46 protein-coding genes and 3 pseudogenes (1 of these 49 running past the window's edge) are annotated in these 57671 nt (G+C 37.4%); 12 read left to right on the forward strand and 37 right to left on the reverse strand.

All coding sequences use genetic code 11. The annotated features are described in order from the left end of the window. A pseudogene (locus G396_RS11770) lies at nt 1–179 on the forward strand (transposase); the annotation flags it as partial. Nucleotides 180–833: 654 nt separating this feature from the next. On the opposite strand, the gene polA reads toward G396_RS11770, so the two are convergent. The 4 genes from polA to ytpR form a co-directional block, all read right to left on the reverse strand. Next, on the reverse strand, nt 834–3497 hold the full coding sequence (polA, locus tag G396_RS0101965) for a DNA polymerase I (RefSeq protein ID WP_028124878.1): 2664 nt from the start codon (nt 3495–3497) through the stop codon (nt 834–836). 258 nt (nt 3498–3755) lie between these two features. After that, nucleotides 3756–5087, reverse strand: coding sequence for a UDP-N-acetylmuramate--L-alanine ligase (gene murC / locus G396_RS0101975; RefSeq protein ID WP_428829638.1), 1332 nt, complete (start codon nt 5085–5087; stop codon nt 3756–3758). An 18-nt stretch (nt 5088–5105) separates the two neighbouring features. Beyond that, nucleotides 5106–5651: a hypothetical protein gene (locus G396_RS0101980; RefSeq protein ID WP_028124880.1), complete on the reverse strand. Its 546-nt coding sequence runs from the start codon at nt 5649–5651 to the stop codon at nt 5106–5108. A gap of 34 nt (nt 5652–5685) precedes the next feature. Next, nucleotides 5686–6315, reverse strand: a complete 630-nt coding sequence (ytpR, locus tag G396_RS0101985) for a YtpR family tRNA-binding protein (RefSeq protein ID WP_028124881.1) — start codon at nt 6313–6315, stop codon at nt 5686–5688. Nucleotides 6316–6556: 241 nt separating this feature from the next. Between ytpR and G396_RS0101990 the strand changes: the two genes are divergently transcribed. The 3 genes from G396_RS0101990 to trmB all read left to right on the forward strand — a co-directional run bounded on the left by G396_RS0101990 (nt 6557) and on the right by trmB (nt 8535). After that, nucleotides 6557–6919 (forward strand): hypothetical protein, encoded by a 363-nt coding sequence (locus G396_RS0101990; RefSeq protein ID WP_028124882.1) that lies wholly within the window; start codon nt 6557–6559, stop codon nt 6917–6919. Between the two features lie 52 nt (nt 6920–6971). Then, entirely contained in the window at nt 6972–7763 is a 792-nt protein-coding gene (locus G396_RS0101995; RefSeq protein ID WP_028124883.1) for a phosphotransferase family protein, read from the forward strand. 124 nt (nt 7764–7887) lie between these two features. Further along, nucleotides 7888–8535 (forward strand): tRNA (guanosine(46)-N7)-methyltransferase TrmB, encoded by a 648-nt coding sequence (gene trmB, locus G396_RS0102000; protein WP_028124884.1) that lies wholly within the window; start codon nt 7888–7890, stop codon nt 8533–8535. A 551-nt stretch (nt 8536–9086) separates the two neighbouring features. Here the strand turns inward: trmB and G396_RS0102005 are convergent. The 3 genes from G396_RS0102005 to G396_RS0102015 all read right to left on the reverse strand — a co-directional run bounded on the left by G396_RS0102005 (nt 9087) and on the right by G396_RS0102015 (nt 13259). Continuing rightward, nucleotides 9087–9944: a nuclease-related domain-containing protein gene (locus G396_RS0102005; protein WP_028124885.1), complete on the reverse strand. Its 858-nt coding sequence runs from the start codon at nt 9942–9944 to the stop codon at nt 9087–9089. 409 nt (nt 9945–10353) lie between these two features. After that, on the reverse strand, nt 10354–12168 hold the full coding sequence (gene pepF / locus G396_RS0102010) for an oligoendopeptidase F (RefSeq protein WP_028124886.1): 1815 nt from the start codon (nt 12166–12168) through the stop codon (nt 10354–10356). A gap of 59 nt (nt 12169–12227) precedes the next feature. Then, nucleotides 12228–13259 carry a competence protein CoiA family protein gene (locus tag G396_RS0102015; protein ID WP_028124887.1) on the reverse strand — a complete coding sequence of 344 codons (1032 nt, stop codon included), beginning with the start codon at nt 13257–13259 and terminating at the stop codon, nt 12228–12230. 353 nt (nt 13260–13612) lie between these two features. Here G396_RS0102015 and G396_RS11325 point away from each other — a divergent pair, with 353 nt between their 5' ends. Beyond that, nucleotides 13613–13762, forward strand: coding sequence for a hypothetical protein (locus tag G396_RS11325; protein WP_155857390.1), 150 nt, complete (start codon nt 13613–13615; stop codon nt 13760–13762). A gap of 408 nt (nt 13763–14170) precedes the next feature. On the opposite strand, the gene G396_RS0102035 is transcribed toward G396_RS11325, so the two are convergent. Then, nucleotides 14171–14908, reverse strand: a complete 738-nt coding sequence (locus G396_RS0102035; RefSeq protein WP_028124888.1) for an adaptor protein MecA — start codon at nt 14906–14908, stop codon at nt 14171–14173. 201 nt (nt 14909–15109) lie between these two features. After that, nucleotides 15110–15508 (reverse strand): transcriptional regulator SpxA, encoded by a 399-nt coding sequence (spxA, locus tag G396_RS0102045; protein ID WP_028124889.1) that lies wholly within the window; start codon nt 15506–15508, stop codon nt 15110–15112. A gap of 415 nt (nt 15509–15923) precedes the next feature. Between spxA and trpS the strand changes: the two genes are divergently transcribed. After that, on the forward strand, nt 15924–16907 hold the full coding sequence (gene trpS, locus G396_RS0102050) for a tryptophan--tRNA ligase (RefSeq protein WP_028124890.1): 984 nt from the start codon (nt 15924–15926) through the stop codon (nt 16905–16907). 551 nt (nt 16908–17458) lie between these two features. On the opposite strand, the pseudogene G396_RS11140 reads toward trpS, so the two are convergent. The 13 genes and pseudogenes from G396_RS11140 to G396_RS0102120 form a co-directional block, all read right to left on the reverse strand. Then, nucleotides 17459–17926: pseudogene (locus G396_RS11140) on the reverse strand (DNA methyltransferase); the annotation flags it as partial. A gap of 156 nt (nt 17927–18082) precedes the next feature. Then, entirely contained in the window at nt 18083–18979 is an 897-nt protein-coding gene (locus G396_RS0102065) for a GIY-YIG nuclease family protein (protein WP_028124893.1), read from the reverse strand. 132 nt (nt 18980–19111) lie between these two features. Continuing rightward, nucleotides 19112–19921, reverse strand: a complete 810-nt coding sequence (locus G396_RS0102070; protein ID WP_028124894.1) for an N-acetylmuramoyl-L-alanine amidase — start codon at nt 19919–19921, stop codon at nt 19112–19114. After that, nucleotides 19922–20322: pseudogene (locus G396_RS09885) on the reverse strand (phage holin family protein). A 1-nt stretch (nt 20323) separates the two neighbouring features. Further along, entirely contained in the window at nt 20324–20845 is a 522-nt protein-coding gene (locus G396_RS09890; protein ID WP_051221058.1) for a hypothetical protein, read from the reverse strand. A gap of 646 nt (nt 20846–21491) precedes the next feature. Beyond that, nucleotides 21492–22664, reverse strand: coding sequence for an ImmA/IrrE family metallo-endopeptidase (locus G396_RS09895; RefSeq protein ID WP_211224441.1), 1173 nt, complete (start codon nt 22662–22664; stop codon nt 21492–21494). Continuing rightward, a complete protein-coding gene (locus G396_RS0102090) occupies nt 22642–23385 on the reverse strand; it encodes a M48 family metallopeptidase (protein ID WP_028124895.1) in 744 nt (247 codons plus the stop codon). Before G396_RS0102090 ends, G396_RS09895 begins: the two co-directional genes overlap by 23 nt. After that, a complete protein-coding gene (locus tag G396_RS0102095) occupies nt 23375–26491 on the reverse strand; it encodes a type I restriction endonuclease subunit R (RefSeq protein ID WP_028124896.1) in 3117 nt (1038 codons plus the stop codon). The genes G396_RS0102090 and G396_RS0102095 overlap by 11 nt, the downstream gene beginning before the upstream one ends. A gap of 9 nt (nt 26492–26500) precedes the next feature. Next, entirely contained in the window at nt 26501–27661 is a 1161-nt protein-coding gene (locus tag G396_RS09900; protein WP_051221060.1) for a restriction endonuclease subunit S, read from the reverse strand. Next, nucleotides 27655–30522, reverse strand: coding sequence for an N-6 DNA methylase (locus G396_RS0102105; RefSeq protein ID WP_028124897.1), 2868 nt, complete (start codon nt 30520–30522; stop codon nt 27655–27657). Before G396_RS0102105 ends, G396_RS09900 begins: the two co-directional genes overlap by 7 nt. A gap of 7 nt (nt 30523–30529) precedes the next feature. Beyond that, nucleotides 30530–30760, reverse strand: coding sequence for a helix-turn-helix domain-containing protein (locus G396_RS0102110; protein ID WP_028124898.1), 231 nt, complete (start codon nt 30758–30760; stop codon nt 30530–30532). A gap of 119 nt (nt 30761–30879) precedes the next feature. Beyond that, a complete protein-coding gene (locus tag G396_RS0102115) occupies nt 30880–31245 on the reverse strand; it encodes a type I restriction-modification system subunit M N-terminal domain-containing protein (RefSeq protein ID WP_028124899.1) in 366 nt (121 codons plus the stop codon). Next, nucleotides 31245–31478 carry a helix-turn-helix domain-containing protein gene (locus tag G396_RS0102120; protein WP_028124900.1) on the reverse strand — a complete coding sequence of 78 codons (234 nt, stop codon included), beginning with the start codon at nt 31476–31478 and terminating at the stop codon, nt 31245–31247. The genes G396_RS0102115 and G396_RS0102120 overlap by 1 nt, the downstream gene beginning before the upstream one ends. A gap of 1320 nt (nt 31479–32798) precedes the next feature. Here G396_RS0102120 and G396_RS0102135 point away from each other — a divergent pair. Beyond that, nucleotides 32799–33095 (forward strand): hypothetical protein, encoded by a 297-nt coding sequence (locus G396_RS0102135; RefSeq protein WP_028124901.1) that lies wholly within the window; start codon nt 32799–32801, stop codon nt 33093–33095. Between the two features lie 396 nt (nt 33096–33491). On the opposite strand, the gene G396_RS0102140 is transcribed toward G396_RS0102135, so the two are convergent. The 6 genes from G396_RS0102140 to G396_RS0102165 form a co-directional block, all read right to left on the reverse strand. After that, nucleotides 33492–33962: a Fur family transcriptional regulator gene (locus G396_RS0102140; protein WP_028124902.1), complete on the reverse strand. Its 471-nt coding sequence runs from the start codon at nt 33960–33962 to the stop codon at nt 33492–33494. Nucleotides 33963–34129: 167 nt separating this feature from the next. After that, nucleotides 34130–35050, reverse strand: coding sequence for an ABC transporter ATP-binding protein (locus G396_RS0102145; RefSeq protein WP_028124903.1), 921 nt, complete (start codon nt 35048–35050; stop codon nt 34130–34132). After that, a complete protein-coding gene (locus tag G396_RS0102150; protein WP_248623896.1) occupies nt 35040–36113 on the reverse strand; it encodes an ABC transporter ATP-binding protein in 1074 nt (357 codons plus the stop codon). The genes G396_RS0102145 and G396_RS0102150 overlap by 11 nt, the downstream gene beginning before the upstream one ends. 6 nt (nt 36114–36119) lie before the next feature. Then, entirely contained in the window at nt 36120–37040 is a 921-nt protein-coding gene (locus G396_RS0102155; protein WP_028124905.1) for an ABC transporter permease, read from the reverse strand. Between the two features lies 1 nt (nt 37041). Next, nucleotides 37042–37971, reverse strand: coding sequence for an ABC transporter permease (locus tag G396_RS0102160; protein ID WP_006418419.1), 930 nt, complete (start codon nt 37969–37971; stop codon nt 37042–37044). Between the two features lie 393 nt (nt 37972–38364). Further along, the gene (locus tag G396_RS0102165) at nt 38365–39981 is read right to left on the reverse strand and encodes a peptide ABC transporter substrate-binding protein (protein ID WP_028124906.1); all 1617 of its coding nucleotides are present in this window, start codon (nt 39979–39981) and stop codon (nt 38365–38367) included. A 194-nt stretch (nt 39982–40175) separates the two neighbouring features. Between G396_RS0102165 and G396_RS09905 the strand changes: the two genes are divergently transcribed. Next, the gene (locus tag G396_RS09905) at nt 40176–41279 is read left to right on the forward strand and encodes an FUSC family protein (protein WP_051221062.1); all 1104 of its coding nucleotides are present in this window, start codon (nt 40176–40178) and stop codon (nt 41277–41279) included. Nucleotides 41280–41352: 73 nt separating this feature from the next. Here the strand turns inward: G396_RS09905 and G396_RS0102175 are convergent, their stop codons facing one another. Continuing rightward, a complete protein-coding gene (locus G396_RS0102175; RefSeq protein WP_028124907.1) occupies nt 41353–42768 on the reverse strand; it encodes a L,D-transpeptidase family protein in 1416 nt (471 codons plus the stop codon). 147 nt (nt 42769–42915) lie between these two features. On the opposite strand from G396_RS0102175, the gene G396_RS0102180 reads away from it, so the two are divergent. Then, nucleotides 42916–43755: a bifunctional hydroxymethylpyrimidine kinase/phosphomethylpyrimidine kinase gene (locus G396_RS0102180; protein WP_028124908.1), complete on the forward strand. Its 840-nt coding sequence runs from the start codon at nt 42916–42918 to the stop codon at nt 43753–43755. After that, the gene (locus tag G396_RS09910) at nt 43745–44356 is read left to right on the forward strand and encodes an endonuclease III domain-containing protein (RefSeq protein ID WP_034907422.1); all 612 of its coding nucleotides are present in this window, start codon (nt 43745–43747) and stop codon (nt 44354–44356) included. The genes G396_RS0102180 and G396_RS09910 overlap by 11 nt, the downstream gene beginning before the upstream one ends. Nucleotides 44357–44734: 378 nt before the next feature. Here the strand turns inward: G396_RS09910 and G396_RS0102190 are convergent, their stop codons facing one another. Continuing rightward, nucleotides 44735–45760 carry a Gfo/Idh/MocA family protein gene (locus tag G396_RS0102190; RefSeq protein WP_028124909.1) on the reverse strand — a complete coding sequence of 342 codons (1026 nt, stop codon included), beginning with the start codon at nt 45758–45760 and terminating at the stop codon, nt 44735–44737. A gap of 150 nt (nt 45761–45910) precedes the next feature. Between G396_RS0102190 and G396_RS09915 the strand changes: the two genes are divergently transcribed. Both G396_RS09915 and uvrC read left to right on the forward strand, forming a co-directional pair. Next, a complete protein-coding gene (locus G396_RS09915) occupies nt 45911–46282 on the forward strand; it encodes a hypothetical protein (protein ID WP_006418299.1) in 372 nt (123 codons plus the stop codon). Beyond that, on the forward strand, nt 46236–48068 hold the full coding sequence (gene uvrC / locus G396_RS0102200; RefSeq protein WP_028124910.1) for an excinuclease ABC subunit UvrC: 1833 nt from the start codon (nt 46236–46238) through the stop codon (nt 48066–48068). Before G396_RS09915 ends, uvrC begins: the two co-directional genes overlap by 47 nt. 67 nt (nt 48069–48135) lie before the next feature. Here the strand turns inward: uvrC and G396_RS0102205 are convergent, their stop codons facing one another. The 7 genes from G396_RS0102205 to pcrA form a co-directional block, all read right to left on the reverse strand. After that, nucleotides 48136–49515, reverse strand: a complete 1380-nt coding sequence (locus G396_RS0102205) for a L,D-transpeptidase family protein (RefSeq protein ID WP_028124911.1) — start codon at nt 49513–49515, stop codon at nt 48136–48138. A 173-nt stretch (nt 49516–49688) separates the two neighbouring features. Further along, nucleotides 49689–51119, reverse strand: coding sequence for an Asp-tRNA(Asn)/Glu-tRNA(Gln) amidotransferase subunit GatB (gatB, locus tag G396_RS0102210; RefSeq protein ID WP_028124912.1), 1431 nt, complete (start codon nt 51117–51119; stop codon nt 49689–49691). Continuing rightward, nucleotides 51119–52594 (reverse strand): Asp-tRNA(Asn)/Glu-tRNA(Gln) amidotransferase subunit GatA, encoded by a 1476-nt coding sequence (gene gatA, locus G396_RS0102215; protein ID WP_028124913.1) that lies wholly within the window; start codon nt 52592–52594, stop codon nt 51119–51121. The genes gatB and gatA overlap by 1 nt, the downstream gene beginning before the upstream one ends. Before the next feature lies 1 nt (nt 52595). After that, nucleotides 52596–52892 (reverse strand): Asp-tRNA(Asn)/Glu-tRNA(Gln) amidotransferase subunit GatC, encoded by a 297-nt coding sequence (gatC, locus tag G396_RS0102220; RefSeq protein WP_028124914.1) that lies wholly within the window; start codon nt 52890–52892, stop codon nt 52596–52598. Nucleotides 52893–52910: 18 nt separating this feature from the next. Next, on the reverse strand, nt 52911–54146 hold the full coding sequence (locus G396_RS0102225; RefSeq protein ID WP_028124915.1) for a CamS family sex pheromone protein: 1236 nt from the start codon (nt 54144–54146) through the stop codon (nt 52911–52913). 4 nt (nt 54147–54150) lie between these two features. Continuing rightward, entirely contained in the window at nt 54151–56172 is a 2022-nt protein-coding gene (ligA, locus tag G396_RS0102230) for an NAD-dependent DNA ligase LigA (RefSeq protein WP_028124916.1), read from the reverse strand. Between the two features lie 63 nt (nt 56173–56235). After that, nucleotides 56236–57671 carry the 3' portion of a DNA helicase PcrA gene (pcrA, locus tag G396_RS0102235; protein ID WP_028124917.1) on the reverse strand. It continues 928 nt past the right edge of the window, so only the last 1436 of its 2364 coding nucleotides appear in the window; its start codon lies off the right edge, out of view — the gene reads right to left on this strand; it ends in the stop codon at nt 56236–56238.

Genomic DNA, 57671 nt, shown 5'->3' on the forward strand with positions numbered 1-57671 from the left:
CAGGTTGCCAACTATATGCTCAACGTAAAATAGAAGTTGAGCCTGTTTTTGGTCAAATGAAGCGCAATTTTGGTGTACGAAGAGTTCATGTAAGAGGAAAAATTGGGGTTTCAAATGATATTGGAATCCTGTTAATGGCAATGAATTTAACCAGATTAGCAGAAATGATAAGAAGAAAAGGAAGGGGACCTCTTTTCTTTTCTTATATTTTATTAAAATTAATAAAAACCGAGAAACATCTCATCTTTTTGAAATGTTTGTCGGTTATTTTTGAGACTTTTTGCCCAGCCTCTTTGCGTTTATGTAATTATTTTCCATTACAAGCCAAGAATAATCTCAGGTATTTTCTTTACTTTCTTGGCTACACAAGCACAAAATCCAAATCTTTCCTCACTTATATATCCACTAAAGAACAAACCTAGATTCTTTCTTTACTTCAGCACCAACTAAAGAAATACTCTCTTCTACCGAGCTCCAACCACTGCCTCAAGCAGCAAACCTTACCAGCACCCTCTCCCTTCTCTTCTTTTCTTTCTGATTGAATGTAAAAAGGCTTCAACAATCCATGACAGTCGCACGGAGAATGGACTGGCGCACATCAAAGACTTGGCAGCTTGCCTGCTTAGTCTTTGAGTAGCCAGCCAAGTCCTTCAATGGGCCCGCCCATTGAAGGACGATTCCGCGACCTGCTTGGGATTGTTCGAAACCTTATATTTACTCAATTTTCTTTAATTTTGTCACTACTACCTTTTGCCAGCAATCACTATATTACTTTAATCAGTACTCACATTTGCCGGCACAAACCCTCTGACGAACTGCCACAGATTTTTGTCTTATTTCAACTCATACCAGTCGTTGGCTTGATTGTATTCCACCTTGAGCGGCACATCCAATTCCACACAGGATTCCATAATATCCGGCACCAAATCTGACAAGACTTCCATCTCCTCAGCCGGCCCTTCCAAAATCACCTCATCATGGACAGACAGCAACAAACGTGACTGCAACCCTTTTTCATCCAAAGCAGCCTGAATCCGCACCATGGCAATCTTAATAATATCTGCTGCTGTTCCTTGAATCGGCGAATTCATGGCCGTCCGTTCGGCAAAGGACCGAATATTGAAATTGGAAGCATCGATATCAGGTAAATAACGACGACGCTTGAACAAGGTTTCCACATAACCCTTTTCTTTGGCCTCCGCCACAATATCCTCCATAAACTGGTGGATATCTGGATATTTTTCAAAATAATTCTCAATAAAAGCCTTGGCTTGTTTCCGGGGAATATTCAAGTTGTTGGACAAGCCGTAATCAGAAATCCCGTACACTATCCCAAAGTTAACCGCCTTGGCTTGGCGACGTAGGTTGGCATCAATCACTGTGTCAGGATCCAAACCAAAGACCCGGCGAGCCGTAGCCTCATGAATATCTTCACCCGATTTGAAGGCTGCAATCATATGCTGGTCTTGAGCAATATGGGCCAGGACGCGCAATTCAATTTGGGAATAATCGGCCCCAAAGAGTTGCCAGCCTTCATGGGCTGGCACAAAAGCCTGGCGGATGCGCCGACCTTCTTCGATCCGGGCCGGAATATTTTGCAAGTTAGGGTCTGCCGACGATAGTCGACCCGTTTGAGTTAAGGTTTGGACAAAACGGCTGTGGATTTTGCCGTCTTCCTTGATATAAGTCGGTAGACCGGCTAGATAAGTCCCTTGAAGTTTGGAAATTTGCCGGTATTCCAGAATGGCGGGAATAATTGGATGTTTATCGGCCAATTTCTCCAAGACATCCGCAGCAGTAGAATAACCGGTCTTGGTCTTTTTAATAATTGGTAATTCTAATTTTTCAAAAAGAATCACGCCTAATTGTTTGACCGAGTTAATATTGAACTCTTCTCCCGCTAAGTCATAGATTTCTGCTTCCATTTGGGCTAAGCGTTCAAGTAAGGCTTGGTTCTTGTCAGCTAAAATTTGGGCATCGACTTTAACCCCTTGGATTTCCATCCGAGCTAGGACTCGGGCTAGGGGCATTTCAATGGTTTGATAAAGGTCCCACATATGAAGGTCTTTTAATTGTTGGGTCAAGGGTTCCACTAAAAGACCCATGGCCTTGACCTTATTGGCTAAATGGTCATTTAATTCAGCCTGGTCAGGGACGGCTTGTTTTGCCCCCTTACCATAAACAGCTTCATCATATTTAACTAGGCTTGGCATGTCATTATTGGTTAACATATCGGCCAATTCTTTGGCTAGGTGGGTATCGATTAGATAATTGGCAATCATAATATCAAAATCAATTCCAGCTAGGTCTAAACCAGCGTTGGCTAAAATAACTTGGTCCCGTTTAGAATCAAAAAGGACTTTTTGATTCGAGGCATCTGCCAACCATGCTTTGAAGGCAGGGCTTTGAATAGCTTGGCCCCAATCAGCTAAGTAAATCTCATGACTGTCAAGGTCTTGCCAAACCAGGCCAATGACTTGGCCCATATGATAATTTTCTTCCAACATTTCGATATAGAGGGCTGCCCGGTCAGGAAGGTGATCAGCCTGAACTTGGTCGACTTCAATCACTTGATAAAGCGGTAAATCTGCTGGTACTTCCTCGGGGTCAGCTTCCAAGCCAGTTTGGGCTTGCAATTGCGTTAAGAAGGAATTGAATTGCATTTGCCGGTAGAAATCCATTAACAGATCCGTTTGTTTTCCTTTGTAGGCAATATCTTCGAGATTTTTTTCGAGGGGGACATTGGTAATAATCTCAGCCAGGTCCCGGCTCATCAAGGCATTAGCTTTGTCGTTAATTATATTTTCTTTCATCTTGGAAGGCTTCAATTCATCCAAACGGTCATACATTTCAGCCACCGTATTAAATTGATGGAGTAACTTGAGGGCCGTCTTCTCCCCAATCCGGGTAATACCGGGATAATTATCGGAAGAATCTCCCATAAGCCCCTTCATTTCAATGATTTGTAGGGGTTCCAGGTCGAACTTCTCCCGGATAACTTCAGGAGTATAGGCTTCTAGATCAGAGACTCCCTTGCGGGTAATATAGACCGTAACATTATCAGTCGCCAACTGAGTCAAGTCTTTATCACCAGAAATGACAATCACTTCATCATCGGGATCGGCTTGACGGGATAGAGTTCCAATAATATCATCGGCTTCATAGTCGGCCATGTCGTAGTATTGAATACCGTAGCCATCTAAGAGGACCCGGAAATAAGGCAACTGTTCCTTGAATTCGGATGGAGTCTTTTGCCGGTTACCTTTATATTCCTCAAACTGTTTGGTCCGGAAGGTAGGTCCAGGTCGGTCAAAAGCCACTAAAATATGGGTTGGTTGAAACTGGTCTAGAATATTTTCCAGCATGCGGTTGAATGAGAATAAGGCATTGGTGTGGAGGCCGTTCTTATTTTTAAAGCGTTCTAGGTCCAGAATGGAAAAGAAGGCCCGGAAGGCTAAGGATGAGCCATCCAAAAGCACAATTTTCTTATGAGACATGAGTCTCCTCCTTTTTTATTTACAAATTAAATCATTAAAAGTCTTCCCTCTTATTGTAACGTGAAATGGCTGCTTTGTCCTTAATAGTGTTCAAAATAAATAAATTGATAGGGGTGCCATTCTTTCGTCGGGTAAATGATTTTTGTAGTTCTGTGCATTAAACCAAGACAAGCCACAAAAACTCAAGCCTTTGCTTCAAAAAAATCCCTACAAGCAGGCAGGGCCACTTGGAGGGATTTCATGATAATTTTTGTCAGTTTATAGACTGGTCTTATTCAATTGGCTGTAGGCTTTCTCAAATTGTTTAGAAAGTTCATCGATGTCACCGGCGCCCATGAATAAAAGCACTTCATCGGTATAGTCCATCAATGGTGACAAATGTTGGTTGGATATAATTTCCACGTTTTTAGGGACTTTGGCCGCCAAATCTTGGATGGTCACCGCCCCGTCATGTTCCCGGGCAGAATGGAAAATATCCACCAAGTAGACATCATCGGCCAGACTTAGAGCCTTACCAAATTCGTCTAACAAGGCAATGGTCCGGCTAAAGGTATGGGGTTGGAAGACCGCTACGATCCGTTTATGCGGGAATTTTTGTTGGGCCGCATCAATGGTGGCCCGAATTTCAGATGGATGGTGAGCGTAGTCATCAATCAAGGTTAAATTATTCACCTTGCGGGCAGAGAACCGCCGTTTAACTCCAGGGAAGGAGGCAATATGTTGGGCTACTAAGTCCTTATCAAAGCCTTCAAGGTTTAAGACAGTGATTACAGCCAAGGCATTGAGGATATTATGTTGACCAAAGGCTGGTAAGACGAAATGATGGTAGAATTCACCATTAATATAGACATCAAATTGTGAACCTTCAGGGGTCCGTTCAATCTTATCCGCATAAACTTCATTGTCATGACTGAAACCATAAAAATGAACAGGTACCTTTGCCTCTAACTTACGCAGGTATTCATCTTCACCACAGGCAATTACCCCCTTATGGGTTTGGTTGGCAAAAGTTTGCATGGCATCAAAGACCGCTTCAATTGATGGATAGAAGTCAGGATGGTCAAAATCGACATTGGTAATAATGGCATAGTCAGGTGAATAGGCCAAGAAGTGATGACGGTATTCACAGGCTTCAAGGGCGAAGTAGTTAGCCGCTTCATCCCCAAAACCGGTTCCATCACCAATTAGGTAAGAAGTTGGTTGAATATGGCTGACTACATGAGACAAAAGTCCAGTAGTAGAGGTTTTGCCATGAGATCCAGATACGGCGATTGACGTATAATTTTTGATTAAGTCGCCTAGGAATTTATGGTAACGGTAGATTGGCAGACCTAATTCTCGAGCCTTAACTAATTCAGGATGGTCATCACCAAAGGCATTACCAGCAATGATAGTCAAACCTTCTTTAATATTATCGGGGCTGAATTCAAACATTGGAATTCCTTTATTTTCTAATTCTTGTTGGGTGAAGAAATACTTGCCAAGGTCAGACCCTTGTACCTTATATCCTTCTCCGTGCAAAATTAAGGCCAAGGCAGACATACCTGACCCTTTAATCCCTACAAAATGATAGGTTGTATTTTTATCCATTGATGTCATCTCCATAATTTAATCAAAACGCAAAAAATCATCTGCGTCTTTACTTAATCTTTGTGCTAAGTGGCGTAAGTTCTGGTCAACCGGGTCGACCGGTGCCTGATAAGGCTTAGGTAACTTGGTAGGTTGAAAGGCTGTTTTTGACAGTTCAACAGCTTGATAAGAGGTTTGGTAACTTGACTTGGGCGAAGCTTGACCCTGAAAGCTCGGTTGGTACTGGCTCTTTTGACTCGCCTTTTTCACGCCTTGACTTTGGTCTTGAACCCGTTCTAATTGATCTAAGGCCCGATCAACTTTCTCTTGGGGCGTGTGGTTATTTAAGAAAGGAACTTTATAATCCTTGTCCTTGGACCCTTCTTCTGCCTTCAAGTCATTTTCGCGTTTAAGCTTAAGTTTTGGACTGGTTGGATGCGGTTTTTTCTGATTACTTCCTTGAAAAGCCGGTTTAAAACTAGACTTGGTAGCTGTTTCTTGGTCAGTCCGCGGACGGGATTGATAAATAGGACTTTTGCGTTTTTTTGCGGTATCTTTATGAAAGACTGGTCCTTGGTAATCCATAAGTCCCCTCCTTTAAGTGTAAATGAATGGGTGATTATTTTTGGTAAGCGGCCACGACTTGATCTAAAGGTGTGCCTGGTTCGAAGGAATCATCTAATTCCCAAATACCCGGTAAATCCTCGATTTGAGTCAAACCGAGTTCACGAGTTGAACAAATCATACCCATAGAGTCAACATTCCGTAATTGACCTGGCCAAATGATTTTGCCAGAAGGCATCACGGCACCTGGTTTAGCCACAATAACTTTAAGTCCTTGGTCAATATTGGCCGCACCACAGACAATTTGTAAACTTTCATCTCCTACATTGGTTTGGGTAACAGACAAATGGTCTGAATCTTCATGTGGACGACATTCCTCCACATAACCAACCACAAATTTAGGACTATTATCACTTTCAATTTGAGTGTCAAAGCCAGCCGCTTGAATTAAATCGTTAATTTTAACTACTTGGTCGTCAGACAAGTTTACTTGACCTTGACCCTCAAGGTTTAAGTCTTCAGCTACATTAAAAAGGTTAATGGCCTTAACTATTTGACTTTCCTCGTCTCTAATAAGGGTTACTTGCCCCTTACTTTCAACTTGGGCTTTATCACGGTCTAGTGGACCGACTGTTAATAAAAGTACATCCCCTAATGCTTGAGGATTGTAAAATGCTAACCACATGGATATAACTCCTTTTTTGTTCTTTTCTTTGCTTTCATAAACTAGAATCTTACCTAATTTTATGCACCTATCATTTTTACACAAAGACCTAGTAAAAGCAATCATGTCACTTCTTTATTTTAACTTATTTATGACGATTTTTTACCGTTTAAAAATAGAAGCCTTGGTCTCCCCGCTTAACTCCCTACCGCCTTTATGGTAAAATTATTAATACCAAAAAAATATTAAAAGGAGTCGAACCATGTCAAATCAAACCCGTGATAATATATTGGGTGGCGTGCTTTTAGCCACTGGTTTAATTGTTGGTGCCGCTGCTGCCTTATTCGTTAAACAAAATCAACCCTTAAATGCTGGCTTAGTTTTAAAAGAAATTAAAGCCGATTTTGCTAAAGAAGGAACCATTGAAGGTTCTTGGATTGACTACGATGCCATTGAATATCCTGTTTATACTAGCAAGCCCCTAGTTTATATGGGAGGAATTACCCGGAATGAAGCAGACCGCAAAGCCTATTATCAATTTGCGGCAGATATTTATACTGGTGAAGTCCTAGATGTTTACGAAGTAAATCGCGAAAATTTCGCAAATAGTGTTGACCAAAACTAAAAGCATGATAGAATAATTTTTATGTCTTATTATTTGTAGAAAGGAGCTGGCCATGTTTAACCAAGAACAGGATTGGGAATTTCATCCCCTATCCGGTGGTTCCGGTGAAGCCTTTATGGGCGTTCGTAAGGATGAAAAAGTCTTTTTTAAACGCAACGCTTCTCCGATCATTACGGCCCTTTCTGCAGAAGGAATTGCCCCTAAATTAATGTGGACCCAACGGACTTACTCAGGCGACACCCTCACTGCTCAACAGTGGGAAGACGGTCAAGTCCTAGAACGAGATGATCTATTTAACCAACGAGTGATTGATTTAATCCGGCAAATCCATGATTCCGATCACTTGCTGATGACCTTAAAACGGGTCGGCGAAGTTGAGAAAAAACCCTTGAATTTTATTGCGGATTATTATGATGACCTACCCGCCAAACTCCAATCTAACCAATTAATTAATTCAATTGTAGATACTTTACGCGACCAAGTGGATGATGATTTTTACCAAGTGTCTTATCGGGTTTGTCATGGTGACCTCAACCACCATAATTTCTTGTTAACCCATGATGACCACCTATACATGGTTGACTGGGAGAATGTCTGTATTGCCGATCCCGTCTCTGACCTAGCCAAACTAATGGTGATTTCTTTTCCACCTTCCCAGTGGAGTGACTGGCTAGCAGCCTACGGCCAAGATATGTCTGGTTCTTTCTATAAACGGATGTGCTGGTATAGTCAGGTTGCTTGTTTAAGTTTTATTAAGCAATACTATAATGAAGACCGGCCTTACCAAGTTAATCAAATGATTCTTAACCTCAAAACCATTCACCAAGAAGCCAAAGATTTATAAAATCCTTGGCTTTTACTTTGGAAAGATTCTGTTGACTGTTGAAATTTTTTAGATAGTCTCTGGGATTTCACCTATAGTTCTTAATTTCTCGTAATCAAATTTCATCACAAAGGAGTACTGACCCATGCGCTTACGCAACAAACCCTGGGCCAATGATCGCATCAAAGCCCATCCCCAATATGTCCCTGGTCAACCTGAACAACTTAAAGGCCAATGGCAAAGCCGTTTTGCCAAAAACCAACCCCTTCATATTGAAGTCGGTTCAGGCAAAGGCCAATTCATTGTTGAAATGGCCAAAGCCCATCCTGACATCAATTATATTTCGATTGAAATTCAAGCCTCAGCCTTAGTCTCCATCCTAGATAAGCAGATTGAAGAAGACTTACCCAACCTGCAGATTCTTTTAGGTGATGGCCGTAACTTAACCGAATATTTCGCCCCTGGTGAAATTTCCTTAGTTTACTTGAATTTTTCTGATCCTTGGCCTAAGAAAAAACATGCCAAACGGCGCTTAACTTCGCCCTACTTTTTGGCCCAGTATGAGAGCATCCTCCCTACCGGCGGTCAAATCCATTTCAAAACAGACAACCGGGGCCTCTTCGAATATTCTTTGGCCGCGATGTCGCAATATGGTATGATTTTGAATCAAGTCTGGTTGGACTTACATGCCTCAGACTTTGAAGGCAATATCATGACGGAATACGAAGAAAAATTCTCCGCCCGTGGCCAAGTGATTTATCGTTTGGAAGCGGCTTTTAAAGTAGGAAAGTAAAATAATCGAATGCCTTATGGCCTCCAAGTTTGGTTTCTTTGTCCTGCTTGGAAGCTTTTTTGTTTGGGGTGGATTATTCTTTGCTTAGCACCCAAGTATAGAAAATTTTTTAGTAAGTTCTTTACTTGACTATCAAGTGTGGAAAACTTGACTTTTTTTCTTTACTTGATCATCAAGTGTAGAAAACTTGGCTGTTTTTTCTTTACTTGGTCATCAAGTGTAGAAAGCTTGGCTGTTTTTTCTTTACTTGGTCTTCAAGTGTGGAAAACTTGGCTGTTTTTTCTTTACTTGATCATCAAGTGTGGAAAACTTGGCTGTTTTTTTTTTTACTTGGTCTTCAAGTGTGGAAAACTTGGCTGTTTTTTCTTTACTTGGTCATCAAGTGTAGAAAGCTTGGCTGTTTTTTCTTTACTTGGTCATCAAGTGTGGAAAACTTGGCTGTTTTTTTCCTAAGTTAATAAGTATGTGTATATAATATTCCAAACTCATCATCTAACTTGAAAATAGATTATTTTCTTCACTTTTCTCAATTGATGTCAGTAATATGCACCCTAAATATTTGCTTTTACACGAGCATAAAGATAACTTTGACTGACACTCTCTTTCAAAAACCTTTGTAAATCATTCATATTTATTTTACCAGGAAATAATAACTGATAATCACGGATATTCATATCGACCACTTCCCGCTTAGTCAACTGTTGACCACAGGGACAAAGTACTGTCTGACGTCCAACACTCAGAATTTTTTTATGACAATTTGGGCAAACTAAGCCAGGTACCATTCGGTTAAAATCTGATTTATGTTTAATTTCAAGAAATACCGGCTGTTTAATAGCATTCTTTGTAATCCAACTCTCAATAATTTCTATTCTTCGTTCATTTTCATCCGCCATCTCCTTCATTTTTCTTACCATAAAACTTAGTTGATTACGTAAAAAATAATCGATTCCTAGATTATTTTGTCCTCTCACATAACAATCATCATTTATAAACACTAAATACGAAAGCAACTGACAGTCAATTTTGCTATTAATTAAGCTAGTTTCAATTTGATTGGTATCACGTTTTAACTTAAAGAAAATATCTGGAATATGATAACCATCACTCCGAACTAAATGATCACCTGCAATCGTGAAATCATCCGCATAATTTTTGACATCTAATATAAATAAATGACTGCCACAATTCAATAAGATATCTACTTCTAAATAATTAGAAAAACGGAACCAGATATTGGGATGAACCCTCCAATTAGTTGGGATTAATCTTGACAAAATTGTCTCAAACTTCAACTCCCCCTCATACCCACTTTGAAGACGCAACAAGTGCTGACGTTCTTTTTTATTTAGATGGGAATGACGCTGTAGAGCTTCAAAATATTGTAACTCATAACTTTTTGTTTTCATTTTATACCTCCTATTTATAAATACAAAATTTAAGACGAATTCCGTGTCCTAATTTTAAATTTAATAAAAGGTTGAGCTAAATTTTCTTTACTTATTGGGTTAGTCAAGAATATTTTCTTTGAAATAATAACAAGTGTAGAAAATTTTTTAGTAAGTTCTTTACTTTAGGTTTTACTATGTAATTATTTCCTTACTCTGACTAAATCAAAGAATCTACAGCTATTTTTCCTCACTTAATACTAAACTAAAGAATTCCTTCCACACTTAGCATACAAGTATGGAATCCTCCTAATAGTTATTCCAAAAATCATTCGAGTTTTTCAAAACTCGAATGGTTTTCACCTATATTCAACTCCAAATAAAGAAGCTCCCCGCCAAACGGGGAGCTTTCTATATATAATCCTACAAACTATTTATTCTTCCGAATCAATTCTTCGAATTCGTTCAAGCGGCTTTCAAAGACATCCAAGGTATCATTGATGAATGTAGCTTGGGTCATGTCTACGCCAGCCGTCTTCATGGTTTCTACTGGATAGTCTGAGTTACCAGACTTCAAGAAGCCTTTATAGCTTTCCAAGACAGCAGTGTCGCCACTCAAGATCTTATCAGAGAAGGCAGTTGCGGCAGATAAACCAGTGGCATATTGAAAGACGTAATAGTTGTAGTAGAAGTGTGGAATCCGAGACCATTCAAGGCCGATTAATTCGCCAGAATTTACAGCATCACCGTAATATTTTTCATTTAATTCACGATAATTTTTGCTTAAGAAGTCGGCGGTTAAAGGTTGACCCTTAGCATCGGCTTGGTACATGAAGTGTTCGAATTCAGCAAATTGGGTTTGACGGAAGACGGTGCCTTTGACGCCATCCAAGAAGTGGTTCAAGACATATAATTTCACTTCTTCATTGTCAGCATATTTTTCTAATAAGTAAGCTGTCAATAAGTTTTCATTGGAGGTTGAAGCAATTTCCGCTAGGAAAATTGGGTATGAACCATATTCGTATGGTTGGTTATGATGGGTTAAGTATGAGTGGGCAGAGTGACCTAACTCATGAATCAAGGTATACATTGAAGAAATGTTATCTTGCCAGTTCAACAAGATATAAGGGTTAGAATCATAAGTACCAGAAGAATAACCACCTGAGCGTTTACCCTTGTTTTCATACACATCGATCCACCGTTCGTCAAAAGCCTTTTGGATAATTTCTAAGTAGTCCTCACCCATTGGTTTCAAAGCTTCGAAGACGATTTCTTTAGCTTCTTCGAAGGTAAAGGTTACCGGTGGTTCACCTAATAATGGCGTATACAAGTCATACATTTCCATGTCATCTAGACCAAGGATTTCTTTCCGTAAAGCAGTATAACGGTGTAATAAATCTAAACGTTCATTGACCGTATCAACTAAAGTATCATAAACAGACTCTGGCACGGAGTTTGAGAATAAGGCAGCCGCGCGGGCAGATTCGAATTTATGTACTTTAGCATTGAAATTATTATGTTTAATTTCACCACTTAAAGTAGAGGCTAAAGTATTCTTGAATTGGTCATAGATTGAATAGAATTTTTCAAAGGTATCTTTCCGTACGCGACGGTTGGATGATTCTAATAATTTACCATATAGACCATGAGTTAATTGAACTTTATTGCCTTCAGCGTCTTCCACTTCTGGGAAAACAAAGTCGGCATTGTTCAAGAATGAGAAAGTGTTAGCTGAAGCATTTAAAGCTTCAGAAGCTTGAGCTAAGATCAATTCCTCATTTGGCGATAAGACATGGTCGCGACCTAAGGTTTCAACTTCCAAATAGTGCTTATAATCTTGTAAACGGGCATTTTCAGCGATGAAGCCGTCTAGTTTTTCCTGGGGAATCGCTAATAATTCGGGTGTTGAATAAGAAATTGTTTGACCAAATTCAGCATATAGTTGGGCAGCCTTGGCTTCCATTTCTTGATAATTGGCGTCGGTAGAGTCTTGGTCATGCTTCAAGTGCGCATAAACGTAGACATTAGACATTTTGCGCGCGATGGCAAAGATATCATCCAAGACCTTTGCTAATTGATCAGCCGAATCTGCTAAAGTACCTTGGTAAGAAGCTAAACGCTCAAAAGAATCTTTAACTGCGGCAAAGTCCTTTTCTTGGTCAGCATCAGAGGCATACATGGTAGTTAAATCCCATTTATATTGTTCTTCAATTTGTTCACGTGTTACTACTTTATTTTCGGACATGAATCCAACTCCTTTATTAAGTCTAATACATTAATATTAGCACAGATTTTAATCAAATGCTAAGAAAGTATATTCTTTAATAAATCCACAGCAGCCAGTACATAATCTACCATTAATTGATCTTGGTCAATCACGAGACCACCCCCTTCAAGCCGTAAATAGTCCTTTTTCAATAATAAATGAAAAAATTCTAATGCACTCTGGTAGTCCCCTATCTTATAGTAATAGGCATACAGCCAGGCTAAAGTCAGCCAAGCCGGTTCTGCCGTTACCAATCCAATCCAGGCCTGGTCAAAGATCTGAGCCGGCAAGTCATCCAAGTTTAAGCCTAAATGATAGAGAAAATTTATTAATCGACTTAAAGCCCGATTACGGATACCAAAACGTTTCTGATTAATGATTGACTGACCGGCAGGTTTAACTTTTAGAAAATAGGGCTGACCTTTCCCTATGTCAGGCAAAAATTTTCCTTTCTTCAGACGACTAATAAAGTTGCGGCAAGAAATTTCCCAGAGATAAGACGCCTGGTCTCTGGGGAAAATCAAGCCCGGTACGGTTAAGACTTTTACTTGACGGTGGCTTAAATCCAAAGCCAACCAATAATAAGTTTTCCCTTGCTTGGCTAGACACCGCTTTAACCATGCCTTCAATTTTTTATCTTGAAAAACCATCTCACTCAAAAACCAAAAAGCTTGATAACCCGCTTGGTGATAGTTACTTTGACGATATAATAAATCCTTGCGGCCAATTTTAGCATACTGAAACTCGAAAATTAAGCGATTATTAACCCGTAAATCAGCAATAAACTGTCCGCCTAAAACAGGCACTTCCATTTGGGACAACAAGCCCATTTCTTTACAAAGAGACCACATAAATAATTTCGAAGCTTGGTGACCAACACTCTCCCCCAAATGCTTTTGACTTAAGTCTTGACCACAAGGATAGGTATGCGCAAAAAAGGCCCGCCCTTTACGATTCCTTTTCCAGACTAAATTCTGCCCACAATGAGGACAATAAATTGGAGTTCCATCGGCCTTTCTGTAGTTCTGGGCGTAAACCAAGTCCCCATCCCCATTCAAACCAGCATACATATAGATCCCCCCTAATAATAAATACAATCATTAGTCAGAAATCCTTTTTTAAATTTTTCATATTTATGCTTTTTCGCTTGGCTAAACAAGGTAGACTATAGCTGAAATTAAAGCAAGAAAGACTTTGCATGCAAGAAACCCCATCTCTATTAGATAAACTAAATGCTGCCAGCCACCGTAAGTTAAAGCTCTTGGACCATGACCTCTGGTAGTATTGTTTAAGATCGATTAACGTCGGTGGCAAGCTTGCTAAAAGCGCGGGTCAAGTCTTTATTGAAGGAATCCTTGCCAATGTTATGGTTAACATTACTATTCTGGGATCCATCCAGTTAAAGAAGTAAGCTGCGAAAATTATGTTTATCCTCGCTATCATTGCTTCTTTTGGCTTCTTCGGTTTTGAACACATGATTGCTAACTTTACCTATTTTCCCATGGCTTTCTTTACGGGTGGTCCGAGTCATTTATCTGATTTATCGATTCCTACAGCCCTTTTCCATTTGTAACTCAAGTTCGTATTCAAGTTCTATAATCAGTTGGTTCGCTTGTTAGGTTTAAATGATGACAAGATGGGGTGATCTTCCTTTCGGACGAGACAAACCGTTAATCCCTTGCGAAAGATATATCCTGCGCCAAGTCGCAATCAGGAATGGATTATTTATCCCAAGTTCATTGGCCAGGGTTTGTTAGGAATTGACCCACCGCCTTATCTGTTAAGTATCCTTCATGTTGTATTTTTTAGCTAACGGTTTGTATCCAATCGTATCCGAAAGATATTCTACGACGACTTTCATTTTGAAATCTAAGCTATATTTAGCCATACAAAGACCCCCTAAAGTTGGATTTTTTGGTCCAACTTTAGGGGGTCAGTACACTATTAGAAATTAGGTCTTTCAAATGTTAAATTAATTTAGTTAAAATTTATCAGCAAAAAAAGTTATAGCATCCGTCTTGCGGATTAACCGGCCATGTTCATGTAAATAAGCTTCAGATACAGTCACATCTTGACCATAATCAAACATTTTCAAAATAATCAAATGAAGTTGAGTATCATTTACCGTTTCAGACACCTCATCTAAGGCTAAATAATAGGATTCAGACATATAATATAGATTAGATGTCATATCATAATCAACCATATCTTTTGCTAAGCTAATAAAGTCATCAATCGTTTCAAAGCGAACAACAACATCCTCATTGGGTCTAAAATTCTCATTTTCTTCCAGGTCTGTCTCATTTAATTCTTCAGAAAACCCTTTTTTGAGATAGTCAACTAAATCAAAATTTTCTAGTTGCTCTTTATTTGACAATGACTCTTGATCTGTTTTATTAACGGATGGAGAGTCCTCTTTATCTTTCTGTTTAAAAAGATGATTCATCATATCTTCTGAGAAGAATTCCTCTGGATTTTCAAAGTTATTCCGAGATATATACAATTCTAAGCCTTTTTTATTCGGAATGACTTGAAACGTTACCGCTTCTGACTCGCGGAAATGTCGGTCAACATCAACTTCTTCCAAAATCGAATAAAAGAAACGCTCTATATTTTCTTGACCACTCACTAAGTCTAAGAAATTGACGCCCCTTTCATCTAAGTCAACCGCATCAATTGAGACTTTAATTAGATTGTCATTAATTCTTTCCATTTCCATCCATGTCACCTCCAAAGTTACCATCTTTATTATACCCTTTTTGAGTACCAGTAACTATTTTAATGTACTTTGAATTGTAACAGACTATAAAATGAATGCAAGTCATACTTCCTATATCAAAATCAAGTCAAGAGAATAATAATCTGACAAAAATAAAAAGCCTGGAGATCCAGGCTTTTTAATGATTTAAATAAATAGTTCTTAGTCGTTTACCAAAGCTCTTGCACGTTGTAATTCACGAGCACGAACTGATCTAGGTAAGAAACGACGGATTTCATCTTCATTATAGCCAATTTGAAGACGTTTTTCGTCGAGAATAATTGGACGACGGAGTAAACCTGGTTCATTTTGAACCATTGTAAAGAATTCATTCATTGGTAAGTCGCTTAACTCAACATCTAATTCTGAATAAGCTTTAGAACGTGTCGAAACGATATCTTCAGTACCATTTTCTGACATTTGTAAAATTTCTTTAATCTCATTCGCAGTCAATGGATCAGTAAAAATGTTACGTTCTTCATATTCAATATTGTTTTCTTCAAGCCAAGAACGAGCTTTTCTGCAAGATGTACACGAAGGCGTTATGTATAAGGTTACCATAAAGGACCATCCCTTTCTTCTAAAGCAGCCAATGGCAAGTTACTCTTCCTCTTTCAAGGTCAAATAATATTCTAATCATCTTACTTATGGTCACCATTATACACTCATCTATACCGCTTATCAAGGTATTTTCCCAAAAAATAAATTGTGGTTACTTCAAAAATAATTTTTTTAATCAATTTAAGTTTGAAACCATTTTTAAAACACTATATTTATCGCTTTTAAAAATAGATATTAGGATTATTAATAATCATTTAAGATTAACTTATAAATAAAATTTTAATAAATTTGCATTTAAACTTCACTAAAATTTCACAAATAATTCTTTTTATTCATATTTTTTTCTTGCTTGTTTTATTTTCAATGAAAAATAAGCTATACTAAGACATAAGAATCACGGAAATGAGGCCTTTAAATGAAAGAAAACATCTTCTCCGGAGTGCAACCCTCTGGTATTCCTACAATTGGTAACTATATTGGCGCAATGAAAAGCTTTGTGGATTTACAAGACCAATATAATGCAACTTATTGTGTCGTGAACCAACATGCCATCACTGTTCCACAAGACCCAGAAAAATTAAGAAAAATGACCCGACAATTGGCAGCCCTTTATATTGCGCTCGGAGTAGACCCTAAGAAATCAACAATCTTTGTGCAATCTGATGTTCCTGCCCACGCACAATTAGCCTGGATTATCCAATGTTTGACTGGTCTGGGTGAATTAGAACGAATGACCCAATTTAAGGATAAGTCAGCCAAAAATGAAACAGTCAATGCGGGATTATTAACTTACCCTACTCTAATGGTTGGGGATATCGTCCTTTATAAGGCTAAATATGTCCCTGTCGGCGAAGATCAAAAACAACATATGGAATTGACCCGTAACTTTGTCGACCGTTTTAATAGCCGGTTTGGTGGTATTCTAGTTAAACCAGATATTATCACTCCTAAAGAAGGCGGCCGGATTATGAGTTTACAAGATCCAACCTCTAAGATGTCCAAATCTGACTCTAACCCTAAGGGCTTTATTTCATTGATGGATGAACCTAAGACAGTGGTTAAGAAAATCAAGTCAGCTATGACCGATTCTCTGGGTCAGGTTAACTATGATAAAGAAAATCAATCTGCAGTTTCGAATTTATTGGTTATTTACTCTAATCTTTCGGGGCAATCTATTGACCAACTCGTCGCCCAATATGACGGCAAAGGCTATGGTCAATTTAAAACGGATTTAGCCGATTTAGTGGCCAGCTTCCTAGAACCAATTCAAAGCAAGGTTAATCAATTAATGTCTTCTTCTGATTTAACAGATATCCTAAGCGAAGGGGCCAAGAAAGCCAGCCAAACTGCTAATGAAACACTGGCAGAAATCGAAGCAGCTGTTGGTTTACGCTATTAAAGAAACACACGCTTATTAACTAATTTTATCACAGAAAAAAACCAGCTCCGGACCTTCTACCTATGGAGAATCCGGGACTGGTTATTATTATATCTAATATTATCTTCCTCAATTAGGAATCTCTTGTCCAATCCCTATTGCTTTTACTAGCATAAATAAAATTCCGAGTAAACCAAGACTTGTTAACCCACTCCTTAAATACCAAAGATATTGGATATAGGCTGAGTCAGTCCCTGCAATCGCAAAGACTCCTACTAAGACAGATACTAAGGCTAAGCTAGCTATTCCAGAGGAAAAAAGATTATAGCTAGACGGTAAAAATCTAGGGTGACTAAAGTATTTAATTTATTTCTTAATTGATAAAGTATTAAGTAAAAGATACCTGCTAGACTAGGATAGCTAAAAGCCCAAGTCATATAAACTGAAGCAACATTATGGGAAAAGTGACTATAAGCTTCATTAAATATTATTAAAACCACCGCTGCAGCAAAATTACAAATCAAAGTACGCTTAAAAAAAAGCCTTCAGTTAGGGATTTATGGAAATCATATTTAACTGATAGCCTTTAAGCGGTACAAAAGAAGAAACGACCATACAAGAGTAAATATGCTCTTGTATGGTCGTTTTCTAATAATTGATGACCAAATGCCTCTAGGATCATTGTCCGGATTCGTATAACCTTTTGCACTTTCTTCAGTGCTTGGTAACAAATTAGGTTTCCACCCTTCCTTATTTTTTGCATAAACCAAAATAAAATCATGATTATCAGAAAACCATCTTGCATCATTAGCTCTTGTATGCTTTTTATGCCAAATGCAAGTATTAACAAAATTACTCCTTCCAAATATTTCATCGCAAAGGACTTTTAGATAATGCCCTTCGTCATCATCAATACTTATCCAAATACTTCCATCATCTGAAAGAAGGTTTCTAAATATTTCAAGCCTTGGTTTTATAAGTGATAACCATGTGGAATGTTCAAGGTTATCATCGTAATATTCAAATGCCGAACCAGTGTTATAAGGCGGGTCTCAAAATCTTTCTATTTGGATACAATTTAATGCGTGAATTTTGTAACCATTATTTTAAAGTTTTGCACACTATTTTGTCATAACCATTAAAAGGTATAAAAAAAGACGATATTGCAATCGCATATCGTCTCGTACCTGTTATTACTACTTCATTTCATTTTCTTCTAAGTCTTTTAAACTTATACCGTTTTCAGTTTTCCAATGTGTTTTCCCATTTGCGTTTGTCCCTAAAACAAAAGCGGCTGCATAGGATGGACTATTAAATAAATAGTTTTTATTCAACTTTCCATCTACAATTTCATTTTTATCTATACATTGCTCCCTCAATTCTTTTATCGATTTTGGGATGGCAAGAGAATCTATAGTTTCTATCATGCTATCTTTTAATACAACAAAACCCTCATCTGTTCTCTTACATTTTGCTTCTATCTGTCTATTTGACTTACCACTTTTTCTTGAAAGATAGAGGATTGACTCTTTGTCATTATTATTTTCATATCTTTCTTTTGTATCTTTATCAACTATAGGAACGAATATTTTATATCCCAAGACACCAAGAACCATTTTTGAATACTCTATAAAATCCTCTAATTCTGATTCTTTTTCTTCGGTTACATTTCCAGGGTTTGGATCATTTCCATTTCTTACTTTATACCTATCTACATCGATAGCCATGTTAGTGAATTTATTCTCTAGATATGAGATTTCTGTAGGTCCAAATGAGTTATTTTGTGTGGTTAACATAACTGCATCAGAAAAAAAATTTTTATCTTTTAAGTGTTCTGCTACTCTAAATAAAACACCTTCACCATTTTTCCTTATACCAGCTTGACCTATATATACTTCATCATCACCGTCATCGTTCTTGCCAAATAAAAAATATACTCCACTGCGCTTTAAATCTAGTCTATCCTTACATTTATCAAGATACGTCCTTGGAATTTTATATGCAATGCCTGTCCAATTTGATAAAGTACACTTTATTCTTCCAGTAACTTCTCCATCCATTAAAAAAAGATTGAAATTTTTGCTATTTTTCATCTTCGCACTCCAAACATTAACTAGTTAAATATATTATACCATTTTGAAATGTTTTTTATTTGTATATTTCTAAAAATTAAAAAAGCCTGATAAACTTCTAAATTAGAAATCTATCAGGCCTTATTATTCCTATTAAATTAATTCATTTACTCTTTTCTGAACTTCTTTATAATCATATCCAGCTTGAGTTAATCTTCTTTTTCTCTCTTCTCCATTACCCCATTTTCCACTTATAACTTCTCTTGCTAATTGGTCGCTTGTCTTTCCAACTGGATATACTATCTTGCCATTAGCATCGAATACTTTTAATCTAAATCTATCGGCACATCTTTTGGCATTTTCTAAATTCTTAAATGCACCTTTCTGACTTTTGACATCTGACCAAGATTTTCTAACTCTATAAATCCCACCTACTGGTTTACTGACAGTATTATTCCCTCTAAGTCTTTTGTTTACTTCGTTCGCTATATATGGAAACTTGCTGCCAAGATATGGGCCAGGACAGTTAGTGTTTTTATACCACTCATCTTTTTGAAGTACACCATCCTTACCTGCAGTAAATGTGCAGGGATAGATTCCATTTCTCCTACAGATATCTGTAACTAAATCAATTAGTCTATTTAAAACGTAATCAAAAACTAACCACTGAGGTCCTCTTGTAGAGTTCCCTACTTCAATTGTTACTGCTCGATTGTCACACCAGGAGAACGAAGTTGTCCACGCTCTGTTAGATTCATCAACACCTAAAACAATTACTCCATCGGATCCTAAGTTGTAGTTAGCTGATGCTTGTCTTGTCCTTTGCACAAATATTCCAGCAAGATTTCTACCGTTTATAACTCCAGCTGCGTGGTGGATTGCTATTTTAGTAATCTTTTGATTCCTTCTTCCACTATGGTTAGGTGAGAGAATTGTTGCTTGTACTAATGGACTATTACTCATTTATTTCTCCTCCTTGAATTGTTTTAAAATCGCCTTTAGTTTTTCTGGTACTGGTAAGCCCAGTGCTACAAAGTTTTCCAAAATAAAGAGCCCTTCATTTGCTATAAAAAAAAGATGATGGCTGTTCTTATCATTGTTCCATCACCTTTAATTAAATTTACATCACATAGGTTTGCTATACCTACAACTATAAAAATCATAATCTTTTTAGCTATCCCTTTAAAACCTATGGATGAAGACAGCTTTCTTTCGACCCCTGCTCTTAAAACCCCTGTTAAATAGTCAGCTATTACAAAAGCAAGTAGTGTGTATATAAAAGCATCTACACTTCCAAGATAAAATCCCAACCATCCTCCAATGGCTGTAAAGCACACTTTTAATATTTCTAAAAACTTATTCATTTTATTCCTTCTCTGTTAAAGTATAAGTTATTTTCATTGTCTTATCTGCCGTTTTTAATATTGGGCTTGATAGGTTATTAATTGTTTCTAGATATGGGGTATGAAGAAATAATAGTTTATAAAAAGTATCTTCACATCCCCCATATCCTAAAATTAATAGGCCTAGATTTACTGTTGCAGACATTAAATTTTGTAGGCCTCTTCCTTGATAATTAGAATTATCTTTGTTCGAGAAAATTTGGTCATTTTTACTAATCGCAAATTTATAACCTAATACAAAATCCCCCCAATTAGTTAAATATGAGTATTCCCCTGAATAGAAGACTCTAATAATATCATAGCCAAGGTCAAACTTATTGATATCTATAGGATTTTCAATATTAATTTTATATAAAAAATTGCTATTGTTATAATTTAGTGCATATAAATAACCATCTTTTATACAGCTAAATATCTTTCTTTCACAATAACTTCTTGATTGTGTTTTATACTCCCCAGTTTTATAAAGCCTAACACTGTTCAATGACCAATTATCAACAATTGAAAAAAATTAGTCTTTATTTACTAATTTTTATTCTTTTTGCATCTCCGTATTTGTGCGCACTAATACTTTTGAAAATTATATTTTCCCTACCGTTGAGTACACTTATAGTATGAGCTAAATCAAAATTTCATGATTAACTCGCTGAGTTGATTATGAAATGCTTAATTTTCAATCATTAATTAATTTTGGACATAAAAAAAGAGCCCTTTACAGGCTCAAAACCAACTCAGTGAATTACAGGTTTATTTAATTTTTATATCTTATACAACTTCCAAGCACCTTCATATGACGCTTTTCCAATATGCTATTAAAATCTCTTAAATTGATACCTGGCATTTTTTCAAAAATCAGGATATACAATCTATCAGGGTCCTCGAATTCTTTCAATTTATTATCAGATTTTTTGAATTGTTCTTACTGAATATTTCAATCCAATACATAAGTTTATAATATATTTTCCTATATTGTTATATTTGTTATTTATTATTTTACATAATAATTTTTATGAAGTTCAGTTTCTTCATTAAATTTTTCAGGTAGCATCCAGTCATTTTTTCTAAATGAGTATCATAGTCATTCGCATAGCGTCGTCTGTGGATCTGTAAGCAATTTTTCAAATTTTATCTCATCTTCTATATTTTCTTTTGTCTAAAGTATCACTAAAATATCCATATAATTCATCTGCTGTAATTTCTCTATTTAAATGTGTCTGGTCTTCAGGTTTAAAAAGATAGAACCTTTTATCAATCCCATCATCCTTTAATAAGAAAGCTACCTTTTTTCTGCTAATCCCATGCTCAATATACCTTTTAACACGTATATTTATTACACATCTTTTTAAATTTCTTTTTGCCTTTGCACTTAATGATAATTTGCCATCTTTGAATTCGATATATTCTTGATTTGCTATTACAAAATAACCATCAACAAATACAAATTTCCCTTCATCTATCCAATTACTTAAAACTTCATTTTTCTCAATCATTTGGAAAGCATCTATATATGAGATTTTAACAAACTCATTTTTAGATAGCTGATCTTCAAATATGCGGTCAAAATCAGAAATTTTAGATAATTCTTTTTCAAGACCTACTTCAAATAAACGATATTTTGTAGATTCTTTAGATACTTTAAAAAAATCACTTAGCTCCTGAATTATTTCATCACATGTGATGTCTTCTCTATTTATTAGTTCTTGAGCTTTTTCTTTAAAAGTTGAATACGGCATTAAAATCCTAGGAGCCAATTTATGAGCTTGCCATTCTAACCACATAACTTCATTTTCTTTGGTCTGGTTACCTTTCGGCGGCTCATAAAATCTCTCTGACTGTCTGAGCATTATCGGATATACTTTTTCTGTGAGTTTTTTGTTTTTAATTCTAAGTATTTCAAAAAATGTCTTATCTTTTTCCCAATGGAGTGATTCATGTATTAGCGTATTTCTTTTAGAACCTTCCCCATATACCTCTGCAGCTAATGAATCTAAAACAATTGTTCCTTGTTCAAAAAATTTTTCCATGTACTCATTTGTTTCAGGATTATATACTTTTATTTCTCCATCAACTAATAGGCAGCAACCAAAAATATCTAAATTTGAAGATAGTCTTTCTTCCTTAATAACTAAACTCATTTTATTTAATATATCTTCTACTGGTATAGGCATAGGTTTAATAAGAGCTTCTTTGCAATATTTATTCAAAAATTTTGTAGCATAGTCATCAAGTCTATTTTTACCAATGACTAATGCCCCTGTTTTGTGATTTATATCATATACATCACTCGGCGTCTTTCTCTTCATAGAAGTCGTCCTTTTCTATATGATCTAACGGCATTTCTGATAACAATTTTCTTGCTTCTCTCCATGTTGGATAAAATTCTTCCACCAGAGCATGAAATCTATTAGTGTGATTCTTTTCTATAAAATGAACTAACTCATGAGTAAGCACATATTCTAAGCATTCCATAGGTTTCTTTACTAATTGAAGATTTATCCATATCCTTTTTTTATCAATATTGCAAGTGCCCCATTTTGTTTTCATATTCTTTACCCTATACTCATTTGCCTTTAGTCCAGTATTTCTTTCACATTTCTTTGAAGTAATCTCTAAAGCTCGCTTGAGTTCTTTTCTGTACCACTCTATAATAGTTGATTCTCTTTTAAGGGTATCTGTTCCTTCTGGAATTTTTAAAATAATTTTATTAGGAGTTTTTTCTACTTCATACTTATTATTTCCATAGATAACTTCTAGTCTGTATGGCTTTCCCCATAAATAGTGGGATTCTCCAGAAACATATTCTCTTTTACTCTGTCTAGGCTGTTTTTTAAATTTATCTCTAACTTTGCATATTTCTGGTATTTTCTTTAAAACGAAATTCCTTATTTCTTCATCTGAGCAAATAGCTGGAGCACTTACTTTTACATCCCCTTCTGGTGGCATTATTCTTATATATAAATTTTTTAAATTATTTTTTTTAAATACATCTGCCTCTATACCACCAATATTCTCCTTATATTTCACGATATTCTACCTGCCTCTTTGCAAGATCAAAGATTTCTTCTGTTAGGTTACCAGCTTTATCTTCCTCGTATCCACATGAACATAAAGTATCATAAATTGCACCTTTTATTCTATTTTGTTTTTGTTTGTTACCCGACCAATCAGGTTGCATGGATAATCTAACTGCAGCATCTACCTCATAAGCAACCGAAGATTCCTTTACTCCCAAATAATCATAAATTGCCCTTTTTGCTTCACTATCTTTAATATCGTCAGGATAAAATCCACTGTTTTCAGGATGTATTACAGATTTTGCAAGCTCTACAACTTCCTTAAGATATTCTCCATAACTCATAGCACCTATTTTTCTTTGCGTGATTACTTCTTCGAGCATTTCAGATAACTTTCCATAATAGACTTCATTTGATGATTTCTTCTTAACTATTTCGTAAGTTAAATTATTATCTATAATTTCAGCTTTTGCTTCATCATCTCCAGGAAGTGCATCTACAATTTGATTAATTGGCGTTGTTGTTTCACTATTTAATAAAAGCTCTACTAAAGACATATTTTCTAGTTCACTTATAACATTTGTATCTTCTGCTTTAACATAAGTATCTAAAATATACCTCATATCAGATTCATAAGGTTTCAAGTCTATATAATCATAACTTGCAAGTTTAACCATTTCCTTAATCTTATTATAGTTGGTGATCTCTCTTCTTAATTTATTTACATCTTTATCGCTATAACCATAATCTGAGACTAACTTGTCACAACAATTAGCAAACGAACGAGTATAAGATGCAGCTAACGAGTAGAATATTTCTCTTCGTCCAGTATAGGTTTCATCATCTTCTTTATCTCCACAGAAATATTCAATAACCTTGGTGTCAATAGATTTATCTTCGATATTTGAAAATAAATCATTAAGTGATGCCCTAGCTCCAACCATTTCTGCCTTTGCTTCTTCATAACGTCCTTTAATAAGTCCAGCAACGTCCTCATCTTCATATCCATCAAAAGCACCACTAGTATAATCAGTTATTGCTAATTGAACATTTTTAAATAAATCTTTATAGTCAACTATATATCCATAATCTTTATCTTCACCATCTGGTCTATTCACTCTGCATATAGCTTGAAATAGATCGTGATCTCTCATGGACTTATCTATATAAAGATAAGTTGCGCTTGGAGCATCAAAGCCTGTCAGAAGCTTATCTACGACTATAAGAAGCTTCATGTTAGCTGGCTCTTCTTTGAATTTCTTCTTGACTTCACTTTCATAATCTTGAGTTGTTCTTCCATTTAGCATTCTTTCATATATGGATTTTTTGTATTCACTTTCACTTTCTTCATTTAAATCTGATGTAGCTGTTCTTACACTTGCAGCATTCGGTTCGTAGGAAGTAACAACCGCACATTTCTTAAATCCAGAGCTTTGGAAAATCTCCCAATACTTACAAGCTTGGAGTATATCACCAGCAACAAGCATAGCTGTTCCACGATCACAAGATAATCTTGGTTTTGTTTCCATATCAAAAATAATATCACAGGCTATTTTTTCTAGTCTTTGTCTTGATGAATAAAGCTTATTTAATGATGCCCATGATGATTTAAGTTTATTCTTTGCATAATCTGTCAAGCCTTTTGTTTTAGTTTCAAACCACAGATCGACCTTATCTTGATTCGTTAAGTTTTGATCAACATCACGAGCTTCATATCTTAAGTCAAGAATAACACCATCCTCTACACCTTCATCAAATTTATAGGTGTGAATGTATTCTCCAAACACTTCTCTACTAGTTTGCTTATCTTTTTTTAGAAGTGGTGTGCCTGTAAAACCAATAATTGTTGCATTAGGCATTATAGTCCTAACTGCCTTATGTAGCTTGCCTGAATTTGTCCTGTGACATTCATCGATAAAAGCTACAATTTCTCCTTTAGCTTCAAAGTCACTACCTAAGCTTTTTTCCAATTCTTTTACATACAAATCAACATCTGCTTGTTTTCCTGCATTATGACCATATTTATGAATAAGGGAGCAAATAATGGATTCGTCATATGTGTTTAATAAATCTCTAAGATTTTGACCAGAACTTGCCCTTGCTATTTTAATATCTACATCAGAAAATAATCCTTCAATCTGATCGTCTAATTCATCTCTATCGGTAATAATTACAATGCGACTATTTTTTATATTTTCTATAATCCACTTTGTAAGCCATACCATTATAAGAGATTTCCCAGAACCTTGAGTATTCCAGATTATGCCGCCCTCTCGTCTATCAATAAAAGCTCTAGCAGCTATGTCTGCAAAATATTGATTATGGCGAGCCAGCTTCTTTATACCTGCATCGAAGATAACAAAATCATAAATTAAAGACAAAAATCTTTCTTTTTGACAAATAGATATTATTCCATCTCTTAATCTATTAGAGTCTTCACCTTGTAGTTCTTTTATTTTAATGTTCAACGCGTCCTTTGCATTACAATCTTCTTTCCATCGTAGGTAATATTTTTCAGATGTACATATAGTTCCGTATTTCAAACCTTCTGCTTCATTCCCTGCAAAAGTAAATTGGACAGTATTAAAAAACCTTGCGATGTTTTCATCTTTTTGATTAGTAAGATTTTGTCTTATACCTTCCCCTATACTAACCGATGACCTTTTAAGTTCAAAAACTCCTAAAGCGATTCCGTTGACATAAATAACGACATCAGGACGTTTATGCCTTTTATTATCAAAACATAAAACACTCACCTCTTGAGCAACTGCAAAATCATTGTTATCAATATTTTCCCAATCAATTAAATGAACAGTTACCCTATCTTTATTCTCATCTTTCAATCCTTGAGCACCATATCTAAGAAGTGAATAAAAAGCTTTATTATTTTGATAAAGACCTGACGTTTGATTATAAGCTACATTTCTTACTTCATTTAATGCGAGTTTTATTAAGTGAGATGAATATCCTCTTCTTTCAAGGTTTTTAATAAGGTCATCTTCTCTTATAGACTTATTGTCTACATCATCAAGATTGCCAATATATCTATATCCTAGTTCATCTTTTAGGATTTTAAGAACTCTTTTTTGTAATTTTTTCTCCTTATCTACGCTCATACTTACCTCCTAGATAAGCCTAACTCTGCCAGTTAGTAAATCGTCCATAGCTCCAGCCTTTATTTTCTCAACCTTTGCTTTTTCTTTTTCTAAATTTTGTAAATCATCGTCTAACGACTTTAAAATAGATGATATAGCTTTTTGTTCACTCATATCTTTAGGGATATAAAAAGAAAATTTCTTCAAATCTTTCTGGTATAAGTGTTTTATTGTCGAACCAGCTGACAAATCGTCTATAAATTTTGCAAATATTGAAGATCTTAATATCCAATATAAAAAATTTCTTGTCAGCTTTTTATTTGTTTTAAATACGAAAACACCACTATTTAATGTCGCTTTTCTATCTATCCTTGGAACAATTGCAACCTTTCCGATGGTTCCATCTTTAGTTACTAAAACGTCTCCACTATTTACTTGAATATTTATATCTAAGTCATATCTTTCTTTTGTTACATAGCTAATCTTACTAAAAGATATAGTCCCTTGATTGAAATCAGTACCGCTAATTAAATAAGAATATCCAGATTGTAAATATTCATCTTTTTTTAGACCTTGCCACCCTATTCTAGCTTTTGGAACAATTACATCATTGAATCCTACTTCTTCCCACTCATCTTCAAAACCATCAAGCCTTGTCTTTCCTGTCATCAAATCTTCAACCGCACCATCACGAATCATTTTTTTCTTTTCAATAAGACTTTCAAGATTTTCAATGTGCCTATCAAAAGCCATAAGAGTTTCCGCAATGGCTTTTTGTTCTTCAATATTTCTGCTATAAATTATTTCTAATTTTTCAATATCTTTAGGATGAACATGAGGCTGAGCTCCTCCAGTTTGTAATTTATAGATATTTTCTTGTTCTTTGGTCATTAAATAATAGATATATTCTATGCAATAACCGCGATCTTCTTCAATAGTTGAGCAATCCGACGCAAATATTTGACCATAAAATAAGTTTACATAACCAGCATTTGCTCCAGATGCACTAACTGTAATAGTAGTCCCTTCTCGATTATATCTATTGCAATAATATGCAGGTGATTTACCACCAGCAATTACAGGAATTTTTCCATTAGCTATTTCTTTTTTTGTAATTAAGTCACCCTTTTTTATTTGAATGGGTATGTCCACAAGTTTAATCTCTTCCCATTCCTTCGGATAGTCTACCATGAGTATCCCATCCTTTCTAAGGCTTTTTTCACTTCAGCTTTTGACTTATCCGCTTCTTCTTCAAGCTCTGGTAAGGTATTTTCATATTTTTTTGATATATCCACAAGTCTTGATGCTAAGTTATTTATCTCTTGGGCTATCGCTTCATTAATATCCTTCCTTATTCTTGATATCCATTTTTTTTCAAACAACAAACCTTGTATTTCGTTTATAGAAAGTTGACTATATTTTTTTAATATCTTTTTATTTAGTTCTTTTATACTTTCTTTTAGAACATTGTTCTTATCTTCTTTTTCATCCATCATGCTTTTATAAAAAATTAAAACTTCATATTCCTCTCTAAATATGCTAGGTACTTCTGCAAGTGTTTTGGCCTCTTTCAAAGCTGACTTTATTTTGTTTGTTACAAATTTACCTTTATCATTCTTCAGATCAAATTTTTCTAAATTACGGTTTTTTTCATAAAATATATTACCCTTAGTTTGGTTATTAGACTGAACCAATTCTAACAATTCTTCTAAAGTTTCTCTTACTAAAGAGTTAGAATTTTTTAAAACTTTTTTTATTTTACCAACACCTATTCTACCATCTTTATTCCTTATATCTAAATCAGATAGTTGTTCTTTTGTTGATATTAATCTTTCTTGTTTTTCAATATTAGAGTTGTGCTCGTTCTCTAATAATTCCAATAATTTCTTCAAATCATCTATATCTTTAGACTGTTTTTTTTCTTCCAATTCTTTTAATCTATTATTAAGATTTGTTTTTGTTACCGAATCACCTTTATCATTAAGGGCTTCGACTAGTAGACCCTCATCTCCAGTATTCTCTTCAAAAATCTCATTCATTTTTTCATCTAATTTTGAAATTTCTAGATTCAAGATTTCTATTTTATCTAGTTTATCTTTGAAATATTCTTTTTCTATTATTGTTCTTGGAATCAAAAGCCCATCAAAGGATTTAAATTTGTTTTTATCGTCTACTTCTATCTCAACACCTTGTTCGTCTTTGACTTTCTTTTTTCCATATTCCTTTTCGATTTCTTGACCAGCTTCATATCCTGATGCTTTTATTATATAAATATCATCCTGAAGTTTCTCGTTCCAATAATTTAAGAGGAAATCATAAACTTCGTAATTATCTAATAACTTAGCCTCTTCATAAGCCTTAAGAATAGAAAATCCTAATTCTCTTATAAAAACTTTCGGAACTGTTTCTTTATCAATATCTTTAAGTTTACCTTCTATCTCATTTTTCCATAAATTAAATAGCTCTTCTGTTTCCCTGGTTATTTCTTCTTTTATTTTTTCATCATCAAAAATAAGATTCTCTATTTTATCAGAATCAACCTTTAAATCATAAACACTAGAGTTATCCCTTTTTATGAATATTTCTTTTTTTAGCTCATTTGAAATATTCCAAAGTTTTGTAACAGAATCTATATCTCCGATAGGTATACCACCATTAAGGTGCGCACTTATATTTTGAGGTAAAGTTTTGTTAATTTTACTAATATATCTTGGAACATTTAAGTTACCTTCATGCTCTTCTATGATTTCTTTATAAGTGATAAAGCGTGAGTATCCTTTTATTTCTATCTTATTTATAAAAACTTGAACAATTTTTTCGATATCTTGTTCTCTTAATCTATTCTTATCCCCAACTTTTTTATATCCATCACTTGCATCAATCATAAAGAGACCATCTCTTTTATCAGCATTTTCTTTATCAATTATTATGATACAGGCTGGTATTCCAGTTCCATAGAATAGGTTTGATGGAAGGCCTACAATTCCTTTAATATATTTTCTTTTTAAAATTTCTTTTCTAATAGTTTCTTCAGCGTTTCCTCTAAATAAAACTCCATGAGGTAAGATAATTCCAGCTTTCCCATTTTCATTTAAGGCTTTTAAGACATGCAAAAACCAAGCATAATCTCCATTTTTTTCTGGTGGTATCCCATATCCATCGAATCTATGGTAGACGTCTCCATCTACTTTTATACCATCTGACCAATCTTTATCGGAAAATGGTGGGTTCATAACTATAAAGTCAAATTTTCTTAGTTCACCAAAATCATCCGTGTAATATGGCATAGCTAGAGTATTATCGCTATGGATTTCACCTGTTCCTTTGTTATGGAGAATAAAATTCATTTTAGCAAGACCAGCTGTATCCGAATATTTTTCTTGTCCATATATCGTTACAATAGAATCTCCATTGTTATCAACTGGCGCTTCATCTGCAGCCCTGATTAATAAACTTCCACTACCAGCAGCGGGATCATGTAAAGTCCATTTCTTATCTGGTGTACTTTTAATCTCTCCAATTCCTATAAGTCTTGATATTACTCTTGATACTTCGCTTGGGGTATAGAATTGACCCTTGCTTTTCCCCGATTCTTGAGCAAATTTCATCATGAAATACTCATAAGCATCTCCTATGATGTCATCTCCACTTGCTCTATTTTTCTTAAAATCTATCGCTGGATTTTGAAATATGGCTATAAGGCCTGAAACTTTATCAACAAGTTCTTTTCCCTTACCAAGTTCATCTGGATTATTAAAGGAAACATCTGGAAGAGCTCCCTTAAGATTATTTGTTTCCAAAAATTTTTGAATAATCTTATCTACACGTTCACCTACATCTGGTTTACCTTTTGCCAAGATGAGGTCTTCAAAAGAAGCCCCTTCTGCAATTTCAAATTCTCCATATTTTTGATCCTGGTATCGATCTGAAACATATTTAAAAAATAATAACAATAATACATAATCTTTATACCTTGATGGCTCTACACCACCTCTAAGCTTGTTAGCTGCTTCCCATAATAGGGAGTATAATTCTGATTTTTTCACTGCCATAGTCTTTTTAACCTCTCAAATTTTTTCTTAAATTTTCGCATATTTTATATTCTAATATATCGCTTATATCACATTGGAAATAATCACATAGCTTTCCTAATGTACCCATATTAACATTCTCATTTTTTCCCATTTTTGCTATTGTCCTTGATGTTATACCTACACATTTTTGTAGATCAGTTTTATTCATTTTATTGTCTATCAATTTTTTCCATAACTTGTCATATGAAAATCCCATCTTTTCCCTCGCATTCAATATGGCTTTTTGTAAATATTTTCTTTATTATTATAACATATTATTAAATCTTTATAGACCCACAAAGTCGGATTCTGATTCACTGCCTTTTGCAGATTCCTCTATATGACGGAATGCCTTTCAAGTGTTTCATTAAGATTTTCATTATCCTTGGCTTTTGCCCTTACATTACAAAAGAGTTCAGAGGAAAGAATGAAAAAGCCTTTTTCTTGTACAAGGCCTTCTCTTGCCTCTTCAGCCATCTCATCAGACATCTGTTCAAAATCAAAATCAACATTGCCTGCTTCACTTTCTCCTGTATTGATGTAGTTAGCAATATTTTCAGAAATATATCTATAGAACATAGTACCAAGTATATAGTTTTTGAAATCCCATCCATCTACAGCACCACGAAGTTCATCTGCGATTGACCATATTGCTCTGTGAAGTTCATCACGTTCCTGTTCTTTTTTATTATCAATAGGCATTATCTTTTTCCCTCCACGTCAAAATCAAGCCATGCCTCTTCTACATCTGAATAATCAACACCATGTTCTAGGCAGAACTCTTTTATATTTTTCATAGCATTAAGGTTAGGCTTTGCTTTGCCACCTTCCCATCTATTCACAGTAGAAAATGCCACCTGTACCTCTTTGGCAAAATCTTGCTGTGTCAGAAAGCATCGTTGTCTAATTCTTTTAATTTCATCTGGAAATCTCATGATGCATCTCCTTGCGTAAATATTTCAATAATATAGCGTTATTATAACGTATAATCATAGTTTTTACTATCTCCTAAGGCTACCTTCTGTAGCTACAGGAGATTTTTTATTTTTAGGGGTTCGCTTATACTCATTTCTTCGCTTATGGATGGAAGGAAAAATATTTTTTCTAAAAGGGGCAGATTTGTTCATCTCCCAAGGCTACATAGTAGAAAGACAAATTCTACAAAAGATTTTAGGGAACTTTCAAAAGAAACCGAAAAAAACTTCCAACCTCCTTTTGAGAGTTAGAAGGAATAAAAACTTTTCTTCCAAGGTTTACTAAGCATCAATTTTCTTTGCCTGTGATTCGTAAGAAGAAATTGCTTCTTAATTCTATTGGCTTTGCTATGGTTTAATGGGGTTAATTGGCTTAATTACTTATTTCAGTTTCATGTTTCCAGATAAATCCACCCAAGCAGCTGAAAATTTTGTTTTGTCAATCTTCCTTTATGGCTTTGTGTAGATTAACCAAATTGTGCCTCTCATACCTCTACAAATCTACTTTGACCGTCGCAAGGTCAAACTCACTTGGTGGCAAGCTGGGCTCGCTCTGGCTGGAACAAGTGCCCTAACTCTCTTGTATTATCAAATACGTGGCTTTAATTAGTACAATATAATAAAATATAAAAAGCTCAAATCAAGCTAAGGGATCTTTACCTTCAAACTTGCTTAATTTGGGCTTTTTAATGAAAATAATAACTATTCTAAATTAATTTAAAAGCACAATATAAGCATTAACATCTCTTTTAGTCAACTAATAGTTCATAATAAATAAAATTACAATAATATAACTTCAAAACATTTATAAATTTTGATAAACTAACCATGTCATCTAATCTAATTAAGATATTTGCTTTTATTGCTACTATATTTTCTAGACAAAAAAGGAGATGATCTCATGGAAAATGAAAATAAAAAAAACATAGTTTAATTTACTTTTGGATCAGACTTGGTTTGGTGGTAGCTGGACTCATTGCTACTCTTTGCTTCATAATTGTTTTATTGGATACCACAGGCTTTGGTCCCTTCTTTTTTATTTTCCTCTTTTATTATGTTGTAGTTTGGTTTACTCAACTTATACTCGTCATCCCTCTCTACCTTTACCTGAATAATCAAGATAAAAAATTAACTCTCTTTCCAGCCTGCCTCACCTTAGTGACAACTTTCACTATCACTACCCTTGTCCATCTTTCTATGTCTAATTTTTAAGTGAAAATAGATCTTTCTAGAATAAATCGTCCCTCTGACTGCTTAATTTTATACATAAGGAGCTAGCCTATGAAAAGACACAGTTTACTATTTTATTGGAGCCGGATAGGTCTTATTTTACTCTTGTTAGTCCTAGTTTTCTGTATCTTTCTAATTGTGATAGAACCTTCAGGAGCTGGAGTATATTCAATCTTTTATCTTATCTATTTTCTGATGATTTGGCTCAGCCTCCTCATCTTTATTTTGCCTTTGCATTTCATCTTAAAAGTAAATCAAAAAGACTTGACTTGGTTGCAGACCCTCCCTATTTTTATTGGCTTAGCTTACTTAGCTTTTACCATTCTCAATCAAGCTGGTTTCTTTTAATATAATCTCCTAAAACTAGAAAGAAGAGATGTATAAATGATAATAATCAAACTAGCTGATCTCTAGCAAGCCTTTAAGGCTAAACTCCGTTCCAAAAACATATTATTATATTATTGGTCTTTCTTGAAACACAATACCATTATTGAATTGGCAAACCATGAAACAAAATAGATTAATCTTGTCATCTACTTTTTTTCTTGAATGACAGAAAAATTTATCTTTTCTGGTGGCAAGCTACCATCATCCTCTTTCTGGATGTCAACATCTATAAACTTGTAGGTTCCTTCAAGCCCAATCTATTTTCTTAAAAAACTTCACAAAAAATTATGCCCTAGCCAAATTCCAATTTGACTAGGGCATAATTTTTATTGCTTAAAGAAAATCCACGCTTAATATCTAGGCATCTCTTTCTTGTGCAGCTAGGTCTTGCTGACACTGGGGACACAAACCATATAATTCTATTTTTGTTTGTTGAATTTGATATCCCGTTTGAGCCATGGCTGCTTGGTTGATAACATGAATGTCGTGATAATAAAAATCATCCACCCGACCACACCGTTTACAAATCATATGATAATGACGGTCGCCCACAAAATCATAGCGGGTCCCAGACCCGGCTTGGGTAAGTTCATATAAATAGCCCGCCTCCACCAAAAAATGCAAACTATTATAAATGGTAGCTAGAGAGATTGACTTAAAATCTTGTTTTAAGTATTGGTAGATTTCTTCCGCGGTTGGATGACGATCCGTATCGATCATATAGGTCAAAATAGCTTTGCGTGGCTCGGTTATACGAAATTTGGGATACTTACTTTTTAAATCTTTAACAATTTCTTGAACTTTTTCTTGGGTCTTCGCTTGGGTCACAGTATCCCTCCTCTCCTTAATAGTTAATATTACTCTTACATCTCGTTTTTTGCAATCCTGATTCTTCCTTTACAAGATAAAAAAGAGAGCAGGTCCACCAGCTAAGCTTGTTAATTTTGCTTAGACTGTCCCGCTCTCCATAAAAGGAATCAATTTTTCTGTTCTATTTATAGACCTGCTTCGGCTTTCCAAGCCGCCACTTGGCTAGCAGATCCAAAGACAAAATGTTGGTCACCTACTTCAATCTTTTCAAGGTCTCCGTCAATTTGCGGATGTTCATAAACAATCCGACGCCGTTTAGACTCAGAAATCGGGTCAGGTTGTGGTACCGCAGACAGAAGCGACTTAGTATAAGGATGAACGGGATGGCGGTAAATATCATGGGCTAGACCGACTTCAACTAATTTACCAGCATACATCACAATAATCCGGTCGGAAATGTACTTCACCATGGATAAGTCATGAGCAATAAACAAATAGGTCAAATGCCGTTCTTTTTGGAGTTTTTTCAAGAGGTTGACCACTTGAGCTTGAATTGACACATCCAAGGCTGAAATAGGTTCATCCGCAATGATAAATTTTGGATTTAAAGCCAGGGCACGCGCAATCCCAATCCGTTGCCGTTGCCCACCCGAAAATTCATGGGCATAACGGCCGGCATGCTCACGGCTCAAGCCGACCGCTTCAAGTAATTGACCGACCCGTTCTTGGCGGTCTTTCTTTTTTGGATATAAACCATGAATGTCAAAGCCTTCAGAAATAATTTCTTGGGCGGTCATCCTGGGATTTAAAGAAGCATATGGATCCTGGAAAATCATTTGCATGTCCTTGGCATAGGCTTTCTTATCAGACTTAGATAGATTATTAGAGACCGTCTTACCGTCAAAAACTATTTCTCCATCCGTGATTTCATAAAGTCCAATTATTGACCGACCCGTGGTTGACTTGCCACAGCCTGATTCACCAACCAAACCTAAGACTTCCCCTTCATGAACATCAAATGAAATATCATCCACCGCTTTAACCGGAGCAGAAGAATTGCCGAAATATTGTTTTAAATGTTTAACTTCTAGCAACTTATTTGCCATGAGCAATCACTCCTTCCTGACCTTCAGCTAAGTAGCGATCAATCCGCGCTTGAATGACTTCAGGCACTTGAATTTTAGGGGCATCCGGATGTAATAACCAGGTCTTAGCAAAATGGTCTTCATTCACCTCAAACATAGGTGGTTCCTTTTCATAATCAACTGCTAAAGCAAAACGATTTCGAGCAGCAAAGGCATCCCCCTTGGGTGGATTGATTAAGTTAGGCGGGGCACCAGGAATCGTGTACAATTCAACCGATCCGTCATTATCCAAGTCAGGCATAGACCCCAATAAGCCCCAAGTATAAGGGTGTTTAGGATTATAGAAGATTTCATGGGCAGTCCCGTATTCAACGATTTGGCCCGCATACATGACCGCTACCTTATCCGCCACATTGGCTACAACCCCTAAGTCGTGAGTAATAAAGATGATGGAGTTACCCTTTTGGGCTTGGATTTCCTTCATTAATTCTAAAATCTGAGCTTGGATGGTCACATCCAGGGCTGTAGTCGGTTCGTCAGCAATCAACAGGTCAGGTTCAGCAGCCAAGGCAATGGCAATCACTACCCGTTGCCGCATTCCCCCAGAAAATTCATGAGGGTATTGGTTGAAACGTTTTTCAGGGTTGGAAATTCCAACTAATTTCAAAAGTTCTAAGACTTTTTCCTTAGCTTTTGCCTTGCCCACAGACTTATCGTGGATTAGGATGACTTCCATGATTTGTTTACCAATCTTAATCGTTGGATTTAAGGCCGTCATAGGGTCTTGGAAAATCATTGCAATTTCATTGCCCCGTACATGGGCCATTTCATTTTCAGATAATTCTAAAAGGTCACGTCCTTTAAAGAGGATTTGTCCCTCATCATATTGACCGGGTGGTTGCGGAATCAGCCGCATAATCGCATTTGAGGTCACAGACTTACCTGACCCAGATTCCCCTACAATCGCCAAAGTTTCACCCGGATTTAGCGAGAAGTCAACCCCACGCACCGCCTGGACTTGACCGGCAAATGTCTTAAAGGATATTTTTAAATTTTTTACTTGTAAAATAGGTTCTGTCATCATTCTTCCCTACTTTCTCAATTTTGGATCGAGGGCATCACGAAGTCCATCCCCGACCGCATTAAAGGCAAAAATCGTTAATGAAATAAGAAGGGCTGGGAAGAATAACCGCCAAGGCGCTGTCATAATTGCTTCGTTCCCTTCTGAAGCCATAGTTCCCCATGAAGCCATGGGTGGCGTCACACCAAGACCTAAATAAGACAAGAAAGATTCAGTAAAGATGGCAGATGGAATGGATAGGGTCATGGTTACAATAATTGAACCCATAGCATTGGGTAATAAGTGACGTAAGATTAAATGCTTGGTATCTGCCCCTAAAGTGCGGGCAGCGAGGACGTATTCCTGATTTTTAATCGATAAGACTTCCCCGCGGACAATCCGGGCCATCCGTACCCAGCCAGTAATTGATAAAGCCACGATCATTGGTAAGAGCCCATTATCCATTACCACCAAGAGCATTACAACGACAAGCAAGTAAGGAATGGCCGTTAAAATATCCGCAATCCGCATCATTATCGAGTCAACTCTACCACCAAGGACTCCCGATATAGCTCCCCAACTTGCCCCAATCACTAGGTCAATCAAGGCCGCAGCCAAACCAATAAATAAGGAAATCCGCGCGCCAACCCAAATCCTTACAAATATATCACGACTCAGGTTATCCGTACCAAACCAGTTACTAGCAGTTGGTGGTGTATTAAAATTTCCTGTTTGTTCCGCGAAGCTATAAGGAGACAATAATGGAACAAAGATGGCCATTAAGGCAATGACTATTAGAGTTAATAAGCCAAAGACAGCCAATTTATTTTTAAAAAAAGTACGAGCAACTTGGCCCCAGAATGAGATAGTTTTTGGACTGAGGACATCAATCTGGTCTTCTTTAATCCCAACAATTTCAAAGTCTTGGGCATTTAATACTTCTTGACTCATCTTAATCGTCAACTCCTTCCAATTTTATCCGAGGATCAACTAGGGCATAGATAATATCAACAATCAGTACCGCAAATAATAAGAGGATCGAATAGAAAACTGTCGTGCCCATAATAACCGTGTAGTCCCGGTTAGCGATAGAAGTTACAAAGTGCTTGCCTAAACCAGGAATTGCAAAGATTTTTTCTACGATAAAGGAACCAGTAATCACCCCGGCTGATAAGGGGCCTAAGTAGGTAATGACTGGTAATAAGGCATTCCTTAAAGAATGTTTAGCGACAATTTTCCACTTGGTTAAGCCTTTGGCTTTGGCTAATTTTACATATTCTGAAGTGTTTTGTTCTAACATGGAAGACCGAACTAATTTAGCTACATTCCCCATATAGGTTAAGCCAATAGCCAAGGCTGGCATAATTGAGTAAGAGAAGTCTTTCCAGCCAGAGATAGGAAACCAGTGCAACTTCAAGCCAAATGCATATTGCATTAACCCAGCTAAGATAAAGGAAGGCACCGATATCCCCAGGACGGCGATAATGGTCGCCATATAGTCACCAAATTGATTATGGTATGAAGCTGAGATGACACCCAATAAAACCCCTAATCCCACTGCTAGGAGTAAGGACTCAGCTCCTAAGGCTAAGGAAACTGGGAAACTTTCAGCAATCATATCATTGGTGGACCGATTTTTATATTTCATGGATTTACCAAAATCAAAGGTTGCAACCTTTTTGAGATAATTAACATATTGAACTGAAACAGGTTCATTCAGACCGTAAGCTTCATTCAGTTGTTTTTCAATCGCAGGTGGCATGGCTTTTTCACTAGCGAATGGATTCCCAGGTGCAATCCGCATCAAGGCAAAGGTCAAGGACACGATACAAAATAATGCAACGATAATCTGTAAAATCCGTTTTAAGATATATTTGAACACCTTTTTCCCCTTCTTTCTGAAACTCTAAAAATATTAAAAGTCTCAATTAATTTTAATTATATTCTCATTTTACTCATTAAAAATTTAAAGTCAATGTGATTTTACAAAAACTTGTTTTAAAATAAAGATAATTCGTTAAAAACACCCAGTAGTGGGACTGCCTTTGACGTCCCATTACCTTTATAAGAAACCACGTTTGCTTGGCAAATCTGACACTCTGTCCCTAATTGCTAAAGCATAAAAGGACAGAGCGAAGCGCTGACAGGCTTATTAGGGATCCACGTTCATTCCATTCGCCTGGTCTATTGGGGCTGGGCAAAAAAGCCCAGTCCCGCTCCCAATAGAAAAGAGCCTGGGGGGAATTCCCAAGCTCTTAATACAGAAGGGGTATGGTTATTCGATGACAACGTCTTTAAGATTTACGTTACCTAAGGCATCTGGTTCCATATTCTTAACATTGTCTTTCTTCACGAACAAGTTAGTGTAGTAGTAAAGTGGAATCACTGGCATTTCATCAACAAGAATTGCTTCAGCTTGTTTCATTAAATCGGTCCGTTTAGCAGGATCTTGTTCATTGGCAGCTTGATCCATTAAATCTTTATATTCTGGATTTTCCCAGCCGGTATCATTGTTACCATCAGCTGCCGTTTTATACATATCTAAGAAGGAAGAAGCATCATTGTAGTCAGCAATCCAACCTAGACGGGCTACTTGGTAGTCCATATTAGATACTTGATCTAAGTATACTTGCCATTCGGCATTATTAATTTCAGTTTGAATACCTAAGTTCTTAGCCCAACCTTCTTGAATATATTGAGCAATGGCAGAGTGAGCTTCGGAAGTATTAATAGAAATGGCAATACTTAATTCAGAAGGATCAGACATACCTAATTCTTCCAAACCTTTTGCCAAGAATTCTTTCGCTGCTTCGACATCATTATCTTTGAAGTAACCACGATCTTCTTCAAAACCTTCAATAGTTGGTGGTACAATACCTAGAGCTGGTGTTTGTTCACCTTTAATAACATTATCAATTAAACCTTGACGGTCAATCGCTAAAGCGAGTGCTTTACGAATGTTTACATTAGACATGACTTCATCTGTTGTATTAACCTTGTACCAATAGATGGCAGCATAAGGATTTATATTCAAACTCTTATCATTCTTATAGGTTTCAATCGAATCTAAAGATACTGTATTATATGGCGCACCTAGATAATCTAAGTCACCGGCTTGGTATTGGGCATTGGCTGTTGCTTCAGACTCAATCATTTGAACATTCACTGTTTCGAGACTGACATTATCCTTGTCCCAATAGTTTTCATTTTTAGCTAAAACATAATCAGAGTTATGATTCCACTCAGATAAGACGAAAGGACCATTGACTACATAACCATCCCCCGCTTCAGCAGCCCAATCATCACCTGCTTCAACTGCTTTTTGGTTGACTGGCATGAAAGTGTAGTGAGCGACTAATTCTGGGAAGTATGCTACTGGTGAATTTAACTTAACTTCTAAAGTTTGGTCGTCCACAGCTTTAATTCCAACGGCATCAACTTCACCTTCGCCATTATTATAAGCTTCGGCTCCTTCAATCACATAAAGTAAGGATGCATATTCAGAAGCAGTTTCAGGATTCAAGACCCTTTTCCAAGCATATTCAAAATCTTTAGCAGTCACTGGATCACCATTAGACCAAACTGCATTCTCACGTAAATTAAATGTGACCATCTTACCATCTTCAGAGACTTCCCAAGACTCAGCTACAGCTGGTTGTGGTTCGCCATCTTTCATGGAGGTTAACCCTTCAAAAACATTCTTAATAATTGCACCAGAAGTTGAGTCCGTAGCAAGCGCAGGATCAATGGTTGGTGGTTCAGAAGTAGTAGAAATATTTAAGACTTGCTCAGCCTGAGCATAAGTCAATTGACTGGCCAAGGGAGAGAGACTTGATACTAACATAGAAGCTAAGGCAGTGACAGCAAGTCCTGCTTTAAGAAACTTTTTCATAAGATTACCTCCTGTAAAATTAAAATTAGATTAAATACATTAAAACCCTAATAGATTAAAAAGTCAACACTTTTTTAAATTTTAATTTAATAAAAGTAGGATCTTTTCTTTTTTTGCAAAAAAAATCCTTCTACTTGAAATTTTCTGCCTATCCTCTAATATGAAGGTATAAGAAAAATAGGAGACAACTTATTATGAAAATTGGAGCCCGCGTCTTAAAAACTGGACTAGCCATTAGCCTCTCAATTATGCTGTCCATCTTGCTACTCCCCAATTCTACAGGAGTCTTTGCAGGGATTGCAGCCATTACTACAACCATGCCTTCTGTTCGTAAATCATACGAAATGCTAATCAAACGCTTCAATGCTAACTTTATCGGCGGTGTCGTTGCGGTCATTGCCCTCTATACCATTGGGCCTGGTCCCGTCACCACTGGGATTGCAGCCATTATTACGATTGCCATTTTAAATTACCTCAAATTAGCTGACGTATTAACCCTATCGGTCATTACAGTGGTTGCGGTCATGGTAAATGATTCAAATATTTATTATATTACCGCCCTTACCCGGGTCTTTGATACCTTGATTGGAGTTGTGGTTTCATTTGCAGTGAACTGGCTAATTTATCCACCTCACTATGATGAGAAATTCTACGAGAATTTAACGACCACTACAGCAGAAATTCTGACCTTGATTCGGGCAGAATTACGGAATAATATTTCCTTCACCATTCTTAACCAAGATTTAATCAAAGCCCGAAAGTCACTAAAAGAGAGTCGAACCTTATTCGAACTTATCCGGGGCGAAATGATTCCCCGAAAAGCCAACCGTCAAGTAATTGCCCGTAAATATGTTGTTTACAAGCATATGGTCTTGGCCACAGAACAAGCTGTCAAATTAACGGATGCTTTTCACCAATATGACCATGTTTTTAAAAATTTTGATCAAGACCTTCGCCTATTAATTCGTGAGCGGGTTGAGACCCTTTTAACCGCCCATGAACAGATTCTAATGAAATTTGAAGGCCGGATCTATGTAGATCAAGTTAATTTCATGACGACTAGCCGTGATTACCGCAAAAATTATATTAGTCACTTCTTCCAACAAGCTCTGGTTGAGTTAGATATCGAAGATACCAGTCAAATAGATGTCAATGGGATTATTCACATCATGTCTGCTATCTATACCTATGAAGAAGAAATTCATACCCTGAATCGTTTAATTAAGTCTTACTTACATCGTTATAATATTTCGAATGGGGTCATTGAAAAACCTCATGATGGTATTACAAACGTTTAATAAAAACACCTAACTGTGTTCATGGATTAGTCATTAAACTAATCGCTAAAAACAAAGTTAGGTGTTTATTTTTTTAAAAAATCATCACAGGCATGCCCACATAGACAATTTGAAAGACTTCCTGCATGGCGGATAAAGGCGTATTAATACAACCTAAAGATCCTGAGGATTGATAAACATTCCCTCCAAATTGCGATTGCCATTGGGCATCATGAATACCTTGGCCATTATTATCAAAGGCAATCCAATAGTCCACCGGTTGTACATATTCTTTTTCGGTCCGTGGATTATAACCACGTAAATCGGTCTTTTCTAATTTTTGCCAGACCTGATAGGCGCCTGGCACAGTCAAGGTGCCTATATTTCCTGAAACGATAGGGGTTTCTAGCACTAAGGCCCCTTCTAGATAAACTAACATCATCTGATGGCTTAAGTCCACTTCAACATAGGAATTACCGATTTCATTCTCAGCCATGTAGCCTTGACCCGCAATGGCTGGCTCGCGTTTGTAAGAACCACCCTTTAGAATATTCTCGGCAATAACAGGCGCCTCTGCGTCTGGATCGATATACCAACCAAAGGTGCCTGATTCAACTGTGACTAGCCCTTGATAGGTAGATTGAAATTCATGTTTCCCAAACAAGGAAGAATAAGTTTCATTTAATTGATAAATATAATCTTTGATGGCTTCTTGGTCCACCTGGGCCTGGCCTTGATCATCCAGATGCAACCAAGCTTTAATCTGGTCTTGTGGAATAGTAACCGATTCATGATTAAACTCTAGGGTAATCTGTGTCGCCTCTTTAGCTTGATAATCAGCTTGTAAGTCCTGGATACCCTTGCCATCCTTGGTATACTTAGGTTGTTTATAAGCTGTTTTTAAATCAATTTTGTCTAATCCCTGACTGAGACCTTGGGCAATGGCTTGTCGCATTGACTCTGAGTCGATATTATTTCCATATTTTTCTTCAATAACTTGCAAACTACCATCCTCAGCTTCAGTTAATCTGGCGTTCTGGGTAGCCTCTCTTTGGCTATTATCAATCCCTAAACCTTGAATGAGCTGATCAACTTGGCTGTCGTTAGCAAGTAGACTTGGTTGCGCTTCAAGTTGACGATTTCCCTTTAGGATTTGAATTGGCCAGACCCACGCCCATTGTTTCGCTAAACCTTCCTGCCAATCAAAACTATTTGGATAGTCTAGCTCAAATTGATTTAATTGGACAAAGCCTAAGTCTTTGCCTCCTTCTTGAAAATCAACCACTTCTTGACCTAGTTTAGACTTGACTTCGGTTAAGGCCTCTTGTTGATCACGATTGCCAATTGGAACCCCCGCTGCAAAGGTATTCGGTAAATAGTGGTTTTGGTAGAATATTATTCCAATAATATATAAGATAATTAGCAAGGCCAGAATGACCTGCAGGGCAAATGTTTGTTTATTTTTTGCTCTTAACTTTTTTAATAGTGGGATTATTTGCTTTGTTTGCATTTTTTCTGACCTCCTTTATTAGTTTACTATATTATACTATAAGATAGGATTGAATGTCTGACCTATGAATTGAAAAAATGATTTTCTTGAATATTTTCGATAGTAAGTTAAGATAGAAACAGATTCTCAATAGAAAGTGAGATAATTATGTCACGTTTACTCTTAATTAATGATATTCCAGGAGCAAGCAAGGTTGCAGCTAACACTAATTTACCTGTCTTGACGACTATGGGATTAGAAACGGCCTTATTACCCACTATGATTTTGTCCAGTCATATGGGTTATCAACCTGTGATTCAAGCCTTAACTGATAGCTTTGCACTAAGTCTGAACCATATTAAAAAGCTAAATTTCCATTATGAAGCCATGTTTACTGGGTATTTTGCCCAAGAAAATCAAATTGATACGGTCTTAAGCAAACACCAAGACTTAGCTGACCGACTTTATTTAGACCCCATCATGGGTGATGGCGGCCATTTATATACTAGCTTTGACTACAATTTTGTCCAAAAAATGCGAAAGCTCGTAGGGCAAGCCCAAATGATTTTTCCAAACCTAACCGAGGCTAGCCTCCTAACCCAGCAGGCTTTTAAGGCACGCCCCTCAGAATCCGACCTACTTAGTCTGAGTGACGCTTTGCTAGACCTGGGCTGTCAACAAGTCGTAATTACCGGTGTACTGAATCAAAACCACAGTCAAATTGGTTTTTATTACCGCGACCAAACTAGGGCTAGAGGAAAATATTACTTCCATAACTATTATCCCCAACCCCTCTATGGTACCGGTGACTTAGCCGCCAGCCTTATTACTGGTTTTAGCGAAAATCAATATGGTCCTGACCAAGCCCTTAGACTAACGAGTCGGCTGATGGATACCATCATCAACTATTCGCTTAGTCATCCAGGACAACAAGCCAATACCCTAGCCTTTGAGCCATTTTTAGTTCAAATGGGTCAACTAGCCAAGGAAGGTCATTATGGTTCTTAGTGATAAAGCAGCTTATGACTTTCTTCAAAAGATTATGAAACTTTATCCCCAAGCTCAACCCCAATTAATTTATGAGAATGCTTTTCAGTTAGTCGTGGCCCTCATCCTGAGTGCCCGCACCTCCGACCAAGCCCTAGCAAAAATCACCCCTACCTTGTTCACGCGTTACCCCACTCCGGCTGACCTAGCCCAATCAAAACCTACCGAGATTGAAGCTTACATCAATCAAATTGGTCTTTACCATCAAAAAGCTAAATATCTTTACCAGACAGGTCAAATTTTAGTCGATCAATTTGAGGGTCAAGTTCCAGCCACCCGGGATGATTTAATGAAACTGGCCGGAATTGGCCGAAAATCTGCCAACCTGGTCTTATCAAAAGCCTTCAACATTCCTGCCTTTGCGGTCGATAGTCATATTCAGCGGATTGCTTACCATCATGGTTTAGTAAGTCCAGGTGCCTCATTATTGAAAATCGAAAACCGGGTTTGTCAACTGCTGGAAGCAGACCAGTGGGGCCATGCTCACCAAGCCATGATTGAATTTGGCCGCCACCACTGCCGGCCCGGCGGACGCGGAGATTGTTTGACTTGTTTTAAATAGGATTTCTTTTTATAACTGAAAATTTTTACCTGTTAAAATTCAATACATGGCAGACATGTATGTGTAAGTTTGGTGGTCAAGAAAGCTTTGGGAGTAGTCAAAGTACAACCGACAAGTGTTTTGTGCATCGAAATTGATTAAAGCACCCTTCTCAAACTTTCTGTGCATTGAGATGAACCAATGCACATCCCTCGAATTTTTTGTGCATTAAAATCAATCAAAGCACAACCATCAAGAGTTTTGTCGGTTAGAACAGGACCAGTCACAAAAACCCTAGTCCCCAGTTCAGTTTAATTTACATAAATTGGGAGCTAGACAAAGTCCGGCTCCCTTTTTTTACTTTTTTTGTTCCTAATCCAACTAAGAAAAAGTTATCTTTTAAAATTCATCTATTTCTGGTAATTTTGCTGATTTTCTTAAGAGTTCCATGGTTTGAGTCACTGCTAAAGAAGTTTGCTTCCAGTCTTCATAAACATAGGATAAATGTGTATCATCAGGATGGTTAATCACTTCAGCAAAATTAACCAATTCGTCATACATTGGATTTTCTGGTGTATAAGCAATTAACGTTGCTTCCTGACCAGAAGCATCAATCAAGTCAACGCGATCAATCCGGGTAATTCCATGAATCACAATCGTTTCATCATCCACATAAATTTCAGAGGTCAATTGGGAATGGACTCCTTTAGAAAGAAAGATATTTACCATAAAATCAGCATATTTGAGGTGAATTGTCCCAAATAAATCGACCCCATTTTTACCTTTTTGGGCATTATAACGAACACTTTGAGGTAGACCAAATAAATCAATAGCTACATAAAGCGGGTATACCCCTAGGTCCATCAAGGCCCCCCCGGCCATAGCAGGATTAAAAACATTGGGCCCTTTTTCGCCTTTTTCCATAGCCGCTAAGTATTGAACATAGCGTGAGGAATATTGACCAATATTAAAATTAGCCCCTAAAAAAGGTTGGCTGATTTCATCGAGCTTTCCTTTAACGAGTTCTTTTAGGCGGCGGTAGTTTCGATTTTGATAGTGGACCGCTGCTTCAAAGAAAAAGACGCCATTACGATTAGCAGCCTCTTCGAGTTCATGCCATTGAGCAATTGAAGTCACGATTGGTTTTTCAACAATCACATGCTTGCCCGCTTTGACGGCACGTAAGGCCTGGCTAAAATGCATAGCATTGGGACTCGCAATATAGACTAGATCAACCTCTGGATCAAATAAAATATTATTTAAAGCGTCCGTATAATAATCCGCTTGGTAAACTTGAGCAAAATCCTTTGCCGTATCGACCGACCGTGAATACACTGCCTTTAAGTGGTACAAATCAGTTAACTTACATGCTTTAATAAATTGTTCAGTAATCCAGGAAGTTCCAATTGTTGCTACATTTATCATAGATTACCCTCCTGTTTAATCATTTTCTTAAATTATATCACACTTATACTACTTGCGAGTAGAGGCTATCAAACACTTTTTAATCTTGAGCACACTAAAGCTTTGGCTTGACTAAATTTGCTATAATAGAAATATAAAAGGAGGGTTAAGATGACAGCGTTAGATAAACTTCAAATCAAGGGCCAACTAGTCAAAAGTAAATTTATTCAAGCCAAAGACGCCCAATTACTTTATATCCAAGTACTTTCTAAGCAAAATGAAAAAATTAATGCCCTCTTAGCCAAACATGGACTGGAATTCCTAATGGACCATCAGGAGGGAGACCCGGTCACTCTTTATGGTCACTATAATCAAAAACACCAATTTGTGGTTGAAAAATATCTATCGGCCCAAAAAGGGACAAGCTTATACGATCCGAAGCAACCCAAACATTTAAAATATCCCCACCAAAAAAAATCTAACCTAAGGAGGACCTATGACTCATCCTCAAGACAAGCAAAATACCGATGTAAAAACGAATGACATTCGCCAACATATCGAACAAAAATTAGCTATTTTACCAAATGAACCTGGTTGTTACATTATGAAAGACAAAAATGGTCATATTATCTATGTGGGTAAGGCTAAAATCCTAAAAAATCGGGTCCGCTCATACTTCCGCGGCGCTCATGATACCAAGACAACCAAGTTAGTTTCTGAAATTTGTGACTTTGAGTTTATTGTAACCAATTCTAATAAAGAAGCCTTAATTTTGGAAATCAATTTAATCCAGAAATATAAACCCCAATATAATATTCGTCTTAAAGAGGGAACCATGTATCCCTACCTAAAGATCACCAAAGAAAAAGACCCCCAACTCATCATTACTAATACAGTAAAAAATGATGGCGGTACCTACTTTGGCCCCTTCCCGAATGTTTATGCAGCAACTCAGACCCAACAAGTTTTATATAAGGCTTATCCATTACGCCACTGTGGCCTCAATGAAAAACGCGCTTGCTTCTATTACCACCTCGGCCAATGTATTGGACCCTGCGACCACGAAGTCCCGCAAGAAGTCTATGACCGCCAAATTGATAAGATTAAACGATTTTTCAAAGGGGATGTCGCCGAAATTAAGACAGCTTTAAAGGAGAAAATGGAAACTGCCGCCGAAAAAATGGAATTTGAACAAGCCGCTGACTATCGCGACCAAATCCGCTATATTGAAACCACAGTCGAACAACAAAACGTCATGAATAAAGACTATGACAATATGGATGTCTTCGCCTATGTCATGGACAAGTCCTGGTTATCTATTCAGGTCTTCATGTTACGTCAAGGATCTATACTAAAACGCAAGGCAATTATCGAGCCTTCTTATGGTAATCCTGAGGAAGAAGTTACTTCCCTGATTGCCCGTTTCTATAAGGAACAAGCCCAAATCCAACCCAAGGCCATTCTCGTTCCTTCGGATGTTGACCATGAACTCCTCCATGATTTCCTTGATCTGCCCGTTTCAACCCCACTTCGAGGTAAGAAACATTCTATCTTAGAGCTTTGCGAGAAAAATGCTAAGATCGCCCTCGATGAAAAATTCCGATTGGATGCTATGAGTCACAAGAAAACCGTCCAAGCCGTTCAAGAATTAGCAGATGCCCTTAATATTCCCCAAGCCGAACATATTGAATCCTTTGACCATTCGAATATTCAAGGAACCAATGCGGTCTCAGGTATGGTGGTCTACACCCATGGTAAGGAAGATCGGAAAAATTACCGCAAATATAAAATTAAAACTGTGGAGGGTGCCAATGAATTTGCTTCGACCCAAGAAGTTATCCGCCGCCGCTATAGCCGCTTACTTAAAGAAGAAAAGCCCCTACCTGATTTAATCCTTATGGACGGGGGCATTGTCCAAGTCCGCGCTGCTCGCGATGTGATTGAAAATGAATTAGGTCTAGCTATCCCGGTAGCTGGCATGGTCAAAAATGACCACCATAAAACCGCCGCCCTCTTAGATGGATATAGTGAAAAAATCATATATTTAGATCCCCGAAGTCAGGCTTTCCGCCTCCTTCAAAGAGTCCAAGAAGAAGTCCACCGATATGCAATTTCTTACCACCGCAATGTCCGTTCTAAGAATACCTTCGCTTCAATCTTAGAAGAAATCGATGGGGTTGGACCTAAGACCCGCAGCAAATTATTGAAGCACTTTAAATCCTTACAGAAAATTAAAATCGCAAGTTCCGAAGAAATTCAAGCCCTTGGAATTAATCAAAAAACAGCTATAGCTGTTTTAGAAGCTTTAAATAAAACAAGCAGAGATTAGGATATTAAATATCCTAATCTCTGCTTTATTTTTTATTTTAAATAATCACTAGATCTATTTTTTTAACTTAGAAAACAATCACAGGGGTCCCGTAATCCACATAAGAATAGATTAAAGATACTTGGTCATATGGAGTGTTAATACAACCCAGTGAACCTGCATAGGTATGGACATCGCCACCAAAGGCTGATTGCCAAGAAGCGTCATGAATACCTTGGGCCTTATCATCAAAACGAATCCAGTAGGATACTGGGGTTGAATAATTCACATTGTAGAATTGATTGTACCCCACTAAATTCGTGTCAGTTAGCATTTCAATGACAGCATTGGCTCCTGGTACTGTTTCAGCCCCATCTTTACCTGAAACAATAGGGGTTTCTGTAATTAGGGTACCTTCATAGTATAGGTACATAGTTTGACTAGCTAAATCAACCTCAACATAAGTATCACCAATATCATCAGCTGCCCCTGCAATTCCTCCAGTAGAGTAAAAGACTGGCTCAGCTGGAACTGACTTGCCCGCTTCTAAAGCTGAAGCAATGGCTTCTGTTTCGGCTTCAACATCAATTTCCCAACCTAAAATTCCTGGTTGGACTTCTACTTTACCAAAGTTAGTCGAATTAAATTCACGATATTTATTAAAGGTTGAATATTTTTCATTGAGCTCGGTTAAATAAGCAGCAATGGCTTCGCGGTCTAATTGAATTTCATCATCATCCGATAAAGTCATCCATGATTCAATCTTCTTTTTGTCAGTTTCAACGGTGTCACCACCTAATTCAAAAGAAAATTCATTATTTGCAATTTTATCGATTTTAGTTAACTTATCTTGAAGTTTCTTATTATCTTCCACTGCGATTGGTTGATCATAAGCTTCTTCTAATTTAATGTCTGTTTCTTTAGTGGTTAAAGCTTGATCTAGAACTTCTTCCAGCTTTTCTGCTTGGATTTCAGTGCCAGCCTGTCCTTCTGTTGCGTAGTATCCTTTAGCTTCATCATAAGCCAATTCTGCTTGGATGGCAGGTTTGCGTTTGTTCCCCTTAAGCTCACTTTGATTTAAATCAGAGGCTAAATCAGCCACATCTAAATCAACTTCTTGACCTAAACTATCAGCATACACCTTAGCCGTCAGCATTTCACTCATCCAATTAGCATGGTCTTGTTGCTTAAAGGCTTGCTTGATTGATTTATTTAAGTTGAAAGTTGGCTTTAAATCAGCCAATTGAATTTTTTTAACTGTTTGGCCATCCTCGATTAATTTATATTCTTTAGCTAAGAGTTGTTTTTCAACTTTGTCGCTCGCTGCTTTGACTGTAAGGTTAGAAATATCAATCCCTGCATATTGAGAATTGAAATTAAAATGGTCTTGAAAGTAAAAGAAACCTCCACAATAGATTAACCCAAAAAGAACAAAAACACCCATCACGAGCTTTAAGAACTTTTTCATCGCAGTAACCCTTCCTTTATAATTCGATAATAATCTTTAAAAAATATTAAGTATTTAAAAGATACCATGAAAACTTAAAGGAATCAATGTTATCTAGCATATTTTTTATGAGAAAATAGTTAAAAAGTCAGATAAAGAAATACATTCTTTGTCCGACTTTTCTTCTTTTAAACTTATAATTTCGCTAAGGTTTCTTCTAATAATTGATTAATTACTTGTGGATTGGCTTTTCCCTTAGAGGCTTTCATAATTTGACCGACAAAGAATCCAAGTGCCCGTCCTTTACCATTCTTATAATCTTCAACTGATTGAGGATTATTAGCAATGGCTTCATCAATCATTGGTTGCAATTTGGCTGGATCAGAAATTTGGGCCATCCCTTGGGCTTCGACGACTTCCTCAGCATCACCACCTTCAGTCACTAAGATTTTAAAGAGTTTCTTAGCGATTTTAGATGAAATGGTTCCCTTATCAATTAATTGAATCATTTGACTCAAATTATGGGGCGTTAATTCAGTTTCATTCAAGGATACTTGCGCCTTATTTAAGTGGGCAGACACTTCGCCCATCAACCAGTTAGAAGTTTGTTTAGGGTCAGCTCCTTCAGCTACCGTTTGATCAAAGAAATCTGACATTAACTTAGTTTGAGTTAAAACCATGGCATCATATTCAGGTAATTCATATTTTTCAACATACCGCTGACGACGTTGGTCTGGCATCTCAGGTAATTCAGCTTTAACTTTTTCCACCCAATCACGGCTAATATGTACCGGTGGAATATCTGGTTCGGGGAAGTAACGATAATCGGCCGCCCCTTCTTTGACCCGCATCAAGATTGTGTCGCCAGTTGCTTCATCATAACGTCGAGTTTCTTGTTGGATGATACCCCCAGCCCGTATAATATCCGCTTGACGGGCCTCTTCAAAGGCTAAACCTTTACGTACATAGTTAAAGGAGTTTAAGTTCTTCAGCTCTGTTTTAGTCCCAAATTTTTCTTGACCATAAGGGCGAATAGAGATATTGGCGTCACAACGAAGGGATCCTTCTTCCATCCGGACATCAGAAACATCAGTGTATAAGATTTTTTCCCGTAAGGCTTCAAGGTAAGCATATGCTTCTTCCGGTGACCGCATATCCGCTTCCGATACGATTTCAATCAAGGGGGTTCCTTGACGGTTCAAGTCTACATAGGAGAAGCCATCGGTACCGTGGGTATTTTTACCTGCATCTTCTTCCAAGTGAACCCGTTCAATTCGGATTTTTTTCTTATGACCATTGACTTCGATTTCAATCCACCCATTCGTCCCGATTGGAAAATCATTTTGGGAAATTTGATAAGCGGCTGGGTTATCAGGATAGAAGTAATTTTTCCGGTCAAAGCGCATAGTTTCTGCAATATGACAGTTTAAAGCTAAGGCTGCCCGCATCCCAAATTCAATGGCTGCCTTATTAAGAACAGGTAGCGCCCCTGGGTAGGCCCAGTCTTTTTCATTGGTATTTGAGTTAGGCTCAGCTCCAAAGTGAGCGGGAGAGCTAGAGAAAATCTTGGTTTCAGTTTTTAGTTCTACATGGACTTCAAGTCCAATGACAGTTTCAAAGTTCATTACTTGTCTCCCTTCACAAAATTAGGTTCTTGGCTTAAATAATCATGACCTTGTTCGAAAGCGTGAGCTACTTGGTATAAAGTAGCTTCATCTTGAGCTTTAGCCATTAATTGTAAGCCAATCGGTAGACCCGCTTGGTCTAAGCCCGCTGGAATTGAAATGGCAGGTAGACCGGTTAAGTTGGAATTGACCGTTAATAAGTCAGCTGTATACATTTCTACTGGGTCTTTAGTTTCTTTACCTCCAATTAAGAAGGCAGTAGAGGTAGTTGTTGGTCCCATAATTAAATCATATTGGTCGAAGACTGCTTGGAATTCTTGCTTGATGAGAGTCCGTACTTGGGCTGCCTTCTTGAAGTACAAGTCAAAGGCTCCAGCAGATAAAGAAAAGGTTCCTAAGATAATCCGACGTTTCACTTCATCACCGAATCCTTCTGACCGTGATTGCACGTAAACTTCTTCTAAAGTTTGAGCTGCTTCAGACCGATAACCATAACGGATACCATCATAACGTTGTAAGTTTGAAGATGCTTCAGAAGAAGCAATAATATAATACACATTAATCCCATAAACAGAATGCGGTAGGGAAACTTCTTCCACGGTTGCACCTTGGCTTTCAAAGAAGTCAGCGGCTTCTTGCATCCGTTGCCGGATTTCAGTATTAATTGAATCTACTTTATATTCTTTAGGGAAAGCAATCTTCATTCCTTTAAGGTCTTGACCAATTTTGCTTGAAAAATCATATTGATCAGTTGGTAGTGAAGTCGAATCGCCTTCATCATGACCTGCAATCACTTCTAGTAGTAAGGCATTATCAGCCACGGTATGAGTTAATGGACCTACTTGGTCTAAGGAAGAACCGAAAGAGATAACCCCTAACCGAGAAACCGTGCCGTAGGTTGGTTTCATCCCAACTAAACCATTAAAGGCAGCTGGGTTACGGACAGACCCCCCCGTATCAGTACCTAAAGCTCCTGGTACTTGTTGGCTAGCTACCACTGCAGCTGATCCACCAGAAGATCCCCCAGGTACTCGTTCTAAGTCCCAAGGATTATGGACGGGTCCGAAATAAGAAGTTTGGTTGGACCCACCCATGGCAAATTCATCCATATTGACCTTACCAATAATAATGGCACCGGCCGCTTTTAGTTTAGCAATCACCGTCGCATCATAAGTTGGCACAAAGTTTTCTAACATTTTTGAGGCCGCGGTGGTTCTTAAACCTTCCGTTAAAATATTGTCTTTAATTGCTAGAGGAATACCATTTAAGACAGGAGCATCTGAACCATAGCCAATTTGATCGGCTTGTTCTGCTGCCGCTAAGGCTTGTTCTTTATTTAAAGTAATAAATGCATTAATGGCTTCATCCTTTTGCTCGATATCGGCGTAAATAGCGGTCACCAAATCTTTAGAGCTATAATTACCTGCTGCTAAATCAGCTTTAATCCCGTGTAAGGTTTTTGAAAATTCTACCATTCTATTCTTCCCCACTTTCTAAAATAGCTGGCACCTTGATAAAGCCATCTTGACTCTCCGGTGTATTGGCTAAGAAAGCTTCCCGTTTACCAGATAACTTGGCTTGGTCGGGACGGTAAATATTTTCTAAGGCATTACCAAAGTAAGTTGGTTGAACGCCTTCGGTATCGACTTCTTGTAATTGTTGAACCATGCTAACAATCTCTTGAATGTCAGCTTCAAAGGCTGCTGCACGATCAGCCGCAATATTAAGTTTAGCTAGTTTAGCTACCCGCTCAAAATTATCTATTCCTAACATGTATTCGCTCCTCTTCTTTTAATTCAAAATTGTTACTTGGAACTGGTCTGAGTTAGCATTTCTCACCAGTAAGGCCTCTAAACCAGATACGGAAGATATCTTAATTTCAATGGGTACCCCTTCTGGCAAGCGACGACTCGCGACGTCATTCACGTATTGGCTGATAGCCGTAATTTCTGTTTCTTGGAAAAATTGAGTAATAATTTCAATATTCAATTCAGCCAAGCCATTATCAATATACCAAGCATCTCCCGAAATTCCATTAAGATTAGGGAAGAAATTCTCAACATCGTTGGCAAAATCAGTGAAATAATTATATTGGTCATTTTGACTTTGATCATCTCTCACCGGTAATAAAACGCGATATTCATTATGTTCTGCCCAATCACTCACATTGTTCCCTTCCCGGGAAATTCCATCCAGCAGATAAGTGCCCCCAATATTTTCAGAATCAGGCGTTGAGGCATAGATTCCGACTACAATCGGAACGGACCGCAATTGTTCCGTATTTCTTAATCGGCCTACGATAATATTGGCGTACTGTTTACCGCGTTCCCGCATTTCACCCACAGAAATTTCTGTTTGATATTCGGTACCATCACTATCGGTATATTGGTAGAGTGAATTCATGGAAAGACCAATTACCACGCCACCTAAAGAAAAACCATCATCTGACTCAACCATAATATCTTTTTCCATAATCTGGTTAAGATAAATCGGTGGAATTTGTTCATCTACAACCGTTGCTTCGGTTGCTTGGGACTCTTGCGATTCATCTGACTCTTGACCTTCAGGTTGGTCCCCTGGTGCCGTTGATTCAGAAGAGGATTCAACATCTTTGATATCTTCTGCCGGTAGTTCAGGGTTTAGACCTTCACCATTAGTTTCAGATTCCCGACTCAGCCATGCAGTCATTGTGTCCGCATCAATTAATTGTCCTTCTTGTAAATAATATTGATTAGTCGGAAAGACTGATTTAGAAATCCGCATTAAACCTGCTTCAAAAGCAGCCATATTACGTGCCCCTAAAAGGTTGGTATTGTCAGTATCAGAAATACCTAAATTATACTTACCATCCGTAATAACCGCCCGATAGTATTCATCTGAAATTTGATTATCCGTTGTTTGAACACTCACTTCGTTTGGCGCTAAAGAAGCTTCTCGATCTTCTTGATTACCTAAGTTGTTCAAACACCCACTTAATACGACACTTAATAAACTAATTAAGGATAAGACCTTGAGTGATTTGCGCATTAGATTACTCACTTTCTTCATTGATTTGAGCTAAGAATTCTGACTCATCTAAGATTGTCACACCTAATTGCTCAGCTTTACTTAATTTTGAACCAGCATCCTGGCCAGCCACGAGATAGTCTGTATTTTTGGAGACAGACCCTGTCACCTTAGCCCCTAAGCCTTGTAAAATTTCTTTGGCCTGACTACGACTATAGCTTGCCATCGTCCCAGTTAAGACAACCGTCTTATCAAGCCAAAAATCATTGTCCAAACTTGTTTGATTGACTTTTGGCCCTGTATAGGTCATATTGACGCCCATATTAGTCAAGTCTTGAATCAAAGCATGACTGGCTTCATCCTGAAGGAAATCTACCAGTGATTTGGCAATAATGGTACCAATACCATCAATATTCGTAATTTCTTCTTCAGATGCCTGGCTTAATGCTTCTATTGTATCAAATTTTTGGGCAACTAAGCGAGCTGCTTTTGCTCCGACATGACGAATACCAAAACCGAATAATAATCGTTCTAAAGAATTGGTTTTAGAAGCCTCAATTGCTTGTAGTAGTTTTTGCGCCGATTTTTCTTTAGTATTAGGTAATTTCAGTAAATCGGCCAAAGTTAAATGGTATAGGTCCGCCACATTTTGAATCATATCGTGGTCAAGCAAGGCGGCCACCACTTTTTCACCCAAGCCTGAGATATTCATGGCTCCCCGTGAGCCAAAATGTGAAATTTGGGCTAACCGTTGTGCCGGACAAAGAGGGTTAAGACAACGCAGGGCAACCTCTCCCGCTTCCCGTTCCAAGGGATGGTAACAAACGGGACAGGTTTCAGGAATAACTAGGGGGGTGCTATCAGCCGGTCTTTGATCTAAATTGACCTCAATAATTTCCGGAATAATATCCCCTGCCTTATGAATTACCACCTGGTCTCCAATCCGAACATCCAGGGCTTTAATTAAATCGATGTTATGGAGTGAGGCGCGTTGCACCGTCGTTCCTGCCAGAAAAACAGGATCCATGACAGCGGTTGGGGTCACTACCCCAGTACGACCAACCGTCCATTCGACTTCTTTTAACCGGGTTGCTTCAACTTGAGCTTTAAACTTATAAGCAATTGCCCAGTGCGGTGCTTTGACAGTATAGCCTAAGGATGATTGTTGCGCAACCTGATTCACCTTAATCACTACCCCATCAATTTCATAGGGGAGGTCAGCCCGTTTCTGGCCGACTTCTTGAATATAAGCCATAATTTCTTCCTTATTATGGCAGAGCCGCCGCAAGGGATTCGTTCTAAGACCTAGTTCTTGTAGGAAATCAAAAAGCTGGGCTTGCGAATCTATCTGATAGTCCTCATTGTAAACTGCCCCATACATAAAAATATTTAATTGCCGTTTTGCCGCTTCTTTAGGATTAATTTGCCGCAGGCCACCTGCCGCTGCATTTCTTGGATTAGCAAACGGAGCAAGGCCAGCTAAATCACGACTTTCATTCAATTTTTGGAAAACTGCTTTTGGCATATAGGCCTCACCACGGAATTCGCCTGACACCGGTTTTTGTAATCTTAAGGGAAGTGCTTTGATAGTCCGAAGGTTACTGGTAATATTCTCCCCAACCCTACCATCCCCCCGAGTTGCCCCTTGGACAAAAAGACCGTCTTCATAGCGAAGGGAGATTGATAAACCATCAATTTTACACTCACACATGAAGGTCAAAGGTCCAGACACTTGATTTTGAACCCGATCAATAAAGGCTACAACCTCTTCTTCCGAGAAAGCATTAGCCAAGGAGTACAAAGGCTCAAGATGGGTGACTTTTTCAAAACCTGCTAGGACCTGGTCGCCAATCCTCTGAGTAGGCGAATCTGGACTTAACCAATCAGGATGAATTTTTTCAAGATTTTCTAATTGACGGTACATCTGGTCATAGACTGCATCTTCAGCTTGAGGCTTATCTAAGACATAATAAGCGTAGGCAAGCTGATTCAACTGCTCCTTTAAATCTTGGTAATCGTCTAAGGTCATTTCCTTGATTTCTTTCATGCCTAAGACCCTCCTTTTTAGTCTTTCAATTATACCATTGTTTCAAACATCTGCCATCTTAGATTAGTCAACTTTTGTAATCGGTGCAAAGGAGGCTAATAAATGTTTAATTCCTTGCGATTCAAAGGCAATAGACAAGGTCTTATCCTTACCAGAATCTTTGACAGCAATTACTGTACCTGTGCCCCACAACTTATGGCTGGCTTTGTCTCCCACTTGCCATTCCACTTGGTTTTCTTGTTGCCCTTGTTTAGTCATAGTTAGTCCAGCCTTAGATCGACTGGTTTTAGGTCGGTGTTTAGACAGACGCACTGAATTGGCACTCTGGCGTCCAGAAGCGCTTGATATACTTGTGCCAAAACTAGAAAAACTAGGGGACGTCTTCCATGAACTGGAAGCCAAGTGGTTGATGCCATCGTTTTTAACTTCCAGTAACTCTGAATCAATCTCATCAATAAAACGACTCGGTAGATTATGTTGGTACTGGCCGTATAAGAGTCGATTAGCTGAAGCTGACAGGAAGAGTTGGTCTTGAGCTCGGGTCATACCAACATAGGCTAAGCGGCGTTCTTCTTCTAATTCCTCTTCATTTTCACTCGCCCGTCTTAAAGGAAAGAGTCCTTCTTCCATTCCTACCATAAATACATAAGGAAATTCTAACCCTTTGGCTGCATGAAGAGTCATGAGGGTCACTTGGTCAGGATCTTGGTTTTCATTATTCTCTCGGTCGGTGACCAAGGAAATATCGGTTAAGAAGAGGGTTAGTAATTGGCGCTGACTAAGGTCAGTCTCGGCTTGATCATCTTGATCAGGGTCAACCATATCAGGATCTGCTTCTAGCCGCATGGACTGGTCCTCTTCATCAAAGCTTTTAGTTACTGAAGCAAACTCTTCTAAGTTTTCAATCCGAGTCATAGACTCAATGTCCTTATTTTTTTGTAAGTCTGCTAGATACCCTGACTGCTGCCAAACTTGGTCGACCAAATCAGATATTGGTAGGAATTCAGCTTGTTGACGCAGTTGGTCAATCATGGTTTTAAAGGCGATAAATTTAGCCTGTGTCCGACTGGGAATATCAGATAAGACCATCTGTTCCATGGCTTCATACAAGGACAAGCCCATTTGATTGGCTAAATCTTGTAATTTATCGACTGAGGTCTGGCCAATCCCACGTTTGGGTACATTTACAATTCGTCTAAAACTTAAATTATCCGAAGGATTATCAATCAGCCGTAGATAAGCCAAGGTATCTTGGATTTCCTTCCGGGAATAGAATTTTAACCCCCCCACAATGCGATAAGCCAGGTTGGCTTTAAGAAACTGGTCTTCTAAACTCCGGGATTGAGCTTGGGTCCGGTATAGGACCGCAATGTCCTGGTTTTTGGCTTGCTGACTTTGTTTTAACCGCTCAATGGTTGCCGTCACATACATGGCTTCGGACCGGTCATTATCTGCAATATAAAAGGATACTTTTTCCCCTTTGGATTTATTTGACCATA

This window comes from Eremococcus coleocola DSM 15696 (assembly GCF_000428865.1).
GTDB classification, from domain to species: Bacteria; Bacillota; Bacilli; order Lactobacillales; family Aerococcaceae; genus Eremococcus; species Eremococcus coleocola.

What these genes read in the sequence shown, in the direction of transcription:
- polA (WP_028124878.1), bottom strand. Translation starts at nt 3,497, where the DNA reads ATGTCTCATAAGAAAATTGTGCTTTTGGATGGCTCATCCTTAGCCTTC.
- murC (WP_428829638.1), bottom strand. Translation starts at nt 5,087, where the DNA reads ATGGATAAAAATACAACCTATCATTTTGTAGGGATTAAAGGGTCAGGT.
- G396_RS0101980 (WP_028124880.1), bottom strand. Translation starts at nt 5,651, where the DNA reads ATGGATTACCAAGGACCAGTCTTTCATAAAGATACCGCAAAAAAACGC.
- ytpR (WP_028124881.1), bottom strand. Translation starts at nt 6,315, where the DNA reads ATGTGGTTAGCATTTTACAATCCTCAAGCATTAGGGGATGTACTTTTA.
- G396_RS0101990 (WP_028124882.1), top strand. Translation starts at nt 6,557, where the DNA reads ATGTCAAATCAAACCCGTGATAATATATTGGGTGGCGTGCTTTTAGCC.
- G396_RS0101995 (WP_028124883.1), top strand. Translation starts at nt 6,972, where the DNA reads ATGTTTAACCAAGAACAGGATTGGGAATTTCATCCCCTATCCGGTGGT.
- trmB (WP_028124884.1), top strand. Translation starts at nt 7,888, where the DNA reads ATGCGCTTACGCAACAAACCCTGGGCCAATGATCGCATCAAAGCCCAT.
- G396_RS0102005 (WP_028124885.1), bottom strand. Translation starts at nt 9,944, where the DNA reads ATGAAAACAAAAAGTTATGAGTTACAATATTTTGAAGCTCTACAGCGT.
- pepF (WP_028124886.1), bottom strand. Translation starts at nt 12,168, where the DNA reads ATGTCCGAAAATAAAGTAGTAACACGTGAACAAATTGAAGAACAATAT.
- G396_RS0102015 (WP_028124887.1), bottom strand. Translation starts at nt 13,259, where the DNA reads ATGTATGCTGGTTTGAATGGGGATGGGGACTTGGTTTACGCCCAGAAC.
- G396_RS11325 (WP_155857390.1), top strand. Translation starts at nt 13,613, where the DNA reads ATGTTTATCCTCGCTATCATTGCTTCTTTTGGCTTCTTCGGTTTTGAA.
- G396_RS0102035 (WP_028124888.1), bottom strand. Translation starts at nt 14,908, where the DNA reads ATGGAAATGGAAAGAATTAATGACAATCTAATTAAAGTCTCAATTGAT.
- spxA (WP_028124889.1), bottom strand. Translation starts at nt 15,508, where the DNA reads ATGGTAACCTTATACATAACGCCTTCGTGTACATCTTGCAGAAAAGCT.
- trpS (WP_028124890.1), top strand. Translation starts at nt 15,924, where the DNA reads ATGAAAGAAAACATCTTCTCCGGAGTGCAACCCTCTGGTATTCCTACA.
- G396_RS0102065 (WP_028124893.1), bottom strand. Translation starts at nt 18,979, where the DNA reads ATGAAAAATAGCAAAAATTTCAATCTTTTTTTAATGGATGGAGAAGTT.
- G396_RS0102070 (WP_028124894.1), bottom strand. Translation starts at nt 19,921, where the DNA reads ATGAGTAATAGTCCATTAGTACAAGCAACAATTCTCTCACCTAACCAT.
- G396_RS09895 (WP_211224441.1), bottom strand. Translation starts at nt 22,664, where the DNA reads ATGAAGAGAAAGACGCCGAGTGATGTATATGATATAAATCACAAAACA.
- G396_RS0102095 (WP_028124896.1), bottom strand. Translation starts at nt 26,491, where the DNA reads ATGAGCGTAGATAAGGAGAAAAAATTACAAAAAAGAGTTCTTAAAATC.
- G396_RS09900 (WP_051221060.1), bottom strand. Translation starts at nt 27,661, where the DNA reads ATGGTAGACTATCCGAAGGAATGGGAAGAGATTAAACTTGTGGACATA.
- G396_RS0102105 (WP_028124897.1), bottom strand. Translation starts at nt 30,522, where the DNA reads ATGGCAGTGAAAAAATCAGAATTATACTCCCTATTATGGGAAGCAGCT.
- G396_RS0102110 (WP_028124898.1), bottom strand. Translation starts at nt 30,760, where the DNA reads ATGGGATTTTCATATGACAAGTTATGGAAAAAATTGATAGACAATAAA.
- G396_RS0102115 (WP_028124899.1), bottom strand. Translation starts at nt 31,245, where the DNA reads ATGCCTATTGATAATAAAAAAGAACAGGAACGTGATGAACTTCACAGA.
- G396_RS0102120 (WP_028124900.1), bottom strand. Translation starts at nt 31,478, where the DNA reads ATGAGATTTCCAGATGAAATTAAAAGAATTAGACAACGATGCTTTCTG.
- G396_RS0102135 (WP_028124901.1), top strand. Translation starts at nt 32,799, where the DNA reads ATGAAAAGACACAGTTTACTATTTTATTGGAGCCGGATAGGTCTTATT.
- G396_RS0102145 (WP_028124903.1), bottom strand. Translation starts at nt 35,050, where the DNA reads ATGGCAAATAAGTTGCTAGAAGTTAAACATTTAAAACAATATTTCGGC.
- G396_RS0102150 (WP_248623896.1), bottom strand. Translation starts at nt 36,113, where the DNA reads ATGATGACAGAACCTATTTTACAAGTAAAAAATTTAAAAATATCCTTT.
- G396_RS0102155 (WP_028124905.1), bottom strand. Translation starts at nt 37,040, where the DNA reads ATGAGTCAAGAAGTATTAAATGCCCAAGACTTTGAAATTGTTGGGATT.
- G396_RS0102165 (WP_028124906.1), bottom strand. Translation starts at nt 39,981, where the DNA reads ATGAAAAAGTTTCTTAAAGCAGGACTTGCTGTCACTGCCTTAGCTTCT.
- G396_RS09905 (WP_051221062.1), top strand. Translation starts at nt 40,176, where the DNA reads ATGAAAATTGGAGCCCGCGTCTTAAAAACTGGACTAGCCATTAGCCTC.
- G396_RS0102175 (WP_028124907.1), bottom strand. Translation starts at nt 42,768, where the DNA reads ATGCAAACAAAGCAAATAATCCCACTATTAAAAAAGTTAAGAGCAAAA.
- G396_RS0102180 (WP_028124908.1), top strand. Translation starts at nt 42,916, where the DNA reads ATGTCACGTTTACTCTTAATTAATGATATTCCAGGAGCAAGCAAGGTT.
- G396_RS09910 (WP_034907422.1), top strand. Translation starts at nt 43,745, where the DNA reads ATGGTTCTTAGTGATAAAGCAGCTTATGACTTTCTTCAAAAGATTATG.
- G396_RS0102190 (WP_028124909.1), bottom strand. Translation starts at nt 45,760, where the DNA reads ATGATAAATGTAGCAACAATTGGAACTTCCTGGATTACTGAACAATTT.
- G396_RS09915 (WP_006418299.1), top strand. Translation starts at nt 45,911, where the DNA reads ATGACAGCGTTAGATAAACTTCAAATCAAGGGCCAACTAGTCAAAAGT.
- uvrC (WP_028124910.1), top strand. Translation starts at nt 46,236, where the DNA reads ATGACTCATCCTCAAGACAAGCAAAATACCGATGTAAAAACGAATGAC.
- G396_RS0102205 (WP_028124911.1), bottom strand. Translation starts at nt 49,515, where the DNA reads ATGAAAAAGTTCTTAAAGCTCGTGATGGGTGTTTTTGTTCTTTTTGGG.
- gatB (WP_028124912.1), bottom strand. Translation starts at nt 51,119, where the DNA reads ATGAACTTTGAAACTGTCATTGGACTTGAAGTCCATGTAGAACTAAAA.
- gatA (WP_028124913.1), bottom strand. Translation starts at nt 52,594, where the DNA reads ATGGTAGAATTTTCAAAAACCTTACACGGGATTAAAGCTGATTTAGCA.
- gatC (WP_028124914.1), bottom strand. Translation starts at nt 52,892, where the DNA reads ATGTTAGGAATAGATAATTTTGAGCGGGTAGCTAAACTAGCTAAACTT.
- G396_RS0102225 (WP_028124915.1), bottom strand. Translation starts at nt 54,146, where the DNA reads ATGCGCAAATCACTCAAGGTCTTATCCTTAATTAGTTTATTAAGTGTC.
- ligA (WP_028124916.1), bottom strand. Translation starts at nt 56,172, where the DNA reads ATGAAAGAAATCAAGGAAATGACCTTAGACGATTACCAAGATTTAAAG.